Source organism: Streptomyces sp. NPDC093984 (assembly GCF_044764595.1).
GTDB lineage: Bacteria > Actinomycetota > Actinomycetes > Streptomycetales > Streptomycetaceae > Streptomyces > Streptomyces cynarae.
In genome coordinates this window covers 1-55,282 of record NZ_JBIWIM010000008.1, presented here as the reverse complement: position 1 = coordinate 55,282, position 55,282 = coordinate 1, and the positions used below count along the sequence as shown (strand labels likewise).

Sequence of the window (55,282 nt, the reverse complement as noted above, 5' to 3'; positions counted from 1 at the left end):
GCGGCGGCGAGGTCGAGGGCCATCATGCGCGTCAGCAGGCCGCGGCGGCGGTGGGTGGCGGTGACGGAGACGTTGGTGATGGCGTCGGCGGGGACCGGTGCGCCGCCGACGGCGGTCAGCTCCTGGGGGAAGGAGCGGAAGGTGGCGACACAGCGGGCGTCGTCGAAGGCCGCGAGGGTGCGGGCGGGGGTGATGTTGCCGCCGCGGACGGCGAGCTCCTGGTCGGAGACGTGGGGGGAGCGGAGGAAACCGGTGTGCAGGGCACGGATCCAGTCGGGGATCTCGGAGTCGGTGATGGCGCGTACGTCGAGGTCCTGAGGATGGCGGCTCATGCGGTCACGGTAGGAGGGCGGGGGCGGGGGTGTCGCGTGGATTTACGACTGCCCGCCCCCGGACCCCGCACGTCACCCTCCCGCCCCCGCAGTGCGAAGCGCTCTCCTAGAACGCCGCCCGTATCTCCCCCACCTCACGGCCCCCGCCCAGCAGCGGTGCCCTGCCGATCCGCTGGACCACCGGGGCCTCCACTCCCATCAGGGTCAGTGCCCTGGCCAGGACCGGGCCAAGGGTCCGGGTCGCGCCGTCGTCGATCTTGAAGGCCAGCGCGCGGCCGTCCGGGAGGGCCACCGCCTGCACTGCCTCCGCGCCCATCTTCGACAGGGCGCCCGGTATCTCGCGCATCAGCCAGGTGTCGGGGCGGCGCGTGCCCGCCACGTACTCCGGGTGTGCCCGCATCGCGTCCGCCACGTTGCGTTCCGCCGTGCCCGGGGCCGCCAGGACGAAGGAGCGGTAGGCGCGGGCCAGGCCGGTGAGGCTGATCGCCGTCAGCGGCGCCCCGCAGCCGTCCGTGCCCACCGCCGCCACCGGCTCCCCGGCGGCCTCCTCCACCACGGAGTGGATCAGCTGCTGCAGAGGGTGCTCGGGGTCGAGGTACGTCTCCAGCGGCCAGTCCCGCAGCGCGCACACCGCCAGCATCGCCGTGTGCTTGCCGGAGCAGTTCATCGTGACCCGCTCGCGTACGGCACCCGAGGCCAGGTACGCCTCCGCCTCCTGCGGGTCCAGCGGCAGGTCCGGCGGGCACTGCAGGCGCTCGGGGGTCAGCCCGTGGTCCGCCAGCATCTTCCGCACCAGGTCCAGGTGGAACGTCTCGCCCGAGTGGCTCGCCGCCGCGAGGGCGAGCCGCTCCCCCGTCAGCTCCAGGCCCGCGCGCAGCACACCGGCCGCCTGCATCGGCTTGTTCGACGAGCGCGGGAAGACGGGCGCCGTCACGTCGCCGAGCGCGAACTCCACGGAACCGTCCTCGGCGAGCACCACCAGGCTCCCCCGGTGCCGTCCCTCGACGAACCCGGACCGCACCACCTCGGCGAGCACCGGGGGCACGGAGGACTGCGCGGATATGGCGGGCTGGGCGGAAGTCGACATGGGTGGGGTTGCCCTTCGGGACGGGGACCTGGCCGGCACGGCCCGGGACGGGTTCCCTCCCGGGCGGCGGGCACGCTCAGGGCCCCGGATGGCGGGGCCCTGGCGTCAGGTGAGCAGGTCGTCTACTTGCGCTTCTCCTTCACGGTACCTGCGGGCGATCTCGGCACTGCAGTCGTCCGCCGTGCGCTGCAGTTCCTGCCGCCGCCGGGAGACCTGCTGCTCGTAGCGTACGAGCCGTCCCATCCCCGCGCCCAACTCCTCGTCCGTACGCGCCTGGAGGTCCGACAGCTCCACCTCGGCGAGCATCTCGGCCGCCAGCCGCCGGTACTCCTCGCCGTGCGGTGTGCCGAGAGTCACATGCCGGGCCGAGGACCGCTGGCGGGCGGGGGGGTCCCTGAGGATCTCCGGAAGCCGTTCCATGACCCCGTCGAGCGCTGCGCCGCCCCCGCGCCGGGCCAGCTCCGCGCGCAGGATGTCGATACGGCCCTGCAGCAGCCGCCGTACGTAACTGAGGTCCGCCTCGTCCCGCTGGGCGTCCCGGCGCAGCGCGCGCAGCTCCGGCAGCCCCAGGCCGGACAGGCTGTGCTCCTGCGGGTACGCCCTGCTCGGAGAGCTCGGGGAAGGATCCGCGGGCAGCGGGGGGCTGTCCGTGCGCTGCACGGGCGCCCGGCACTCCGCCATGGTTGCCGTACGGGCGGGCTGCTGCCCGATGCTCGGTGTGTTCATGTACCTACCGTCCCCTCGACCGGCGCGGCACCCCCCACGGATGCGCCGCTAACACACGCATCGTGCCACTGCAAGTAGCCGTAATGTGGCCAAGTGACCATGGACAGCCCAGATGGGGGTGTTGAGGGTCAAGGCGGAACGACCAGTTGGCCGTATCCCGGCGCCGCCGTGCCGCACGGCATCATGGTCCTCATGCGTGCGGTGGTGCAGAGGGTCGACGGCGCGAGCGTCGTCGTGGACGGTGAGACGGTCGGCGAGATCAGCGGCGAGGGGCTGTGCGTGCTCGTCGGGGTGACGCACGACGACACCAAGGAGAAGGCGGCCCAGCTCGCCCGCAAGCTGTGGTCGATCCGCATGCTGCACGACGAGAAGTCCTGCTCCGACATCGACGCGCCGCTGCTGGTGATCAGCCAGTTCACGCTGTACGGCGACGCCCGCAAGGGGCGCCGCCCGACCTGGAACGCGGCCGCCCCCGGCGATGTCGCCGAGCCGCTGGTCGACGAGGTGGTCGCGCGGCTGCGGGCACTGGGGGCGACGGTGGCGACGGGGCGGTTCGGGGCGGCGATGCGGGTGTCTTTGACGAATGACGGGCCGTTCACGGTGCTGCTCGAGATCTGAGCCCGGCGGCCGGGGCCCCCAGGCCGTCGAGGCTCTGGGGGAGGCACGACTGCCCGCAGCCACGACGGCTACGGGCTGCCCGCAGCGGCGGCGCCACCGAGCCGGCGGCACTGCAGCTCCCTGAGGGGCGCGGGGCTGTGTCGACATGCGGCTCCGCCGCGTGGGCGCGCTCGGCCACGACGGACCCGCAGTCGCGACTACGGCTGGACCACGACCTCCTGTGCGGCCGCTGTGTCTCCGGCCAGGAGCCTCGCGTCCAGCGGGACGTTCCGTTTGACCAGGGCCAGGGCCACCGGGCCCAGTTCGTGGTGGCGTACCGACGTCGTCACGAAGCCGATCTTGCGGCCGTCGGGGCCGTCGTCCGCGAGGCGCAGTTCCGTGCCGTGCGGGGGCAGGTGGACCTCGCTGCCGTCGAGGTGGAGGAAGACCAGGCGGCGCGGCGGCTTGCCCAGGTTCTGGACGCGGGCGACCGTCTCCTGGCCGCGGTAGCAGCCCTTCTGGAGGTGGACGGCGGTGCCGATCCAGCCCAGCTCGTGCGGGATGGTGCGGTGGTCGGTCTCGAAGCCCAGGCGCGGGCGGTGCTGCTCCACGCGCAGCGCCTCGTAGGCGAGGATGCCGGCCGCGGGACCGTTCTTCTCCGCGTACGACTCCAGGTCCGCGCGCGGCAGGAACAGGTCCCGGCCGTACGGCGTCTCGCGGACCAGCACCCCCTCGGGCGCCTCGGCGATCGAACCGGCCGGCAGGTGCACCACCGCGAAGTCGTCCGTCCGGTCGGCGACGTCGACGCGGTAGAAGAACTTCATCGACTCCAGGTACGCGATCAACGCGCCCTGGGTGCCGGGCTCGACATGCGCCCAGACCGTCTCGCCGTCGTCGACCAGGTACAGGGCGTGCTCGATGTGGCCGTGCGCGGACAGGATCAGCGCCTCGGTGGCCTCGTGCGGGGGCAGCTCGCTGACGTGCTGGGTGAGCAGCAGGTGCAGCCAGCTCAGCCGGTCCTCGCCGCTGACGGTGACGACACCGCGGTGCGAGAGGTCCACGAATCCGGAGCCGTCGGCAAGGGCGCGCTGCTCGCGGAACAGGTCGCCGTAGTGGGCGGCGACGCCTTCGTCCACGCCCTCGGCGGGGACGGCGCCGGGCAGGGACAGCAGGGGACTCTTCATGGTCTCAAGCCTACGACGTGGTAGTTGAACTCTTGAGCGAACAGTCCTTGCACCGGCCGAAGATCGCGAAGTGCTTCATGTCCGTGTCGAAGCCGAACTCGTCGCGCAGCTTGGCCATGAACTCCGCGGCCACGTCGACGTCGGCCTCGATCACGTTCGTGCAGTCGCGGCAGACCAGGTGGATGTGGTGGTGCCGGTCCGCGAGGTGGTACGTCGGCGCTCCGTGCCCCAGGTGGGCGTGGCTGACCAGCCCCAGCTCCTCCAGGAGTTCCAGGGTCCGGTAGACGGTGGAAATGTTGACCCCCGACGCCGTCTTCCTCACCTCGCTGAGGATGTCGTCGGGGGTCGCGTGCTCCAGTGTGTCCACGGCTTCGAGCACGAGTTGCCGCTGCGGGGTCAGCCGGTAGCCGCGCTGCCGCAGATCACTCTTCCAGTCGGTGCTCACCACAGCCCCAGTGTAGGAGTGTCGGGGCTGCGCGCGGCTACTTGAAGAAGGCGATGCCGTCGTCCGGGAGGTCGTCCGGGAGGGCCTTCGCCCAGCGCTCGACGTCCTCCGGGGTGACGACCTTCTTCAGGTGGGCCGACATGTACGGGCGCAGCTCGACCTCCGGCGTCTGCTTCTCGCCGACCCACATCAGGTCGCTGTTGACGTAGCCGTACAGGCGCTTGCCGCCCGTGTACGGGCCCGACGCCTCGGTACGGGCCACCGCGTCCGTCGCCAGGTCGATCTGCGGCTTCTGGTGCGCCAGCTCGCCGTACCAGACCTCGACGACGCCGTCGTTGCGGACCATGGTCACCTCGACCTTGCGGTCCGCGTCGATCCGCCAGTAGCCGGACTCCGACTCCAGCGGCCTGACCTTGTTCCCGTCGCCGTCCAGCACCCAGGTGTGCGAGTGGTACTCCAGGAAGTTCCGGCCGTCGTGGGTGAAGGAGACCTCCTGCCCGAAGTTGCACTTCTCGGAGCCGGGGAAGTCGTGCACACCCGCGCCGGCCCAGTTGCCGAGCAGGAAGGCGAGCGGGACGAGGTCCTTGTGAAGGTCGGACGGGATCTCGATCATGAGCAGCTTTTCGTCGTGGATGGCGTAGGGGTCAGCGCTGGCCCTCGAAGAGCTTCTTCACGGTCAGTCCGGCGAAGGCGAGCACGCCGACGCAGACCAGGACCAGCAGGGTTTCGAAGAAGATCTCCACGGGAGTGCTCCTTGGTGGGCGAGGGTGGGTACATAAGAGCCGGGTCCCACTGTAGTCGGGCGGGACCCGGCACTCTCCCCGAGGTCGGCTAGCCGAGCAGCTGGCTCTGCAGGACGATCGTCTGCTGGAAGGGCACGGCCTTCGCGCCACCCTTCCTGGACTGCACGATCATCGCGAAGGTGTCGCCCGCGGACAGATACGCCTCGCGTACCTGTTCGGCGCCGTACGGCTTGGTCTCCGCAAACACCTGGTACTTCACGTTCTCGACCCAGGCCGCGACCGGGTAGTCGTCCCTGGCCACCTCGGCGGCACCGCGCACGGCGTACCGCGGGGCGTTGAAGTCGGTCAGTTTGTCGGCCAGGACGTCGTCCGCGACGGCCGCGGTGTCGAACTGCAGCAGGTAGATCCTCGTGTGCGTGCCGTCCGGGGTGTTCCAGCCGCGGGCGGCGACATGTCGCAGGCCGTTGTCGGGCAGCAGCTGCCCGAGTTCGTGGCGGTCGCCCTGGTCGGCGAACTCCTCGAGGAAGGTCCGCGTCGGCAGCCAGCCGTCTGTGCCGCGCAGCGCCGCGTCGGCCGTCGCGCCCTTGGGGGCGGGTAGGAGCAGGGCCCGTAGGTCGGCGTAGTGCGCCCCGGCGTTGTTCCCCTCGGCGAACGGCCCCGGGCTGCCGGACGGCAGCGGCGGCTTCACCAGCGGCGGGTACTCCCAGCGACCGTCGGAGGCGGTGGCCAGCCAGGGGAGGTCGGTGCGCTCCACCCGGGTGATGCCGTACGCCGTCGCACCTCCGGCCACCGCGAAGACGGCCACGGCGGCGGTCCAGCGCAGGAGGGCGCGCAGGGCGCGGCGCTCCTTCTTCACCGGGGGCGGTGCGAGGGGCGGTGTTCCAGGCGCCGACGGCACCACGACGTGCTGCCCCTCGGTCCGCTCGGTCTGTTCGGTCATACCGCCTTCCCCGGGTCCGCGATGCGGTCGAGCTGGGTGCGCAGCAGCAGCGCGGCCCGCTTGGTGTCCATCGGTCCGGCCCCGTACGCCGTCGCCGTGACGAGCACGTCGCCCTGGTACGCGGAGCAGAACATCATGTCGAGCTTCTCGCCCGCCTCCGTCGGCGGGAGGAAGCACTGCGCGTTCTTGTGGCCCTGGATCGCCGGGCCCTTCCGGAAGACGTTCAGGGCGCTCAGGAACTCGTTCTGGAACGTGGAGATGTCCCGTACCGCCGCGCCGCTCTGCAGCTGCGTCAGAACGACGTCCATGGTGAACGCCTTGTCCGTGCTGAGGTAGCTGCGCAGCGCCATGCCCGTGGTGTGCTGACTGTCGATCTGTTTCTCCAGTCGCAGCCGCTGCGAGCGCGGCAGACCGCGCAGAGACTCCTTGCGCAAGGCGGCGGCCTCGCCTCCGCTCAGATGTGCGTCGGCGCCGTACTGGTCGATGTCGGGGCCGCGGACCAAGTCGTCGGTGCCGTACGGCACGAGCATGCCGGCGAGCCCGGACGCGGACGCCGGTTTCGCCCCCGCGTCCTTCCGCTCCGCCGGGAGCTTCCAGGTGGGCGCGCCCGCGTCCCGGTCGGCGCCACTGACGGTCACAGCGGTGTACCCGACACCGGCGACCAGGGCCGCGGCCAGCAGGACGACGCCGGTGACAGCGGCGACTCGGCCACGGCGTACGGGGCCTGGGGCCGGAAGCCCGTCGGGCGGCGCGACGGTCGCTGCCGCGCCGGACTGGCTGTACTCGCTGTTGTCGTTCACAGCCGCCCCACCTGCCGCTTCGCCAGGTCCATGACCTTCCCCTCGGAGATGGGTTTCGTGTCGTAGATCCAGATCTCCATGGCGATGTCACCGCGCCAGGCGTGCGCCTCGGCGGAGTACACCGATACGCCGGACTCGGTCTCGGGCCTGGTGTGGACGTACACCCTGCCGTCCCCCGTACCAGGGATGGCCCAACTGCGCGATCCGGCCTTGCGCTCCGCCCAGTAGCGACCGTCGTCGGCGGAGTCGGCCGCGTCGAGCTTTTCCTCCTGGCGGTACTGCACAAGACGGATCTGGACGCTGTACGTGTCACCCAGCCGCCAGGCGGCGACGGCGGCCCGGCGGAACTCGTTGCCGATCTCGTACCTGAACGCGACGGCCGGCTGCTTGAAGGTCTCCGCGTACTCCGCGAGGCTCATCCAGCCGTCGTGGCCCGGCTCGAACAGGGGTTCCTGCGCGCCGCTCGGCCGCTTGAGCAGCAACGTGCGCAGGTCGCCGTCGGTCCGGACCCGGCGGTCCTGCGCGGCGGACAGCGGCTCGGGCCCCTTGCCCTTGGCCTGGGCGAGTACGGGCTGCGACAGGGGCGGCAGCGCGGTGGGCTCGCGGTCGGCCTGGATCACGTAACCGGTGCAGATGCCCGCGACGACGCCGAGGACGGCGGCCGCGGCGATCAGCAGGGTCGTACGCCCGCTGCGGCGTACGTCGGACGGACCCGGACCCGGATCAGGGACCGATTCCGGCGCATCCGCGACTTCCGAGAACTCCAAGACGTCCCCTCATGGAAAGCGACACACGGATCGGCATCCGTGCGCACAGGAGACTCATGGGCAACGTGCAGGGTTGCTCAGGAAGTCGATCACAATTCGGTGCGCTTGAGTTCGTCGATGAAGCGGGTCCAGGAGGCGGCCTCGAAGAGGAGGGTTCCGCGGGCCGGGTCCTTGCTGTCGCGGACGGGGACGAGGGGAAGGTTGTCGGCGACCTCGACGCAGGCACCGCCGTCCGAGTTGCTGTAGCTGCTCTTGCGCCACGCCACACCGCTCAGGTCGATCGCTCGCACGGCACGTCCTCCAACACACGCAAGATGAATGTCCGCGACTCGGCCGGGTTCAGTGCCAGGTCACGAATTGCATCGTACTTGCGCTGCAGTCCCTCAACCCTGCTTGTTTCCTCGACCAGTTCGCCACGCACATCGTTTTCGGCGTAGGCAACCGTACGACCGTCCAGCAGCCGCAGGAAGGTCACGGCCGTGTCCATCAGGCCGTGCAGCCCGGTACCGAACGGCAGCACGCAGACGGTGATGTTCGGGCGCTCTGACGCCTTCACCAGGTACGCCAGTTGCTCCCGCCACTCACCCGGGTCTCGCAGCGAGGCCCGCAGGACGGCCTCGGAGAGGACGATGCGAAAGGGCGGCGCGTCGTCCCCCTCCAGCACCTTGCGCCGTCCGATACGCGCCTCGACCTGCCGGTCCAACTCCTCGCCCTTGATACCGCCTGCCGCGAGCAGTTCACGCGCGTACTCCGGGGTTTGGAGCAACCCGTGGATAGTGCCGCCGCCGTAGTGCCAGAGGCTGAGGGCCTCCCCCTCCAGCACCATGTAGCGCCTGTACTGCTCCTTGAACTGTGTCGGGTCGGCCACCGCCAGCTCCCACAAAGCCAGCAACAGACCCGGCGTCCCGTAGTGCTGGTCCAGCGCCTCGGCGACCTCGGGGCTGCCCAGGGTCGCCCCGCTCTCCAGCTTCCCGAACAGCGAGGGGTCCCACCCCACCACCTTGGCCAGGTCCCGCAGGCTCTCGCCCCTAGCCGTCCGCAACAGGCGCAACTCCTCCGCGAACCGCCTGCGCGGCTCCTGGCTCCGTCCCGTGATCACCCGTCTCGGCGGCATCGCGCTCCTCCGTGCAATACGGCCGTGGAAGGTGTGGAAAGAGCGCCTGGAGGCGGAGAAGCAGACCTCGTCCACGGCGTTGCGGCCCTGTTCAGGGGCCATGCTCGTAACGTCCGGAACACGCAGCGTAGTCCAAGCGTCGCGCTGCGCGCAGGCGTTGTGGAAAGGAACGGAACCGATGACGGCCCTGGAACGCGGAGCGCTCGTCTACGACCCGGCCACGCGCAAGGTGGGCGAGTACCAGGACAGATCAGGGCCGTACGCCATGCTGCGACCTGTCGGCGGCGGCCGGGAGTGGCAGGCCGACCCCGCCGCCCTCCGCCCCGCCACCCGGCGGGAGCGACTGAGCGCCGGAGTGCGGGCCGCGAACGAGCGTGCCCGGGCCGCCGACGACACCAGCCGCCCTCCTCTGCCCGTCCGGGGCTGTGCGACGTGCGAGGAGCTGGCCGCGCGGCGGGAGGTCGCGCGGGCGGGGTACGACGGCAGCACCGAGACGGACGCGAACGTCCTGCTGCGCCGCCACCACAACCGGGAGCACCGCGCCTGATCAGGCGCACCACGTTCACCCCGGCAGAGCTAGGCTGCGGGCATGGCCAAGAAGCTCGTGATCAAGGTGACGGCGGGGGCCGATGCGCCCGAGCGCTGCTCTCAGGCGTTCACGGTGGCGGCGGTCGCCGTCGCCAGTGGTGTGGACGTCTCGCTCTGGCTGACCGGTGAGTCGTCGTGGTTCGCGCTGCCGGGCCGGGCCGCCGAGTTCGAACTGCCGCACGCCGCGCCGCTGCCCGACCTGATCGATTCGATCATGGCGGCCGGCCGGATCACCCTGTGCACCCAGTGCGCGGCCCGCCGCGAGATCACGGAGAAGGACGTCATCGAGGGCGTACGGATCGCGGGGGCGCAGGTCTTCGTCCAGGAATCACTCGCGGACGACACGCAGGCGCTCGTCTACTAGGACGTATGCCGGCAGTCGGCTCAACGAGTGACGTCCATGCGCTGGGTGCCGATGACCGACAGCAGCCGTAGCGCCTCCTCGGAGGGCGAGCCCGGGACCGCGGTGTAGATCACGACCTGCTGGTCGCGGTCGGTGATGTCGAGGACGTCGCAGTTGACGGTGACCGGGCCGACCAGCGGGTGCTGGAAGGTCTTGCACAGGGTGGGCGCCGCGGACACGTCGTGGGACTCCCACAGACGGGTGAACTCCTCGCTTCCGTCGAGGAGTTCGGCCACCAGCTCGGCCACCTCAGGATCGTCGGGGTAGCGGGCGGCGGCGGCACGCAGCCGCTGCGTCGCATTGCGGGCGAACGCGTCCGCGTCCGACACTCCGTACAGCCGCCGCCCCTGCGTGTGCGGCCCGAGGAAGACACGGCGCACAAGGTTGCGGTCGCGTCGCGGCAGGGCGGAGAAGTCCTCCATCAGGGCTGCCGCCAGATCGTTCCAGGCGAGCACCTCGAAGCTCGCGGACGTCACGGTCGCCGCGGCCTGTGGCAGTCGGTGCAGCAGGTCGAGGATGCTCTGCCGTACCTCGCGCGAGGGCCCGGCCGACGGGAGCCGGGGCGCACCGGCGAGGTGGTGGAGATGGTCACGCTCGGCGTCCGACAGGCGCAGGGCCCGAGCCAGTCCGGCCAGCACCTCCTGCGACGGGTGCGGAGCCCGGGCCTGCTCCAGCCGCGTGTAGTACTCCGTCGAGATGAACGCCAGCTGCGCCACCTCCTCGCGGCGCAGTCCCGGCGTGCGGCGGCGCGAGCCGGCGGGCAGCCCGACCTCGGCAGGGGTGATCCGCTCGCGTCGGCTGCGCAGAAAGCTCGCCAGTTCTTTTCGATCCACCTCCCCAGTGTGTGCGGACGCCGGCCGGCCCAGCCAGGTACCGCCAGTGCCTGGCTGAGCCTCGCGGACGGGCGCAGGCTCGCTCCCATGGACAACACAGCCATCACCGACACGACCACCGCCCCTGCCGACCAGGGCCTGCTGGCCGGCAAGGTCGCCTTCATCACCGGTGCCGGACGTGGCATCGGAGCCGCCGCGGCTCGGCTCTTCGCCCGCGAGGGCGCCCGGGTGCTTCTCGCGGCCCGGACGGAGGACCAGCTGAAGACGGTGGCCGACGAGATCCGGGCGGCGGGCGGCACCGCGGAGTACGTGGTGTGCGACCTGGCCGACGCGGCCGGCGTGCGCGCCGCCGTGGACCGCGCCGTGAGCCTGTACGGCCGGCTCGACATCGCCTTCAACAACGGCGCGACGATCCAGCGACCCGGCCCGATGGACCTGATGCCGGAGGCCGACTTCGACCACATCTACGACGTGAACCTCAAGGGCGTCTGGCTGGCCATGGTCGCCGAGATCGCCGCCATCCGAACCACCGCCAGGACAGGGGCCATCGTCAACAACTCATCCATCGGCAGCCTGAGGGGCAACCCCGAGCTGCCCGCCTACGGCGCGATGAAACGGGCGGTCAACAGCCTCACCGAGTCGGCCGCCGTCACCTACGGCCCGGAAGGCATCCGCGTCAACGCCATCGCCCCCGGCCACACGGCGACCGAGATGATTCGCACCTGGGAGAAGGAATCACCCGGTCTCCGGGAGCGGCTCACGGCGCTCACCCCGCTGCGCCGCGCGGCCGACCCGCTGGAGATCGCGCAGGCCGCCGCCTGGCTCCTCAGCGACCGCTCCTCCTTCGTGACCGGCACGGTCCTACGGGTCGACGGCGGCGCCCGGGCCTGAGCCGGGGATGCCGGGCCACCGGGTGGTGAACTGGGGGCCTCGCTGCCGGGGTGTCCAGCCCAGGCCACGGGCCCGGCGGATCGCCCTGGCCAGGAGTTCCGGGGTGATCACGGTGCCGTGCTCCACCCAGGTCACCATCCGCTGTGCCGGGGCGTCCGCGTCCTCCACCACGATCGCGAGGCCGGGTTCGTCGTCGGGCGCCACCACCCACCGGTAACGGCGGTCGTCGACCGTGATGAGCCGCGTGCCCTTCTTCGCCAGTGCCATCGCGGGTCTATCGCCGCTTCTTGCCGTCCAGTTCGTCCCACCACTCGTCGGACTGCGGGTCCCCGGACGGGTCGTCCCACCAGCGGTCATCGGGACCCCGGCGGTTGGCCACCATCGCGGCCAGGGGCGGGATCACCATCGCGACCACGCACATGCCCACCGCCGCCGGAACCGACCAGATGCGCACGACTCCCCAGGCCAGGACGAACAGCGCCAGGCAGGTGCCCATCATGGCGAAGTACACGTGGCGTCGTCGTGCGTACATACCTTCACTATGCCCCGCGGACATGCGGAAGGACCGCACCCGAGGTGTCCAACCCGTGGGTGCGGCCCTTCAGCCATGCGCGGTACTGCTCAGACCGCGATCGCGACCTCCGCGAGGCCGCCCTTCTGGGCGACGACGGTACGGTCCGCGGTGCCGCCCGGCACCAGGGCGCGTACGGTCCAGGTGCCCTCGGCCGCGTAGAAGCGGAACTGTCCGGTCGCCGAGGTGGGGACCTCGGCGGTGAACTCGCCGGTCGAGTCCAGGAGGCGCACGTACCCGGTCACGGGCTCGCCGTCGCGGGTCACCTGGCCCTGGATGGTGGTCTCACCGGGCTTGATCGTCGAGGCGTCGGGGCCGCCGGCCTTCGCTCCACACATGTGCTTCTCCGTCTTTTCTGAGAGGTCGGTCTTACTTACCGGCGCCGAGCTCGATCGGCACGCCCACCAGGGAGCCGTACTCCGTCCAGGAACCGTCGTAGTTCTTGACGTTCTCCTGGCCGAGCAGCTCGTGCAGCACGAACCAGGTGTGCGCGGAGCGCTCACCGATGCGGCAGTAGGCGATGGTGTCCTTGGCCAGGTCCACGCCCTCGGACTGGTACAGCTCCTTCAGCTCCTCGTCGGACTTGAAGGTGCCGTCGTCGTTGGCCGACTTCGACCAGGGGATGTTCTTGGCGCTCGGGACGTGCCCCGGGCGCTGCGACTGCTCCTGCGGCAGGTGCGCCGGGGCGAGCAGCTTGCCGGAGAACTCGTCGGGCGAGCGGACGTCGACCAGGTTCTTGGTGCCGATCGCGTCGACGACCTCGTCGCGGAAGGCACGGATCGAGGCGTCCTGCGGCTTGGCCTTGTACTCGGTCTTCGCGCGCTCGGGCACCTCGGTGCCGTCGACCAGCTCGCGGGCGTCCAGCTCCCACTTCTTGCGGCCGCCGTCGAGGAGACGGACGTCCTCGTGGCCGTAGAGCTTGAAGTACCAGTAGGCGTAGGCCGCGAACCAGTTGTTGTTGCCGCCGTAGAGGACGACCGTGTCGTCGTTGGCGATGCCCTTCTCCGACAGGAGCGTCTCGAACTGCTCCTGGTTGACGAAGTCGCGGCGGACCGGGTCCTGGAGGTCCTGCTTCCAGTCGATGCGGACAGCGTTCTTGATGTGGTTCTTCTCGTACGCCGTGGTGTCCTCGTCGACCTCGACGACGACGACCTTGGGGTCGTCCAGGTGCTGCTCGACCCAGTCGGCGTCTACCAGGACGTCGCTGCGGCTCATGCTTCTTCTCCTCCGGGGCAGTTGCGGCGGGGCGTTGCGAGTCAGAAGGGGTGCGGGTACGCGGTGTCGCGGTGGCGTACGCGGCGCAGGTGTGGCCCTGTGTCAGGAGCCAGGGCCGGGATACGGGAGTGAAGCTCTCCCGCTCAGGAAGTGCGACAGAGCATGGCGGCGACGCGGCACAGGTCTACTGCCCGCCGCTTCGTGAGATCCGCCTGTCGCTGCATGGGGTCGATCGTAGGGACCGGGCGCGGGGCGTGTCACCGGCGTGTCGAATGGTGAGATGCGATCGTCCGTCATACGAGATGGGATGCGCTGCGGGGCGGTCGCCGTACGACTCCCGGGCGCGCGCGTCCGACACCCCATCTACGGTACGGACGGGGGCGTCTCGCCCATCGGACAATCGTTCCGAGCCCGGTCCGAGCCCGGCTTGCGCCCCGCCCTTGGGGCCTGCCTTCGCTGCCGGTCGCCGGTGGCCGGTCGCCGGTTGTCGGTCGCCGGTGCCCGGTGGCCGGTCGCCGGTTGCCGGTCGTCGCGGTCGCCGGTCGTCCTACCCGGCGAGCCGGACGTCCGAACCCTTCACCGTGATCTCCACGCCGTCCTTCGCGGCCTGGACCTTGTCGAGCTTGATCCCACCGGGGAGCTGGTCGATGCGCTGCCGGAAGTCGGTGATGGTGCGGATCCGGGAGCCGGCGACCTCCATGCCGGCGAGCGCGGGCAGGTTGTCGGCGTGCACCTTGACGGTGTTGCCCTGGGCGGTGACCGAGCTGAGCACGTAGACCGGGTCCGGCAGCTTGATGCCGAGGGCGGGCGCCTCGACCTTGACCGCGACCTTGATCTTCCCGTTCCCGCCGTCGGACAGGCCGATCACCCGGGCGGTGACACCGGGGGCGACATCGGTGGGCTGTGACTTGGCGGTCTTCAGCAGCTCGGCGTAGGTGATGAGCGCGGTCCCGGTGGCGTCGGCGGCGGTGGCCGAGCTGAAGCTGCCGGAGAACGTCACGCCCTTCATCGACGCGTTCAGGTCGTCGATACGGATCTTCTCGGAGCCGTTGCCGGTGGTCGCGTCGTAGTCCTTGATGCCGACCTCGACGTCGTCCAGCTCGCCGGAGAGGACCTGGGTGAGGAAGGGGAAGCCCTTGATGGACACGTCCGGGGTGGTGGCCAGGTTCTCGGTGGTCTTGAGCTTGTCGGCCGCCTCGTTCTGCGCGAAGTGGACCGCGACGCGGTCCGCGATCACGAAGAGGCCGCCCAGGATCACGACGAGGATCAGCAGTATTCGCAGTGCGCGCATTGCTCGGTTGTCCCCCACGTCGGCGGTCGTCACGGCGGTCGGACGGCCCGGAGGCCGTCTTGCGTGACAGTACCCGCCGGGGGAAGGGGAAACGGGGAATTGTTGATCAGCCGTGACACGCAGGGGGCGGGGCCGGCTTCTCAGCCCAGCGCCCGGCCCAGCACGTAGACCACCGGCGCCGCCGCCGTCAGCGGCAGTGCGACACCCGCCGTGAAGTGGACGAAGCGGGAGGGGTAGTCGTAGCTCGCCACCCGGTGGCCGATCAGCGCGCAGACGCCCGCGCCCAGGCCGAGGAACGCGCCCGACGCACCCGACGTGCCGAAACCCGTCACGCCGCCCATCGCGATGCCCGCACCCGACGCCGCCAGCAGGGCCACCACCACCGACGCCGCCGTCGGAAGCGGAAGCGCGCGGGCCAGGACCGCCACGGCGACCGCGACCGCGCCCACGGTGACCGCGTCGGGTACGGCCGCCAGGTGCCCGGCCGCGACGATCGACAGCGCGGCCGAGGCGACCGTCGCCATCAGGCCGTACATCCGCGTGTCCGGGTCGGCGTGCGACCTGAGCTGGAGGACCAGGGACAGCAGGACCCAGACGCCGAGCGTGCCCAGGATCACCGCCGGCGCCTGCTCCCGGCCCGCCACCAGCAGCGCCACGTCCGCGGTGACCGCGCCCAGGAACGCCAGCGCGATGCCCTGCCGGGCCGGCCACATGCCGTTCAGCCGGAACCATCCGGCCGCCGTCACGGCCTGCAGGATCACGAGCGGTACGACGAGCGCGTACGTCCCCACGGCCGCGGCCCCGGCGAGCAGCGCCCCCAGGACCGCGGTGAGCGCGGCCGGCTGCAGCCCGGGCTCGATGATCGGCGAACGGCCCTCGAGCCGGGCCCGCTGGTTGGCGGGCAGGGTGGCCAGGTCGACGGCGGGAGACCCGGGCTCGGCGGTCGTCGTCGCGGTGACGGCGACGCCGGGCGCCGCGTAACCGTCCGGCTCGTACGCCTGCGCGTGCGCCTCCGGCGGCAACGGCTGCGCGGCCCCGTACGGCTGCTGCTGCCATTGCTGATGCTGCTGCGGGTGGGCCGCGCCGTTCGGGTCGTACCAACCCTGTTGCGGGTACCCCTCCTGGGGCTGTCGGGCCTGCGGGGCCTGGTGGGCGTCATAGCCCCCGTACCCGGGGGCCGCGTGTCCCTCGTAGCCCTCGTACGGCTGGTTGCTCATCGCTCATCCTCCTGCGAACGGCGGGAGCACCTCGACCGTGCCGCCCTCGGCCAGCCGTACCGTCTCGTGCTCACGGGTCCCGACGGGGTCACCGTCGACCAGGAAGGAGCAGCGCTTCAGGACGCGGACGAGTTCGCCGGGGTGCCTCTCGCGCGCCGCGTCGAGCGCCTCCGCGAGCGTCGTCGCGTCGTACGGCTCCTCGGCGACCCCCGCGGCCGCCTTCGCGGCGGCCCAGTAGCGCACCGTGCCCTTTGCCATCTGCTTCCTCGACTCGGTCGTGGTGAACACCGCTCAGGCTAGTGCCTCGGCAGGCGATGTCCGCCTGACATCGCCTGCCGGGGCACTAGCCCGACCGGGCGGCCACCCACTCCCCGATGCGGGCCAGCAGGGCGTCGTCACTGGCGTGCTCGGCGTGGCCCATGCCGGGCTCCAGCCACAGTTCGGCGTGGTCACGGGCGGCCTCGGCCAGCATCCGGGGATGGTCGAGGGGGAAGTAGCCGTCCTGATCGCCGTGCACGATCAGCAGCGGGGTCGGCGCGATCAGGGGGACGGATTCGACGGGCGAGGCCGGCACCGGGTCCCAGTCGCGGTGGTGGATGCGGGTGCGCAGGCCGTAGCGGCCCAGCAGGCGGCCCTCGGGGCGGGTCACCAGCCAGTGCAGCCGCCGCATGGGGGCCGTGCCCCGGTAGTACCAGCGGGCGGGCGCACTCACGGACACCACCGCGTCCGTGTCCGCGCCCTCCTCGTGCGCCGCCGCGTGCCGCAGCACCACCGATCCGCCCATCGAGAAGCCGACGGTGGCCACGCGCGTGTGCCCCAGCTCCCGCGCCCACCGCACGGCGGCCGCCAGATCGTGCACCTCGCGGTCGCCGACCGTGGACCGGCCGCCGGACGCCCCGTGGCCCCGGAAGGAGAACGTCACCACCGCGCCGTACTGCCTGAGGACACCCGCCACCCGGCGCACATGGGGTCGCTCCAGATCACCCGTGAAGCCGTGTGCCACGACGATCGCGAGATCGTCCAGATGGCCGGAAGGTGGACGCCCGGTGTCGTATACAACGGATCCCGGATCGTATGCGGCGTCGATCGTCACACCGTCGAGCGTGCGGAGAAACGTCCGCACGGGCCCGCGACGAGCCGTCTCGGAGTGCGGACGAACCGTTGATCCTGCCGTTCCACCTGCCGTACCAGTGCTCATGTGGGCTATTCTGCTGGGCAGAGGACTCGGGCAGCGTAGCCCCCGGGTCCTTTTGTGCTTTCGGAAGCGTTGTATACGACGCGGGAAACCGCAGGTGTACGGGCCGCCGGGATGCGCAGAGCAGTGCCGCCCCGCCAAACGTCCTCGCAGGGACCGAGGAGGAACCAGACGTATGAGTTCTCTGCTGCTCCTGACCAACGCCCTCCAGCCGTCGACGGAGGTGCTTCCCGCTCTCGGCCTGCTCCTGCACAACGTGCGAGTGGCTCCGGCGGAAGGCCCCGCCCTCGTCGACACCCCGGGTGCCGACGTCATCCTCGTCGACGGACGACGCGACCTGCCGCAGGTACGCAGCCTGTGCCAGCTGCTGCGCTCCACCGGGCCCGGCTGTCCGCTTCTCCTGGTCGTCACCGAGGGCGGTCTCGCGGCCGTCACCGCCGACTGGGGCATCGACGACGTACTCCTCGACACCGCCGGCCCCGCCGAGGTGGAGGCCCGCCTCCGGCTCGCCATGGGCCGCCAGCAGATCGTCAACGACGACTCCCCGATGGAGATCCGCAACGGCGACCTGTCCGTGGACGAGGCGACCTACTCCGCCAAACTCAAGGGCCGCGTCCTGGACCTCACCTTCAAGGAGTTCGAGCTCCTGAAGTACCTCGCGCAGCACCCCGGCCGGGTCTTCACCCGCGCCCAGCTGCTGCAGGAGGTCTGGGGCTACGACTACTTCGGCGGCACGCGCACGGTCGACGTCCACGTACGACGGCTGCGCGCCAAACTGGGGCCCGAGCACGAGTCCCTGATCGGCACCGTCCGCAACGTGGGCTACCGCTTCGTCACCCCGGAGAAGGTGGAGCGCGCCGCCGAGGAGGCGAAGGCCAAGGCGGCCCGGCCGAAGGCGGACGACGCCGACGAGTCGGCGCCGGTGTCCGGGGCCGAGGTGGCGGCCGAGGCATAGAGACAGGTCACAGGTGGGGCATAGAACGGCGAAGGCCCTGCCCAGAGGCGGTCCATCCGCGTAGACTCCGCGCGTGGCCAAGGTGACTCGGGACGATGTGGCGCGGCTGGCGGGGACATCCACCGCCGTCGTCAGCTATGTCATCAACAACGGACCCCGGCCGGTCGCCCCGGCCACGCGCGAGCGCGTCCTCGCCGCGATCAAGGAACTGGGATACCGGCCCGACCGGGTCGCCCAGGCCATGGCGTCGCGGCGCACGGACCTCATAGGCATGATCGTGCCGGACGCGCGCCAGCCCTTCTTCGGGGAGATGACGCACGCGGTCGAGCAGGCCGCCGCCGAGCGCGGAAAGATGGTGCTGGTCGGCAACACCGACTACGTGGCCGAGCGCGAGGTCCACTATCTGCGGGCCTTCCTCGGCATGCGCGTCTCCGGGCTGATCCTGGTCAGCCACGCGCTCAACGACCACGCCGCCGCGGAGATCGACGCCTGGGACGCCCGGGTCGTCCTGCTGCACGAGCGACCCGAGGCGATCGACGACGTCGCCGTCGTCACGGACGACCTGGGCGGCGCCCAGCTCGCCGTGCGGCACCTCCTCGAGCACGGGTACGAGTACGTCGCCTGTATGGGCGGTACGGCCGAGACGCCGGCGGTCGGCGACCCCGTCTCCGACCACGTCGAGGGCTGGCGGCGCGCGATGCAGGAGGCCGGCATCCCGACGGAGGGCCGCCTGTTCGAGGCGCCGTACAACCGGTACGACGCGTACAACGTCGCCCTGGAGCTGCTGTCCGGGCCGCACCGCCCCCCGGCGATCTTCTGCTCCACCGACGACCAGGCGATCGGCGTGCTCCGGGCGGCCCGCGAGCTGCGGATCGACGTCCCCGGGGAGCTGGCGGTGGCCGGGTTCGACGACGTGAAGGAGGCGGCGCTGACGGACCCGCCGCTCACCACGGTCGCCTCGGACCGTTCGGGCATGGCCCGAGCGGCCGTCGATCTGGTGCTCGACGACGGGCTTCGGGTGGCCGGGTCGCGGCGAGAGCGGTTGAAGCTGTTCCCCTCGCGGTTGGTCGTGCGCCGTTCCTGCGGGTGCGAGTAGGTCCCCTCGCGGTCACGGTGAACCCCCTCGGAGCCGTGGGTAACGGGTCTTCGGGAACGGGTCTTCGTCACGGCCCCCGACACGGCTTTATATCGGGCATACACGGTTCTGTCGGGCTTCTCAGCCGGGACTCAGGTAGCTCTCATGATCAGGGGACACTCTCTTTTGCATGACCGAGAGCTTCCGCCGCAACGACGAGTACGACCCCCAGGGGTACGGACCCCAGTCCGCGTACCCCGAGCAGCAGCAGCACACCTCCTCCCCCGTGAACCCGGAGTGGCCGCCCCCTCCGGCGTACGAGCCGGCGCAGCCGGCGGTCGCGGCCGGCGGCGGTCATGACGGATACGGCGGCGACGACGGCACGGCCGTCCTGGCCGCCGTCCCTGCCCAGCCCGGGCCGAAGCGGCGCACCAAGGGCCCGCTCGCGCTCCTCGCCGCCGTGGCGATCGTCGCCGCGGCGATAGGTGGCGGCACGGCGTACGGGATCCAGGAGCTGACCGGCAAGGACACGGCCGTCTCCTCCAGCTCGACCAGCACCAACGTGGTGCCGTCCAGTGCGAGGGGCACGGTCGCCGGAGTGGTCGCCGCGGTCAACCCGAGCATCGTGGAGATCAACGCCACCTCGAACGCCGGTGAGTCCACCGGTTCCGGCGTGATCATCACCAGCGACGGCCAGATCGTCACCAACAACCATGTCATCTCTGGTGCCTCCTCGATCAAGGTGACGACGAGCGACGGCAAGTCGTACACCGCGCAGGTCGTGGGCACCGACAGCAAGAAGGACCTGGCGCTGCTCAAGCTGCAGGGCGCCTCCGGGCTGAAGGCCGCCACGCTCGGCAACTCCGACGGCCTCCAGGTCGGCGACCAGGTCGTCGCCATCGGCTCCCCCGAGGGCCTGAGCGACACGGTCACCAGCGGCATCATCTCCGCACTGAACCGTGACGTCACCGTGCCGACGGACGAGAACCAGCGGCAGGGCGGCAGCGGCCGGTGGCCGTTCGCGTTCGGCGGCCGGCAGTTCAACGGCGACACGGGCTCGTCCACGACGACGTACAAGGCGATCCAGACGGACGCCTCCCTCAATCCGGGCAACTCCGGTGGCGCCCTCATCGACATGAACGGCAACGTCATCGGCATCAACTCGGCGATGTACTCGGCCAGTTCGGACTCGACCTCGTCGAGCGCCGGCAGCGTCGGCCTGGGCTTCGCCATCCCGATCAACACCGTCAAGTCCGACCTGGCGACGCTGCGCTCCGGCTCCCAGAGCTGAGCGGGCGCCCCGCCGGGCGAGTGGTAAGGAGTACGACATGATCACGATGGCTGTGCACGAGGTCACCGGTGCCACCGAGCCCGGCGGAGTCCTGCTGGCCCTGGCCGTGGCGAACGAGCTCCACGCCCCGATGCGGCGCCGGGTGCGGACCCGGCCCCAGCCCCGCCCCCGGACCCGGCCGCGGGTCGAGCGCGCCCCCGAGGTGGCGGTCCCGCAGGTGGCGGTGCCGCAGCTGATGGGGCTGCGGATGACGGCTGCGCGGCCGCACCGCCGCAAGGTTCCGCTGAGCCGGCTGACCGCGGTGATGGGCTGACCAGGGGCCGCGTGGCTGCGGGCACTCGTGCCTCCCTCCCCCACCGCCCCGCCCTTTCCGTCCCCGACCCGAATCGTGCGAGGCTGATTCCGTATCGCCCGTCCGTCGCACCTTGAGGAACTCCACATCCATGAGCCCCGCCGAAGGCGACCGTGACCCCCAGCGCATCCTGATCGTCGACGACGAGCCGGCCGTGCGTGAAGCACTCCAGCGCAGCCTCGCCTTCGAGGGCTATGCCACCGAGGTGGCCGTGGACGGTGCGGACGCGCTGGAGAAGGCGACCGCGTACAAGCCGGACCTGCTGGTCCTCGACATCCAGATGCCGCGCATGGACGGCCTCACCGCCGCCCGCCGGATCCGGGGCGCGGGCGACACCACTCCCATCCTGATGCTGACGGCCCGCGACACGGTCGGCGACCGTGTCACCGGCCTGGACGCCGGGGCCGACGACTACCTGGTCAAGCCGTTCGAGTTGGACGAGCTGTTCGCCCGTATCCGCGCCCTGCTGCGCCGCAGCCACTACGCGGCGGCCGTGGCGGGCGCGGCCGAGGAGAACGACGTCCTCACCTTCGCCGACCTGCGCATGGACCTCGCCACCCGCGAGGTCACGCGCGGCGGGCGCCCGGTGGAGCTGACCCGTACCGAGTTCACGCTCCTGGAGATGTTCATGGCACACCCGCGCCAGGTGCTGACCCGCGAGCAGATCCTGAAGGCGGTCTGGGGCTTCGACTTCGAGCCGTCGTCGAACTCGCTCGACGTGTACGTCATGTACCTGCGCCGCAAGACGGAGGCGGGCGGCGAGCCGCGCCTGGTGCACACCGTGCGTGGCGTGGGCTACGTCCTGCGGCAGGGCGGCGCCGAGTGATCAAACGGTTCCGGTCCCTCCCGCTGCGCTCACGGCTGGCTCTGCTGGTGGCCGCCGCGGTGGCGTTCGGGGTGGCGGCGGTGTCGGTCACCTGCTGGTTCATCGTGCAGGGCAAGCTGTACAAGCAGATCGACGACCAGCTGACGTCCGTCAGCGGCCCGGTCAAGATGGTGGGGCTGACGAACACCCTGAGCAACTGCACGACCACGCCCCGCCCCCAGGACGACCGCGGCCCGCAGGCCGACACCTCCTACATGCAGGTGATCAACACGGACGGCAGGGTCTGCGTCTACCCGCAGTCCGCGGGCCTCCTCCGCGTCACCCGCACCGATCTCGAGATCGCCCGGAACCCGGACCCGGAGAAGAGGATCATCCACAACGGCACCGACAGCAAGGGCAACCCGGTGCGGGTGATCGCGGCGCCCCTGGTGAGCGAGGGTCCGGGCGGACTGCAGCTGTTCTCCGACAGCGCCCTGCTCGTCGCGGTCCCCCTCGCCGACACCCAGAACACCCTCGGTGACCTGGCCCTGGTCCTTCTCGTCGTGTCCGGCATCGGTGTCGTGGGGGCCGGAGCCGCGGGCCTCGCCGTGGCCCGGGCGGGCCTGCGCCCCGTCGACAAGCTCACCGAGGCCGTCGAGCACATCGCCCGCACCGAGGACCTCACCACCCGCATCCCGGTGGACGAGGAGAGCGAGGACGAGATCGCCCGCCTGTCCCGTTCCTTCAACTCCATGACGTCGGCCCTGGCCAGCTCCCGGGAACTGCAGCAGCAGCTGATCGCGGACGCGGGCCACGAGCTGCGCACCCCGCTCACGTCGCTGCGCACCAACATCGAACTCCTCACCCGCAGCGAGGAGACGGGCCGCCCGCTGCCCCCGGAGGACCGCAAGGCGCTGCTGGCCTCGGTGAAGGCGCAGATGACGGAGCTGGCCTCGCTCATCGGTGACCTGCAGGAACTCTCGCGCCCCACGAGCGGCCAGCACGCCGGCAAGGCGCAGGTGGTGGCGTGGCAGGACGTCGTGGAGTCGGCGCTGCGCCGCGCCCGGCTGCGCGGCCCGGAGCTGACGATCACGGCGGACCTCCAGCCGTGGTACGTCCTCTCGGAGCCGTCCGCACTGGAGCGGGCGGTGGTCAACATCCTGGACAACGCGGTGAAGTTCAGCCCGGAGAGCGGCACGATCGATGTCCAGCTCGCCGATGGCGTCCTGACCGTACGCGACCACGGCCCGGGGATCGCGGCCGACGAACTCCCGCACGTCTTCGACCGCTTCTGGCGCTCCCCGAGCGCCCGCGCCCTGCCCGGCTCGGGCCTCGGTCTGTCGATCGTGGCCCGCACGGTGGAACAGGCGGGCGGCGAGGTGTCCCTGACCCCCGCGGAGGGCGGCGGGACGGTGGCGACGGTACGGCTGCCGGGTGCGCCCACTCCGCCGCCGGAGGAACAACCGGCCGTCGCGTAGCAGCGCCCCTGCCGGGGCAGTGGACGCCGAGCATGCCGGGGGAGTCGATGTCGACGGTGGCCACGCCCGGCGGCGGGTAGTCCTGCTCCCGGCCGGGTCAGCAGGATCGGCATCCCGGTGAACTCGGCGCGCGGCAGTGCGCAGTACAGGGCGTGACAGGTGTCCGCGCTCCTACTCGTCCGCAGCGGGACCGCGGCAACCCTTCCGGCACGGGCGGCCACTACCGGTTGCCCCGCGTCCCGCACGGCGCGGGTGCGGTGATCGACAAGTCCGTCATCACCCTGAAGAAGCGCTGGACCGGCACCTCGGCCGGCTTCGTCACCGCGCCCAGCACGGCCGCGAACCGCAAGGGCATCCTGATCGCCAACTCCACCGTGAGCGGTGACGTGTCCGACCGCAGTTTCTACCTCGGCCGCCCCTGGCACGCCGGCGGCGACGCGACCCTCGACCCGCAGACCACGGTCCGCAACACCGCACTCAGCGCGGCGATCAAGACCGCCCCGTGGACCGACATGAGCGGCTTCTCCTGGAAGGACGACCGCTTCGCCGAGTACAGGAACACGGGCGCGGGCGCGGGCACCGCAAGCTCGGACCGCCCCCAACTGACCGACGCCCAGGCGGCGGGCCAGGAGGTCGCGGACTGGCTCGGCGGCTGGACCCCGTCGGCCTGAGCCTTCGCCGGAAAACGGCCGAGGCGGGGCCCCGGACAGTGGTCCGGGGCCCCGCCTTGTGGTTGGAGGGTTACTTGAGCACGGTGATGCGGTCCGCCGCAGGCACCGGATACGGCGACGCGGCCGACGAGTTCGCCGTCAGGTACGCCTCGAAGGCCGCCAGGTCGTCCCCGCCCACGAGCACGTTCGTGCCCTTGCCCAGCTCGGCGAAGCCGTCGCCGCCGCCCGCGAGGAAGGAGTTCATCGCGACGCGGTAGGTGGCGGCGGGGTCGATCGCCGTGCCGTTCAGCCGGACGGAGTCCACGACCACACGCGCGGCGCCGGCCTTGGTCAGGTCCAGCGTGTAGGTGAGCCCCTTCGACACCTGCAGGATCTTCGGTGACGCCTCGTTCGCGCCGCTGACCTGCTGCTGCAGAGCGGTGATCAACTGCGCCCCGGTCAGGTTCACCAGGTTGACGGTGTTGGCGAACGGCTGGACCGTGTACGCCTCCCCGTACGTCACCACGCCGTCGCCCTCGCCTCCGCTCGCCGCGTAGGTGAGCGGGGCGCGGATGCCGCCGGGGTTCATCAGCGCGAGGTCCGCCTCGGGGTCGAGGGACCTGGCGTGGGCGAGCTGCGCGTCCGCGATCAGGTCGCCGAGCGGGGACTCGGTGCCGGTGTTGCCGATCTCGCCCGCGATGTAGCCGATGGGCCGGGAGGCGACGGGCGCGGAGCGGGTCTTCCACTTGGTGATCAGGTCGGTCATGTCGGGCGCCTTGGCGACGGTCCGGGTGACCACGTGGTTCGCGGAGGTGACGGCCGTACGGACGATGTCGCCGCTCGCGCGGTCGTACGTCAGCGTCGTGTCCGTGTACAGCCGGCCGAACGAGGCCGCCGACGTCACCATGCGGGGCCGGCCCGCCGGGTCGTCGATCGTGCACACGTACGCCTGGTGGGTGTGCCCGGTGACCAGCGCGTCCACGGCCGGGGTGACGTGCTTGGCGATGTCGACGATCGGGCCGGAGATGCCGTCGCCCGCGCCCGGGCTGTCGCAGTCGTAGTTGTACGCGCCCGACGTGGGCACCCCGCCCTCGTGGATCAGGGCGACGATCGACTGGACGCCCTGCCGCTGGAGCACCTTGGCGTACTTGTTGATCGTCTCGACCTCGTCGCCGAACTTCAGGCCCTTCACACCCTCCGCGGAGACGATGTTCGGGGTGCCCTCGAGGGTGACGCCGATGAAGCCGACCTTGACGCCGTTCTTCTTCCACACCCAGTAGGGCTTGAGGATCGGCTTGCCGGTCTTCTCGTCCGTCACGTTCGCCGCGAGGTAAGGGAAGTTCGCGCCCTGGAACGTCTCGCCGTCGTCGTAGCAGCCGTCCGTCGGGTGGCAGCCGCCGTTCTGCAGCCGGGCCAGCTCCCGCGCGCCCTCGTCGAACTCGTGGTTGCCGACACCGGTGACGTCCAGGTCGAGCTTGTTGAGCGCGTCGATGGTGGGCTCGTCGTGGAAGAGGCCGGAGATCAGCGGCGAGGCGCCGACCATGTCGCCCGCGGCGGCGGTGATGGAGTACGGGTGGCCGGTGCGGGCCTGGCGCAGGTGCGTGGCGAGGTACTCGACGCCGCCCGCGTCGATGGTCCTGGTGGTGCCGTCCTCCTGGCGCTCGGTGACGCGTCCGGAGGAACCGGCCGGCGGCTCCAGGTTGCCGTGCAGGTCGTTGAAGGACAGCAGCTGCACGTCCTGGTAGCGGCCGGGGTGTTGCGGACCGGGCCTGCTGCCGTGGGCGCCGGCCGGGAGCGCGGCGAGAAGGGTGCCGGCCGTGGCCAGGCCCGCGGCGGCGGCGAGGATGCGGTGAAGACGTCTGTGCCGGACGTTCGGCGGCATGTGCCCCCCTGTGATGTGAAAAGAACGCGCCAAGACGGTGATTCGCGCAGCTTAGGGTCAACGCGCGTAGCGCAAAAGGGGGTTCGGGGTTACGGGCGGGTTGCCTTTTACCTCCCCATTCCTTCCTCCGCCCCGTACCCTCGTACCCATGACCAGCGACGACACCGCCCGCCCGGCCCCGACCCGCTCCCTGGAGACCGTCACCGCGCTCTCGCCCGAACAGGCCGACGCCGTGCTGGCACTCCTCGCCTACGCCGCCCGGGTCGACGGGCAGCAGGCCGTGTCCGAACAGGGGCGACTGCAGTTGCGCGGCGGCGAGCGGGACGGCGTCTCCCATCTTCTGCTGACGGTCGACGGCACGCTCGTCGGATACGCCCAGCTGGAGGACACCGACCCGGTGGAGGCGCCGGCCGCCGAGCTGGTCGTGCACCCGGCCCACCGCGGCCACGGGCACGGCCGGGCGCTGGGCTCCGCCCTCCTCGCGGCCTCCGGCAAGCGGCTGCGGGTGTGGGCACACGGCGGCCACTCCGCGGCGCGGCACCTGGCACAGGTGCTGGGCCTGACCCTGTTCCGCGAACTGCGCCAGCTGCGCCGCTCGTTGACGGACTTCGACCCGCCGGAGCCGACGTTGCCGGAGGGTGTCACGGTGCGCACGTTCGTGCCCGGGCAGGACGACGCGGCCTGGCTCGCCGTCAACGCGGCGGCGTTCGCCCACCACCCCGAACAGGGTTCCCTCACCCAGCGGGACCTCGACGACCGCAAGGCGGAGCCGTGGTTCGACCCGGAGGGCTTCTTCCTGGCGGAACGGGAGGGGGAACTGGTCGGCTTCCACTGGACCAAGATCCACCCGCAGGAGCGGCTCGGCGAGGTGTACGTCCTGGGCGTCCGCCCCGGCACCCAGGGCACCGGCCTGGGCCGCGCCCTCACCACGATCGGCCTGCGCCACCTGGCGGCCCGGGGCCTGCCGACGGCGATGCTGTACGTCGACGCGGACAACAAGGCGGCCCTGTCGGTGTACGAACGCCTGGGCTTCACGACGTACGAGACGGACCTGATGTACCGAACGGAAACCTGAGCCGCCGGCCTCAGGCCGGGGGCGAGGGCGGGGGCTGCGGCGCCGCGGAGGCCGGGCTTCCGGCCCGCCGGGGGGTGGGGGGTGCCGGCTGCAGGGGACGGAAGCGCTGCCCGGGGCTCAGCCCGCCCGGGGATCAGGGGCGCAGCCCCGCCAAGGTGCGGGCGCGCCGGGGCCGGGCAGAGGGTTTTCGCCCCCGCCGCCCCTACCCTTCCCGTCCCTGGGGGCTGCGCCCCCAGACCCCCACTGTCGGCCTTGCGGCCTCGTCCTCAAGCGCCGGACGGGCTGAGTGATGCCGACCGGGGGCAAATCAGCCCCTCCGGCGTTTGAGGGGCCGGCTCCCCGAACGGGGTCTGGGGCGAAGCCCCAGCGGGGTGCAGGGCAGAGCCCCGCAAGAGGTGCAGGGCAGAGCCCCGCAAGAGGTGCAGGGGACACAGCCCCCGCCACGGCCCGGGGCAGAGCCCCGCAAGGAGTGCAGGCGACACAGCCCCCCACCACGGCCCGGGGCAGAGCCCCACGAGGGTGCAGGGGACGCAGTCCCCGCCACGGCCAGGGGCGGAGCCCCTGTGGGGTTGAAGGGGCGGAGCCCCTGGAGGTTGGGTCGGGTAGGGGCGGCGGGGGCGATGTTCCCGGGCCGCCCCCCGCTATCCCGCACGTCATGTCGCCGTAACCATTGATTCAGACGGGCTTGCGACGCTCGGTCAATGAACGCCGCCGTGCCAGAGCCCTTGCCGCCCCCGGAGAACGGGGCCGGTGCGGACCGTGCGCGCTCGCTGCCGCCCGGTCGTTCCGACGCGCCCGTCACCCGTTCGGCGCGGAAGAATGGGTTTATGAGCCAGCAGAACGCCCAGGCGCCGGTCCACCCGTCCCCCGCCACCCCCCGCGAGGAAGAGCCCTCGGGTCGCGCGACCATGCAGAATCAGCAGCCCTCCGTGGGTTCCATCGCCGCGCACCGCCCGCACACCGTGGCGGCGGCGGTGTCCGGACTCGATCCCGACCTCGACGCCGACCTGGACGCCTACGAAGAGGCCGAGGGCGCCCAGCTGCCCCAGGGCCGCTTCCTGGACCGCGAGCGCAGCTGGCTCCAGTTCAACGAGCGTGTCCTCGAGCTCGCCGAGGATCCGAACACGCCGCTCCTCGAGCGCGCGAAGTTCCTCGCGATCTTCGCCAGCAACCTGGACGAGTTCTTCATGGTCCGGGTCGCGGGACTGAAGCGCCGTATCGCCACCGGGGTCGCCACCCGGTCCGCGTCGGGCCTCCAGCCCCGCGAGGTGCTGGAGATGATCTGGGCCCGCTCCCGCGAGCTGATGGCCCGGCACGCCGCCACCTTCCAGGAGGACGTCGCCCCCGCCCTCGCGGAGGAGGGCATCCACATCGTCCGCTGGAGCGAGCTGACGGACAAGGAGCAGGCGCGGCTCTTCACCCTGTTCCGGCACCAGATCTTCCCGGTGCTGACCCCGCTCGCCGTGGACCCCGCGCACCCCTTCCCGTACATCTCGGGCCTGTCCCTGAACCTGGCGGTCGTCGTGCGCAACCCGGTCTCCGGCCACCGCCACTTCGCCCGCGTCAAGGTGCCGCCGCTGCTCTCCCGCTTCCTGGAGGCATCCCCGCAGCGCTACGTCCCCATCGAGGACGTCATCGCCGCGCACCTGGAGGAGCTGTTCCCGGGCATGGAGGTGCTGGAGCACCACACCTTCCGGATAACCCGGAACGAGGACCTCGAGGTCGAGGAGGACGACACCGAGAACCTGCTCCAGGCCCTGGAGAAGGAGCTCATGCGGCGCCGGTTCGGCCCGCCGGTGCGCCTGGAGGTCGAGGAGTCCATCGACCGCTACGTCCTCGACCTGCTGGTGCGCGAACTGAAGATCTCCGAGGCCGAGGTCTACCCGCTGGCCGGCCCCCTGGACCTCACCGGCCTCTTCGGCATCGCCAACCTCGACCGGCCCGAGCTGAAGTACCCGAAGTTCGTGGCCGGCACCCACCGCGACCTCGCGGAGGTCGAGTCGGCGTCCGCGCCGGACATCTTCGCCGCGCTGCGCGAGCGGGACGTCCTGCTGCACCACCCGTACGACAGCTTCTCCACGTCCGTGCAGGCGTTCCTGGAGCAGGCCGCCGCCGACCCGGATGTCCTGGCGATCAAGCAGACGCTGTACCGCACCTCGGAGACCTCTCCGATCGTCGACGCGCTGATCGACGCCGCCGAGTCCGGCAAGCAGGTCCTCGTGCTGGTGGAGATCAAGGCCCGCTTCGACGAGCAGGCCAACATCAAGTGGGCCCGCAAGCTGGAGGAGGCGGGCTGCCACGTCGTCTACGGTCTCGTCGGGCTGAAGACCCACTGCAAGCTCTCGCTCGTGGTGCGGCAGGAGGGCGAAACGCTCCGCCGCTACAGCCACGTCGGCACGGGCAACTACCACCCGAAGACCGCACGTCTGTACGAGGACCTGGGGCTGCTGACGGCCGACCCGCAGGTCGGCGCGGACCTGTCCGACCTGTTCAACCGGCTGTCGGGCTACTCCCGCCGGGAGATCTACCGCCGCCTGCTGGTCGCGCCCAAGTCCCTGCGCGACGGTCTGGTGTCGCGGGTCAACAAGGAGATCCAGCACCACCGGGCCGGCCGGCCCGCGTCCGTCCGCATCAAGGTCAACTCGATGGTGGACGAGGCGGTCATCGACTCCCTCTACCGGGCCTCCCAGGCGGGCGTCCCCGTCGACGTGTGGGTGCGCGGCATCTGCGCGCTGCGCCCGGGCGTGACCGGCCTGTCGGAGAACATCCGCGTACGGTCCATCCTCGGACGCTTCCTGGAGCACTCCCGCGTCTTCGCCTTCGGCAACGGCGGCGAGCCGGAGGTCTGGATCGGCAGCGCCGACATGATGCACCGCAATCTCGACCGCCGTATCGAAGCACTCGTCAGGGTCGCCGACCCGGCGCACCGGGCGGCTCTCAACCGGCTCCTGGAGACCGGTATGTCCGACACCACCTCGTCCTGGCACCTGGGCCCGGACGGCGAGTGGATCCGGCACGCCTTCGACGCCGACGGCCAGCCCCTGCCGAACATCCAGGAGATGCTCATAGACGCCCGGAGGCGCCGGCGTGGCACAGCAACACCTTGATCCCCCCACCGACCCCACGGCCGACCGCACGGCCGGGCCCTCCCCCCAGGTCTCGACTGCTCCCCCACTCTCGACCTCGCTCGAGCGGGGGTACCCCCCTGGGCAGGGAGGTGCCCCCACCGGGGACGCCCTCGCGGAGTACCTGCGGGCCCAGGCCACGGAGTTCCTCCGCGCGTTGCGCCAGCACCGGGAGCCCGGTGACGGGGGTCCCCTCGCTCGGGCGAAGTCGAGAGCGGGGGAGGGAGGCGGTGCGGAGGACTCCGGCGACGCCGCGCTCGCCCTGCGCCGCTCGGCCCGCCGCATCAGCGGCACACTGCACACGTTCCGCGCCCTGCTCGACGCCGAGTGGTCGGAGGCGATGCGGCCGGAGCTGGCCTGGCTGTCGGGCACACTGGCCCGCGAGCACGCGTACGCGGCCCGGCTGGACCGCCTGCTGCTCGCCCTGCACCGGCTGTCGGGCTCGTCGGCCTTCCCCACGCAGACGACCGGCGCAGCGGAGGGCGCCGGGCCGCGCGACCGGGCCGGCGTTCCGGATCGCGGCAACCTGACCGTGGGCGCCGCGAAGGCGGGCGCCCTGCTGGAGCGTCAGCTCACCCTGGCCCGTACCCGCGCCCACTCGGCGGCCCTGCAGGCGCTCGGTTCCAGCCGCTTCCACGCGGTGGCGGACAGCGTCGCCGTCCTCGCCAGCGAGGTCCCGCTCACCCCGGCCGCACAGGCCGCCGACCTGCGCCCGCCGGCCGCGGCGGCCGAGGAGCGGCTGACCGACGCGGTGGCCGCGCTGCCGCTGGTCACCGCGGGCCACCCGTACAACGCGGAGGCCCTCGTCCACGGCCTGTCCCCGGACCCGGCCCCGCACCCGCAGGACGGCCCCTGGCACCAGGTCCGGCTGCTGCTGCGGCTGCACCGCTACGCGCGTGAGGTGCTGTACGGGCAGTACGGCGAGAACGCGGCGGTCGACGTGCGGCTGCTGGCGGCCGGGCAGGCCCTCAACCGGCACCGGGACGCCTCGGAGGCGGCGGCCTCGGCGGCAGCGGCGGCCCGCACCCCGCGCATCGCCCCGGCGACGGCGTACGCCCTGGGCGTGCTGCACGCCGACCAGCGCCACGAGGTGGAGGCGGCCCGCTTCGCCTTCCAGCAGTCCTGGCAGAAACAGGCGGTGGGTACTCCGTAGACGCCGCAGGGACGGCAGGGCTCACGGGGGCGCGCACCGCATGCGTGAGAGAGGAGCCGGAGCACCCGATGACCGAGGAGACCATCCGTGCGGCGGGCTGTGTCCTGTGGCGCCGCTCGCCCGTCGACGGCGCCCTGGAGATCTGTCTGGTCCACCGGCCGAAGTACGACGACTGGTCCCATCCCAACGGCAAGCTGAAGCGCGGCGAGGACCCGCTCACGGGGGCGCTGCGGGAGGTGGCGGAGGAGACGGGCTACACCGCCGTGCCCGGGGCGGCCCTGCCCACCGCGCACTATCTGGCGAACGGCCTCCCCAAGCAGGTCCGCTACTGGGCGGCCGAGGCCACGGACGGCTCCTTCGCCCCCAACCGCGAGGTCGACCGCGTCCTGTGGCTCCCCCCGGTCGCGGCCCGCCACCGCCTGACCCAGCCGCGCGACAGGGAACTCGTCGACACCCTGCTCCGGGTGCTGGAACAGCCGACCGCTCGGACACCCGCCGCGGAATGACACGCGCGGGCACGCCCGCGCCCGACATGAGCGGATCCTGACCGTTGCGTAGAGCGACGAAGGTCGCGAGGAGAATCCGGGATCGCTCTGTGTCCTCAACGTAAGCGTTCCGTGACCTAACCACACCGTACGCAGGGGTTCACCCCCCGTTCACTTTCGGCCATAGGCGCCTTCACCTGATCTGCCTAATTTCGGCCTTACACGGTGGTGGGCGCCACCTCCCATGCGCGCCCACATCACCCCACTTCGCACGCCGCCGATCAGGACGGCGGCTCCTGGAAGGAACTCCCGAAAGTGAAGCTTCAGCGCATGAACCGGCGGGCCCTCACCCTCGGTGCTCTCGCCGTCTCCGGCGCCCTGGCCCTCACGGCGTGCGGCTCCGACGACACCGGTTCCAAGAGCAGCAGCGGGGGCAGCAGCGCCTCCGCGGGCGCGACGAACGCCAGCTCCATCAAGTGCGACAACGCCAAGGGCCAGCTGCTCGCCGACGGCTCCTCCGCGCAGAAGAACGCCATCGACGCGTGGACGGCCGCGTTCAGCCAGGCCTGCCAGGGTGTGCAGATCAACTACAAGGGCAGCGGCTCCGGTGCCGGTGTCACCGCGTTCACCCAGGGCCAGCTCGCCTTCGCCGGTTCCGACTCCGCGCTGAAGCCCGAGGAGATCGAGGCCTCCAAGAAGATCTGCACCGGTGGCCAGGGCATCGACCTGCCGATGGTCGGCGGCCCGATCGCCGTCGGTTACAACCTGCCGGGCGTGGACAACCTGGTCCTGGACGCCCCCACGCTGGCCAAGATCTTCAACAGCGACATCAAGACCTGGGACGACCCGGCGATCAAGAAGCTGAACCCGAACGCCAAGCTGCCGTCCACCAAGATCTCCGCCTTCCACCGTTCGGACGAGTCCGGCACCACGGACAACTTCACCAAGTACCTGAAGGCCGCGGCCCCCGCCGTCTGGGGCAAGTACTCCGGCGGCAAGGCCTGGCAGGCCCCGGGCGGCCAGTCCGCTCCGCAGTCCGCGGGTGTGGCGCAGCAGGTGAAGCAGACCGCCGGCGCCATCGGCTACTTCGAGCTGTCCTACGCCAAGGACATGAGCACGGTCGCCATCGACACGGGCGCCTCCTCCCCGGTCAAGCCCTCCACCGACGCCGCCAGCAAGGCCATCGCGGACGCCAAGGTCGTCGGCACCGGCCAGGACCTGGCGCTGAAGCTCAACTACAACACCAAGGCCGACGGCGCCTACCCGATGGTCCTGGTCACCTACGAGATCGTCTGCGACAAGGGCAACAAGGCGGACACCCTGCCCGCCACCAAGGCCTTCCTGCGCTACATCGCCAGCACGGACGGCCAGTCGATCCTGACTCAGAACAACTACGCGCCGATCCCCGACGCGATCATCTCCAAGGTCCGCACCACCATCGAGGGCCTGAGCTGACCTGAGTGTGCGGCCCGGTCCCCGCGGGGCCGGGCCGCACCGTCCGGTGCACCGCCGCCTGGAGCCGAGCCACGAGCGCGGCTCCGCAGACCGGAGATCCCGATGGACATATCAACAAAAAACACACAAGCGCCTCCCCCCGCCCCCCAGCCGTCCACGGCCGAACAGAAGCGTGCGGCCCGCGGTGCCACCCGGCCCGGAGACCGGATCTTCCTCGGTCTGTCCCGTGGGTCGGGCATCCTGCTGCTGGTGATCATGGCCGCGATCGCGGTCTTCCTCACCTACCGGGCCTACCTGGCCATCAGCAAGGACCACGGCAACTTCCTGACCACCTTCGAGTGGAACACCGGAGCGATTCCGCCGGTCTTCGGCATCGCCGTCCTGGCCTTCGGCACGGTGGTCTCCTCGATCGTCGCCATGGTCATCGCGGTCCCGATCGCGGTCGCCATCGCGCTCTTCCTGACGCACTACGCCCCGCGCCGGCTCTCCGGCCCCATCGCGTACGTGATCGACCTGCTCGCCGCCGTGCCGTCCATCGTCTACGGCCTGTGGGGCGCCCTGATCCTCGTACCGCACCTGACCGGCCTCTTCAGCTGGCTCAACGACTACTTCGGCTGGACCGGCATCCTGTCCTGGGACGGCGGCCCGCCGCGCTCGCTGCTCACTGTGGGCATCCTGCTCGCGATCATGATCCTGCCGATCGTCACCAACGTGAGCCGTGAGGTCTTCCGCCAGGTCCCGCGCATGCACGAGGAGGCGGCTCTCGCCCTCGGCGCCACGCGCTGGGAGGTCATCCGCATGGCGGTGCTGCCCTTCGGCCGCTCCGGCGTCATCTCCGCCTCGATGCTCGGCCTCGGCCGCGCGCTCGGCGAGACGATGGCCGTCGCCACCGTCATCTCCCCGGACTTCCTCATCCACGGCAGCCTGCTCAACCCGGGCGGCGGCACCTTCGCCCAGAACATCGCCAGCAAGTTCAACGAGGCGACGGAGTACGGCCGTGACGCGCTGATCGCCTCCGGTCTGGTCCTGTTCGTCATCACCCTGCTGGTCAACGGCGCGGCCCGCGTGATCATCGCCCGCCGCAAGGAGTACTCGGGGGCCAACGCATGAGCACCGCAGCCGTCGCCGACAAGCGCCCGAGCACCCTGCGCGGCGCCAGTCTGCCCAAGTGGTCCCCGTGGGCCATCGCCGCCGGTTCGATCGCCGTCGCGTGCGGCATCGGCACCGGAGCCGGGCTGACGAGCCACATCCAGTGGGGCCTGATCGCCGCGATCCTCTTCCTCCTCGGCACCTACGCCATCGCCGCGCGCGTCGAGGGCCGCCGTCAGGCCAAGGACCGCATCGCCACCTCCCTGGTGTGGGTGGCCTTCCTGATCGCCGTGATCCCGCTGGTCTCCCTGGTGTGGACGACCCTCTCGCGCGGTGTGAAGGTCCTAGACATCTACTTCCTGACCCACTCGATGGGCGTCGTCCCCGACTCCCAGCCCGGCGGCGGCATCTACCACGCCATCCTCGGCAGCCTCGAGCAGGTCGGCCTCGCCACCGTCATCGGCGCGCCGATCGGCATTCTCACCGCCATCTACCTGGTGGAGTACGGGCGCGGCAGGCTCGCCCAGGCCGTCACCTTCTTCGTCGACGTGATGACCGGTATCCCGTCGATCGTCGCCGGTCTGTTCATCCTCAGCCTGATGCTGATCTTCAAGATGGAGCCCTTCGGCTTCGCCGGTTCGCTCGCCCTGGCCATCCTGATGATGCCGGTCGTGGTCCGATCCACGGAGGAGATGCTCAAGCTCGTCCCGAACGAGCTGCGCGAGGCGTCCCTCGCGCTCGGCGTCCCGAAGTGGCGCACCATCCTGAAGGTGGTCCTGCCCACCTCCATCGGCGGCATCACGACGGGCATCATGCTGTCGATCGCCCGTATCGCCGGTGAGACCGCGCCGGTCCTGCTGCTGGTGTTCGGCAACCGCTTCATCAACGCCAACCCGTTCGAGGGTGCCCAGCAGTCGCTGCCGCTGTACATCTACCAGCAGTACGCGAACAGCGCCGGCGCCAACGCGGCGTACGACCGGGCCTGGGCGGCGTCGCTGACGCTGATCGCCTTCGTGATGATCCTCAACCTGCTGGCCCGCGGCATCGCCCGCTGGAAGGCCCCGAAGACCGGTCGCTGAGGCGACTGATTCCGGCTCCGCCGGGCGGGGCCACACAGCGACCGATCAAGACTTTCTGGAAGTGAAGTAGTCATGGCCAAGCGAATCGACGTAAGCGGGCTCACCGCCTACTACGGCTCCCACAAGGCGATCGAGGACATCTCGATGTCGATCGAGCCGCGGTCGGTGACGGCGTTCATCGGCCCCTCCGGCTGCGGCAAGTCGACGTTCCTGCGCACCCTCAACCGTATGCACGAGGTGACGCCGGGCGGGCGCGTCGAGGGCAAGGTGCTGCTCGACGACGAGGACCTGTACGGCGCCGGGATCGATCCGGTCTCCGTCCGCCGTGAGGTGGGCATGGTCTTCCAGCGCCCGAACCCCTTCCCCACGATGTCGATCTTCGACAACGTGGCGGCCGGTCTGCGGCTGAACGGCAACTACAAGAAGAACGAGCTGGCGGACGTCGTCGAGAAGTCGCTCAAGGGCGCCAACCTCTGGAACGAGGTGAAGGACCGCCTGAACAAGCCGGGCTCCGGCCTCTCCGGTGGTCAGCAGCAGCGTCTGTGCATCGCGCGGGCGATCGCGGTGGAGCCGAAGGTGCTCCTGATGGACGAGCCCTGCTCCGCTCTCGACCCGATCTCCACCCTCGCCATCGAGGACCTGATCGGCGAGCTGAAGGAGCGCTTCACGATCGTCATCGTGACGCACAACATGCAGCAGGCGGCCCGTGTCTCGGACCGTACGGCGTTCTTCAACCTGGCGGCCGTGGGGCAGCCGGGCAAGCTGATCGAGATCGACGACACCGAGCGGATCTTCTCCAACCCGTCGGTCCAGGCGACCGAGGACTACATCTCGGGTCGCTTCGGCTGATCCGGCGGTCCGTCCGAAGACCCCTCGCGGTGCTGCATGGCGGTGCCACCGCGAGGCCGAAGAGGGCCCGCCCCTGGCTCCCGGGGGCGGGCCCGCTCGTGTCCCGGGCCGCTACTCGGCCACTTCCGTACGCTCCCACCACCGGTAGACGGTGACGTTCTGCTCCTCGACATCCTGATGGCGCGTGGTGACCTTGTAGTGCTCGTAGCCACCGCGGTGCGGAATCTTGAGCTCCTGGCCGGGAGGAACAACCGGCACGACCTTCCCGGCCAGTTCCTCGGGTCCACCTTCGAGAAGTGCCTTGCTACCCATACCTCCAGTTTTGCCGCCCTGCCGACGCCCGCATCTCGAAGCCACGGGCCGGGCACGGTGGCACCGGAGTCCGCGTCCCTACAGGAACGCCAGGTTGATCAGCCCGAACGCCGTGGCCGCGACCAGCGCCGCCGCCGGCATCGTGATGAACCAGCCCAGGACGATGTTCTTCGCCACGCCCCAGCGCACCGCGTTCACCCGCTTGGTGGCGCCCACGCCCATGATCGCCGAGGTGATCACATGCGTCGTGGAGATCGGCGCCTTGAACAGGAACGCGGTCGCGAACATGATCGACGCCCCCGTGGTCTCCGCCGCGAACCCCTGCGGCGGGTCCAGTTCGATGATCTTGCGGCCCAGTGTGCGCATGATGCGCCAGCCGCCCGCGTACGTGCCCAGTGACAGCATCGCCGCTGAGACGAGCTTCACCCACACCGGGATCGGGTCCCCGTAGTTCTCGACGTCCGCGATGACCAGGGCCATCACCACGACGCCCATCGTCTTCTGCGCGTCCTGCAGGCCGTGGCCGAGCGCCATGCCCGCGGCCGACACCGTCTGCGCTATCCGGAAACCGCGCTTCGCCTTGTGCGGGTTGGACCGGCGGAAGATCCACATGATGGCCGTCATCACCAGGTAGCCGACGATCAGGCCCACCACCGGCGACAGGAACATGGGGGTGATGATCTTGTCCACGACGCCGGACCAGTGCACCGCCGTACCGCCCGCGAGGGCCGCGCCCACCAGTCCGCCGAACAGCGCGTGCGACGAGGACGACGGCAGGCCGTAGTACCAGGTGATCAGGTTCCAGACGATGGCGCCGAGCAGTGCCGCGAAGAGGATCCCCATCCCCTTGCCGCCCTGGGGCGTCTGGATCAGTCCCTCACTGACCGTCTTCGCCACGCCACTGCCGAGGAAGGCGCCGGCGAGGTTCATCACCGCCGCCATCGCCAGCGCCGCCCGCGGGGTCAGCGCCCGCGTCGACACCGACGTCGCGATGGCGTTCGCGGAGTCGTGGAAGCCGTTGGTGTACGCGAAGAGGAGTGCGACCAGGATGGTCAGGATCAGAGCGAAGGTGTCCATGGACGCCTCAGGACTCCTTGACCGCGATGGTCTCCACGGTGTTGGCCACGTGCTCGAACGCGTCCGCGGCCTCCTCCAGCACGTCCACGATCTGCTTGAGCTTCAAGACCTCTATCGCGTCGTACTTGCCGTTGAACAGGTGGGCCAGCAGCTTGCGGTGGATCTGGTCCGCCTGGTTCTCCAGCCGGTTGACCTCGATCCAGTACTCCGTGAGGTTCTCCATCGTGCGGAGGTTCGGCATCGCCTCGGCCGTCAGCTCCGCCGCTCGCGCCAGCACCTCGATCTGCTGCTCGACGCCCTTCGGCAGTTCCTCGACGTTGTAGAGGACGACCAGGTCGACGGCCTCCTCCATGAAGTCCATGATGTCGTCGAGGGACGAGGCGAGGGAGTAGATGTCCTCACGGTCGAACGGCGTGATGAACGAGGAGTTCAGCTGGTGGAAGATCGCGTGCGTGGCGTCGTCACCGGCGTGTTCCGCGGCCCGCATACGCTCTGCGATCTCGGCCCGGGCGGAGGCGTCCGCCCCGAGCAGTTCCATGAGGAGTTTCGAGCCGGTGACGATGTTGTCCGCGGATGCGGCGAACATGTCGTAGAAGCTCGTCTCCCTGGGGGTCAGACGAAAGCGCACGTGGGGTCCTCAGGATGCTTCGGTTTCGGTCAGGCTGATGCTAAGGGCATCATCCGGCCACGGCTAAGGGGCCGTCCTCCAGTGTCACCCATCGGACAGTGTGGTCCTCACGGGGGCACTGCGGAGGTGGCCGGGCAGTGACCAAGAGCCGTATACCCAGCAAAGTTCGTTACCATATACCCGTGGGGGGTATATCTCCGCAGCGGGGCACGAGGAGGACGCGATGACGACGACCGAGGCCGGCGCGACAGCGCCCTCGGGGGGCACCGACGCCGTGGTGACCGATCACGACCGCGGCATCCACGGCTACCACAAGCAGAAGGACGAGCACCTCAAGCGGCTGCGCCGCATCGAGGGCCAGATCCGCGGCCTGCAGCGCATGGTCGAGGAGGACGTGTACTGCATCGACATACTCACGCAGGTCTCGGCCTCCACGAAGGCCCTGCAGTCCTTCGCGCTCCAGCTGCTCGAGGAGCATCTGCGCCACTGCGTCGCGGACGCCGCGCTCAAGGGCGGCGCGGAGATCGACGCGAAGGTGGAGGAGGCGACGAAGGCGATCGGCCGCCTGCTGCGGACCTGACGGCGGCGGCTCACTCGCCGGAGGCGTCCCGTTCCTCGGCCACCTTCAGCACCTCGTCGATGCTTTCCAGACTCAGCCGGTCCTCGTGCGCGGCCGAGGCCGCGATGATCAGGTCACCGCACAGTTCGATCTCGGCAAGGGCCACGTGGTCCTGAACTGCCGTACCGCCGACCGGAGCCACGTGCGTCACCTCTTTCTGCCGTCACCGGCTTCCTGGGGCCGGCTTCCTAGCGTAGGGAGCGGCCCCTGGGCGGCGCATGGCACGGACGGACCATTTCCGGCCCCCTCAACCGCGCCACTTCCGGCCACTCACCTGCGCCACGACCGGCCCCGCGCCCGCACCTCACTGTTCGGCGATCTTCCCGGCGAAGATGTCCCCGGACGCCGGCAGCCGTACGTCGGCCGGGGCCCCGAAGTCGTACAGCACCGTCGTCGAGGCCACCGCCACCGGCGTCTTCTGCCGCCCGCCCACGAAGCTGAACCGGTGGCGGACCTCGCGGATGCGCCCCTCGTCGTCGAGGTAGGCGTCGAACGGCACCTCGGCCGTGGCGAACCCTTTCGCCGCCGCCTGGAGCGCCTTCCTGTTCCCGGCGGACGCGTCGCGCGCCGCGAGCCCGATGTCGGCGACCCCGCGGTAGTGCCGCACCGGGGTCCCGCCGATCCGGGTCCTGCCGACGTACGTCGCCTTCCGCACCCCGCGCAGCAGCTCCGCGGCCGTGTACGGGTCGGTGGCGCCGCCGGTGACCAGGTTGCCGTCGGAGAGCGTGGTCGTGTCGACCCGCACCCACTTGTCGGCGGGCACCCCCGCGCCCCGGTTCTTCATGAAGAGGGCGCCCGGCGCGAGCAGTTCGGTGATGGGGCGGTGCTCGTCGGCGCCCGCCGGGTCCTGAGGAAGGGTCACCGTCAGCCGCCCGAGCCGGCCCCGGTAGTCGTAGACCCCCTCGCCGCGGATGGTGACCCGGGTGCCGCCGGTCGCCATCTCCATCGACGTACGGGCCTTGGAACTGCCCGCGCGCACCAGGGCGGCGGCCGCCTGGTGCAGCGCCTGGACGGCGCCCGGGCCGGAGCGCGCGTCCTCGGCGGCGGCCCCGTCGCCGGCACAGCCGGTGAGGGCGGGCGAGAAGACCAGGAGCCCCACCGTCGCGACGACCGCCGCACCGACCCGACCGCGCTGCCGCACCACCATCGCCTGCCTACCCCCAGCCGGTCCGTCCCGGTGCCCTCCTGTCGTTCCGGTTAACGACGGGTAGGAGGACCCGTCACGCGCCTCGGCAGTTCACTTGCCCTGGGTAACCTTGTGGGCGTGGAGCAGCAGGACTTCCCGACCGGCCCCGTGGAACACCGCACGACAACGGTCGAACAGGGCCGTTTCTGTGTGGCCCGGTGCAGTTGCGGCTGGCGGGGGCCGGCCCGCAGAGCCCGCAGCCTGGCGCGATCGGACGCGGAGGTGCACGAGGCCGGCTAGGGGGTGGTGCCCCCGAACTCCGGTTGCGCCGGTGGACATGCGCGCCCACACCGTCCTCATCCTGTAGCTGTTCTGTGGCACTTCCCTGCGCAACCCTCCGCGACGAGGCCCCGTCTCGTTCTGCGGAACCCAAGGGAGGCGCACATGCAACGGCGTACGTTCATCGGCGGGACCACCGCCGCGCTCGCGGCGACGGTCACCACCACCGCGTGCAGCGGAGGTGCTTCGGCCGGCATCGGCACGTCCCTGCGGACGGACAGCGCCGGCGCTCAGGCCCCCGCCCACTGGACGGACCTGGCCAGGGATCTGGACGGCACCCTGGTGCGCCCCGGCGACGGCGCCTGGTCCACCGCCCGCCAGCTGTACAACACCCGCTTCGACGGACTGAAGCCGGCGGCCGTCGCGTACGTGGCGCACACCGACGACATCCGCACCGCGCTGGCGTACGCGCGCGTGCACCGCGTCAAGGTCTCGATACGCAACGGCGGGCACTCCTACGCCGGTTGGTCCTCGGGGGACGGACGCCTGATCATCGACGTGGGCAAGCTGAACGCCATACGGGCGAGCGGCGGCGAGGCGGTCATCGGCGCGGGTTCCAAGCTGATCGACGTCTACCGCGCGCTCACCGCGAAGGGCGTGACGATACCCGCCGGTTCCTGCCCCACGGTCGGCGTCTCCGGCCTCGCTCTGGGCGGCGGCCACGGGGTGGTCTCGCGGGCGTACGGACTGACCTGCGACAGCCTCACCCAGGCGACCCTGGTGACGGCGGACGGCAAGCAGCTCGTCGCGAACGCCACTGAGAACAAGGACCTGTTCTGGGCCCTGCGCGGCGCGGGCAACGGCAACTTCGGCGTCGTCACCGAGCTCCGCTTCAGGACCCACCCGGCGCCGCAGGCCGTGTCGGCGTACCTGACCTGGCCCTGGTCCAAGGCCGCCGCCGTGCTCAGGGCCTGGCAGGAGTGGGGCCCCGGCCAGCCCGACGAGATCTGGTCCTCCTGCCACCTCGAGAACGGCGGCACGCCCACCGTCTCCGTCGCCGCCTTCTCGCTCGGGACCTACGGCGAGCTCCAGAACGCCGTCGACCGCCTGGCCGCCAAGGTCGGCGCCCCGGCGCGCAGCGTCTCGCTCCGGCGGCACTCCTACCAGGGCGCGATGGAGGCGTACGCGGGCTGCTCCTCCTTCCCCACAGCCGCCCAGTGCCACCTGCCTGGCTCGACACCGGGCCGTAGCCCGCAGGGCGCCCTCGGCCGGGAGACGTACGCGGCCCGCTCCGACTTCTTCGACCGCTCGATCCCGGCGGCCGGCATCCAGGCGCTCCTGCGGGAGATCGCCCAGGTGCGGGGCGGCGCGGGCAGCGTCGCCTTCATAGCGCTCGGCGGCGCGGTCAACCGGGTGGCTCCGACGGCGACGGCGTTCGTGCACCGCCGGTCGCGGATGCTGGCGCAGTACATCGCGAGCTGGCGAGCCGGCACCTCCGGGGCGACGGCGCAGTCCTGGCTGAATTCCGCGCACACGTCGATGCGCGGCTACGCGTCCGGGGCGGCGTACCAGAACTACACGGACCCGACCCTGTCGAACTGGCGGAAGGCGTACTACGGGGACGCGGCCACGCGTCTCGCCCAGCTGAAGCACCGGTACGACCCGGACGGCTTCTTCACCTTCCCGCAGTCGCTGTGATCGCGCCCGGACATGGGGAGCCCTACGCCGCCAGGTCCCTGTCCTGAGGGCAGGACGGCTCGCGCCGCGCCCCGGAGATCACGGTCTCCGCGGCGCGCCCCCCGCGGGCCCGGATCAGCCGGCCGGCGCGCGGTGAGCGTTCGACGGCCTTCATGACCGGGGTGAGCATCGCCGTGGCGAGCGGGGAGAGCAGCAGCGCGACGGCCGTGCCGAGGGCGAAGCCGCCGATGACGTCCGTCGGGTAGTGCACGCCCATGTAGACCCGGCAGAAGCCCTCCAGGAGGGCCAGGCCGAGACCGAGCAGCCCGAACTTCCGGTTCGCCACGAAGAGTCCGACGGCCATGGCCATGGTGAGCGTGGCGTGGTCGCTGACGAAGGAGTAGTCGGTCTTGCCGGTGACGAGGACGTCGAGCCCCTGGTGGTCGACGAACGGCCGGGGGCGCTCCACGAAGCCCCGGATCGGCACGTTCACCAGCACCGCGATACCGGCGGCCAGGGGCGCCCAGACGATCGCCGCCACGGAGGACGCCGCGTCCTCGCCGCCCCTGCGCCGCACGCTCGTCCAGCACCACAGGACGAGCAGCACCATGGCGAGCAGCAGACCCCACTCGCCGACGAACCCCATGACCCGGTCGAACCAGTGCGGCGCTTCCTTGGCCAGGCCATTGATGTCGTAGAGCAGATCGACGTCGGGGTTCGACCCTGACTCGGCCAGTCCAGCCATCGTGCGCGGCCCCTTCGTCGTCCGTCCCGTCCGCGGACACGCCGTGCGCGCGCCGCTGCACCACCCCCGTGGTCGTAGATCCGCTCCACGTCGAGCCGGCTGCCGTCCGTCAACGCCCTACGGGAGAAGGAACGCACAGTCCTGTTCCCCACGTTCCGCATTCCACCGAATGATCACGCAGACGTTATCGAAGAGAGACACGTCTTCGCAGCTCACGAGGGTGAGCGTGAGGGAAGGTTCCAGCCAGCGAGCACTCGCCCATGCGCCGTTCACATCCCGATTCACACCGTCGTGGGCAGCGCTTTCGCGCCATCCTCGGTGACACGCGTCGCCCCGAAGTAGTCGGAGTTGTCGATCGGGTCGAAACGGATCACGGCACCGGTTCTCGGCGCATCGATCATGTAGCCGCCGCCGACGTAGATCCCGACGTGGTGGATGGCGCGGGAATTGGTCGGGTCGTGCGAGAAGAAGACCAGATCGCCGGGGAGCAGCTCATCGCGGCTCGGGTGCGGTCCGGCGTTGTACTGGTCGTTGGCGACGCGCGGCAGCGTGATGCCGACGCTCGCGTACGCGGCCTTGGTCAGGCCGGAGCAGTCGAAGCGTCCGCCCTCCTCCGGAGTGCCGTCGCCGCCCCACAGGTAGGGGGTGCCGAGCTTCTGCTGCGCGTAGTTGATCGCGCCGGCCGCCTGCTTGGAGGGGTCGAGCCGCTGGACGGGCGCGGCGAAGCTCTTCGCCAGGGTGGTGATGGTCCTGACGTAGTTCTGGGTCTCCTTGTACGGCGGCACGCCTCCGTACCGGATCACCGCGTACGCCCCCGCGTTGTACGCGGCGAGCATGTTCTCCGTCGGGTTGCCGGGCTCGTCCTTGACGTAGGAGGCGAGCTTGCAGTCGTAGGAGGCGGCCGACGGGATCGCGTCGCGCGGATCCCATACGTCGGCCTTGCCGTCGCCGTTGCCGTCGATACCGTGGATGGCCCAGGTGCCGGGGATGAACTGCGCTATGCCTTCGGCCTTCGCGGGGCTCTTGGCGTTCGGGTTGAAGCCGCTCTCCTGGTAGAGCTGGGCGGCCAGCAGCGCGGGGTTGATGGCGCTGCACAGGTTGCCCCACTTCTGCACGATGGCGGAGTACGCGGCGGGGACGGCGTTCTTGGCGAGGGCGACGGATCCCCCGCCGATGCCGTTCGCGAGGTTCCCGGCGACCGTGTAGACCCCGACGACGAGCAGCATCACGAAGCTCAGCGCGGCACCGACGGCTACGGTCGCCCAGATCCACGCCTTACGCACCGTCAACCGCCCCTCGCCGCCCGGGAGTACGCCGAGGGTCAGTGTAGGGGCGCAAGCTGTCCGACGGACCTGAAAAGCCCTGGCCGGACGACGTGGACCGTAGAGGATCGGCCACCGGGGAAGGGGCGGGGGTCCCAACCGCCGGATGGCGGCGGTGGCGCTTACCGCCGGACGGCGGCGGCTGTCCTGCCCGACTGGGCGCGGTGGCGCTCCGCGCCTGACGGCGCAGTTGTCCTTCGCGCCGGGCGGCGGCTGTTGTCCTTCGCGCCGGGCGGCGGCTGTTGCCCTACGCACCGGGCGCGGCAGTAGTGCTCCGCGCCGGATGTGGCGGTGCTGCCACCCGCTGGGCGCGGCGGAGATGCTGCCCGCTGGATGCGGCGATGGTCCTCCCCGCCGGGCGGCGGCAGTTGTCCTACGCGCCGGGCGCGGGAGTGGTGCTCCGAACGCGGCGGTAGTGCACCACCCGCGGGCGCGGCGACCGTCCTACGCGCCGGACGCGGCCCGGTACAGATCCGCGGCCTCGCGTCCGAGGACGACGCTGTAGGACACGTCCGGGGTCGAACCGCCCTGTTCGTGTCCGCCGAGGACGCCCACGACCTCGCCGTAGCCGTTCACCCAGGGGCTGCCGCTCGTGCCGCTGGTGAAGCTCGGGCAGTCGATGCGCTGCTGGGTGCGGCTGTGGGCCGTCGGCCTGTTGGTGCAGGTGATCGGGGATTCCTGGGAGTCGGGGTAACCGGTCACGGTGACGGCGGTGGCGCCGGTCTCGTGCCCGGTGACGAACCTGTTGCTCCCCACGATGCTCTCGACCTCGACGCCGCCGATGGACTCCACGGTGGCGAAGGCCACGTCGCTGTCCTCGTCCTGCCCACCGCTCCAGCGGTCACCGACGAAGGTCTTGGTCACCTTCCACACACCGTAGGGCGCCTTGCCGTCCCGGTAGCCCGGGGCGAACCAGAGCGTGCCGCTGCCCGCGCAGTGCGCGGCGGTCACGATCAGGTTGCCGCGCTTGCTGTGCACGACGGAGGCGGTGCAGAAGTGACCGCCCTCCAGCCCGCCGGACGCGCCGAACAGCGCGCCGATGCGAGAGCTGGCCCGGCTGGCCGGCGCCTCCATGGTCACGCCCAGCGGTCCGGGACCGCCGGCGGCCGCCGCCACGGAGGAGGACGTGACAGCCAGCAGCACGACGGTGCCGAAGAACGCGTGCCGGCGGTTGCCAGGGGGGCGTCTGATGCGGTTCATCACGTCTTACTGTGGCCCAGAAAGGTGAGAAAAACTCTTTGAGCACCCTGAAATTCCTCTATGAGGTCTCATTCCCGCAGCTCAGCGGGGGCATTCGGCCCACAAGGACTTCCTCCCCCGATCGCCGCGCGCACGTGCGATGAACGCCAGTTCGAAACGAGCTCCCTCACCCCGCCCCGCAGGCGGATGCGCGTAGACCCGCCCCACGCAGCGTCCCCGCGCAGCGTCCTCGACACCCTCCCTGTGAACCCCGTCAAGCCGGCGCCACGCCCCCGCCATCCCCCGGCCATCGACCGGTAAGGCGGGCACCTCGGTTCGGCAATGCGGAAGTCAGGAATTCCGGAGCCTCTTGTTTGTCGCGTACTCAACAAGTCAGGGTCGTCCCGGGCCGCCGCCTCGTCGCCGGGGACACCGAACCGGCGACGCACCCGCACGCACTTCCCTGTCAAACCGACTCAGGAGAACGCACGTTGCGTACGACACCCCCCAACCGACCGGCCCGGCCCGGCAGGTGGCGCCGTATGGGCTCGGCCGCCGTCGCCACCGCCGCCCTCGTGTTCGCCGGCCTCGGCACCGCCGCCCACGCGGACGCGGCCGCCTCTGCGACAACCTCGTCCGCGAAATCCTCCTCCGCCACGTCCGCCTCGTCCAAGGTGACGTGGACCCGTTCCTGCGCCCTGCCCAAGAAGAAGGGCGAGATGGCCTGCAACGCCCTGCGCGTCACCGGCGGCATCACGGCCTTCCAGCGGCAGCAGGCCAAGGAGGAGGGCATCACGCCCCAGGCCGTCTCCCCGAAGGCCGCCTCCGACTCCCCCACCGGCTACGGCCCCGGCGACCTCCAGTCGGCCTACGGCCTGACCGATGCCGCCGCCGGCAACGGCTCCGGCGAGACCATCGCGATCGTCGACGCGTACGACGACCCGAACGCCGAGTCCGACCTCGCCCAGTACCGCTCCTACTACGGCCTCCCCGACTGCACCTCCGACAACGGCTGCTTCACCAAGGTCAGCCAGACCGGCTCCACCAGCTCCCTCCCCTCCGCAGACAGCGGCTGGGCCGGTGAGATATCCCTCGACCTCGACATGGCCTCCGCCGTCTGCCCGAACTGCAACATCCTGCTCGTCGAGGCCAAGTCCGCCTCGATGTCCAACCTGGGCACCGCCGTCAACGAGGCCGTCAAGCTCGGCGCCAAGTTCGTCTCCAACAGCTACGGCGGCTCCGAGTCCTCCTCCGACTCGACGTACGACTCCTCGTACTTCAAGCACCCGGGCGTCGCGATCACCGTGAGCGCGGGCGACGAGGGGTACGGCGCCGAGTACCCGGCCGCCTCCAGGTACGTCACCGCCGTCGGCGGCACCCGGCTCTCCACCGCCTCCAACAGCCGCGGCTGGAGCGAGAGCGTGTGGAACACCAGCAGCACCGAGGGCACCGGCTCGGGCTGCTCCGCGTACGACGCCAAGCCGTCCTGGCAGACCGACTCCGGCTGCTCCAAGCGCATGGTCGCCGACGTCTCGGCCGTCGCCGACCCCGCCACCGGCGTCTCGGTCTACGACACCTACGGCGACGGCACCGGCTGGGTGACCTACGGCGGCACCAGCGCCTCGGCGCCCATCATCGCCGGGGCCTACGCCCTGGCCGGCACCCCGGGCAGCACCGACTACCCGGCCGCGTACCCCTACGCCGCGGCCGGCACGTCCGCCCTCAACGACGTCACCAGCGGCAGCAACGGCTCCTGCTCCACCAGCTACTTCTGCACGGCCCGTTCCGGCTACGACGGCCCGACCGGCTGGGGCACCCCGGAGGGGATCGACGCCTTCACCCGCTGATCCCCTTCCCCCGCACATGACGGACGCCGTCAGAAAGTAAGTGGGGACTTACCGACGGCACCCTCCGGGAGACGGGCCGCGGCAACCAGCCGCGGCCCGTCGCCGTGCGCGCTCCCCGCACGTCCCGTGCTTCGGCGCACATCCGTGCGATCTGACATGCCGCCACCCGACGCATACGCGCCCCCCGTTCAGGGATAGCCTTCCGCTCGTACGGGTGACACCCGTACGCCACGGGCTGGCCGGTCGACCGGCGCCAGGGGGCAACCAGGCCCTCAGGGCGCAGAAGAAGTTAACGACGGAACCACACACCAGGTTCCGCTGCGACTTCATTGCCCGGCGTGACCTGCCGTGATACACACAGTGACCATACGCCCCTTCACACACCGGTCCACGCCCCTCGCGAGGGTCCCACGCGGGCCGGACGCAAGGGACACGTACGAAACCCGCCAATCAATGACGCCAAGTCGACATACGACAGCGGCATTGTCGGCGAGAATGGCCCTGACCCCTGCGACGGTGGCAGGGGGTACGGAACAACCCAACAGGGGCGGTGACTTACATGCATCTCGCGGCCGCAAAAGGCGACATCAACACGATCATCGGCGGTATCGCCCCAGACTGGGGACCGTTCGGCAGCCTGGGCAACGAGGCTCGCGTGATGGTCGAGGTGGTGATGGCCGTCGCCATCCTGCTCTGCCTGGCGATCGCGATCTGGGGCGCGGCCAAACAGCGCATCGGCGCGACCGCCCTGCGCGACACGTTCAGCGCCGAGCAGGGCAAGGGCCTCATCATCGCGGGTCTGACCGGGGTCTTCATCATCGGCTCGCTGGGCACACTGTTCACGATCGTGTACGGCATGGCCGTGTAGGCCCGGCCCCGGACCGCCGGGCCCACCTGGCGCACCGTCAGTCCCCGGCCGGGCGCGCCAGCAGCCCCTCCGACCCATTCGTCCGTCGCGCCCACCGGCTGAGGTTGCGTTTCCCTGATGTCGAGTCACCACACCGCGCCCGCGCGGCAACCAGCACGGCTACCGTCGTACTTCTACGCGGTTCGAAGCGGCCAACAGCTGAAGGGGGCGTGCGCGGCGTGAGTCTCGGTGACGGTGCCTCCGGCGGGGGCGACACGGAGTACGGCGGAGTCGGGCAGACCCGCACCCGGCTGCCGGGCGGCCGGAGCGGTGACGTGTACGGGGGTGCCCGGCGGGGCCGGTCCTCGTCCCGGAGCCTGGTCACGGTGGTCGGCGTGGTCGTCCTCCTGATCGCAGCGATCGCCTTCGCGAACCGCGGGGACGGGGGTTCGTCATCGGCGGACGGCAACGAGACCAAAGCGGGCCCGGCCCCCACGGCGGCTTCGGGGGCACGACCGGTGCAGTCGAAGACCGGGGGGATTCCTTCGGGCTTCGCGCATGATCAGCAGGGGGCGGAGTCGGCTGCGGCGAATTACTCGGTCGCGCTGGGTTCCACCGGGATGTTCCAGAGGGAGAGCCGACACAGCATCGTCAACGCCCTCTACACTGCGGCCGCTGCAAGCAAGCTTCAGGGGCCGATGGACCAGGCCTACTCCGCGAGCTTCCTCAACAAGCTGGGGCTGGACGCCAACGGCAACGCTCCGCAGGGCAGCACATTCGTCTCACGTACGGTCCCGGTAGGCACCAAGGTCGAGCAGTACAGCGGCAACTCCGCGAAGGTCTCGGTCTGGTACATGGGCCTCATCGGCATGTCCGGTCAGGGGTCAACCGATCCGGTCAGCACCACGTGGAAGACGTGGACCTTCGAGCTGCAGTGGTCCAACGGTGACTGGAAGATCGTCAATGACTCCCAGACGGACGGCCCCGCACCGGTTCCCGGTGACGACAAGGCAGCCACGTCCGACGAGATCAGCAAGGCCGTCGAGCAGTACGGAGGGTTCACTTATGCCCGGTAACCCGCGGCGCGTACTCAAGCTCACGGCCGCTGTAGCCGCCGTTCAAGCCACGGCCGTCGTACTGGCCACGCGTGCCTTCGCGGCACCGTCGCCCACACCGTCCGTCACGCCGTCACCGACGGGCTCGGCCACTCCGTCGCCCTCCGGGTCGAACGACCCGTGCGACCTGCTGATCGGCCCCGCGAAGGAGTACTGCCAGAAAAACAACGCCGGCAGCTCCAGCGGCGGCAACTCCCTCACCCCCGACAACCCCCTCGACCCCCTCTCCTCCCTCGCAAAAGGCTGCGCCAAAGCCGCCTCCTGGACCATCGACAAGCTCAGTGAGGCCGTGAAGGAGACCGCGAGCGTCGACTTCACGAACCAGAAGTTCCTCCAGCAGTACGCCATCGTCTTCGCGGCCTCAGCCATCCTGACCCTCGTCCTGTGGCTGCTGGCCGTGGCCAAGCGGGCCGTGCGCGGTGTTCCGCTCGGCACCGCCGTCAGCGAAGCCGTCGGCTTCCTCTGGCTCACGGTGCTGGCCTCCGCCTTCACCCCGCTGATCCTCTACACCGTCGTCTCGGCGACCGACGCCGTCAGTGACGTCCTGGCCAAGGCCACCGGCGACCAGACGACCACGTTCTTCGGCACGTTCTCCGGCGCCCTCAACAAGGGCACCGACATCGGCGGCGGCCCGATCATGCTGATCATCGTCTCGCTGGTGTCGATCCTCGCCGCCGGCGTCCTCTACCTGGAGCTGTTCCTGCGGGCCGTCCTCCTCTACGTCGGCGCCCTGCTCGGCGTCGTCGTCTACTCCGGACTCGTCGACAAGAACCTCTGGGGCCACGTCCGCCGCTGGGCGGGCATCATGATCGCGGTCATCCTGGTCAAGCCGGTCATCGTCATCGTGCTCGGCCTCGCAGGCGCCCTCGCCGGCGAAGGCGGCCCGGACTCGCTCGCCGCCGTGGTCTCCGGTCTCGCCATCATCCTGCTCGCCATCTTCTCGAGCGCCATGATCTACCGGTTCGTGCCCGGTTTCGGCGACGAGATCGTCAACTCCCGCAACAACCGCATCATGCAGGGCGCCGAGCGCAAGGCCGCCGCCGTCATCAGCTCCCCGGCGACCCTCGTCGCCCAGGGCATCAAGACGCACAGCACCCGCGCCGACAGCAACAGCGGCGCGGCCGCGGGCGCCACCCAGCCGCCCCGCCCCGCCAACCCGGCCTCCGGCGGTGTGGCCGCGCACAGCACCCGTACCCCGGGCGGCGGCGGAGCCGTCCCCTCCGCGCCCCCGCCACGGACCAGCCCGGCCCAGACCCCGCACGCCAGCAGCACCCGCAACAGCAGTACCAACCGCACGGGAGGTGAAGGGCGTTGACGACCGAGTCCCACGTGTCCCATCCGGTCACGCCCCGCCGTACATATCTGATCGGCCGCGCCCGGCCGAACGCGATCATCGGCCGCAACCGCGAGACCGGTGAGATCGCGCTGATCATCGCGGGCGCGTTCCTCGGCATGATGTGCGGGCTCCTCGTCCCCGTCCTGTCCCTGCGCATCGTGCTGCTGATGGGCTTCCCGCTGCTCGCGCTGGCCGCCGTGTACGTGCCGTACAAGCACCGCACGTTCTACAAGTGGTTCGAGATCAACCGCAGTTACAAGCGGACGCTCCGCCGGGGTGCGGCCTACCGGTCCGGGGTCATGGAGGCCGGCACCCGGCTCGACGGGCGCGAGGTCGAGATCGGGCCGCCCCCGGGCATCGGCCGCATCACCTGGCTCGCCGCCCCCTTCGGACCCGACGAGATCGCCGTCCTCCTGCACGCCGACCGCAGGACGGTCACCGCCGCGATCGAGATCGAGGGCCCCGGCGTCGGCCTGCGCGACAGCGAGGACCAGGAGGCCCTCGTCGACCGCTTCGGCACGCTGCTGAAGCACGTCGCGAACGGCGACGGCTTCGTCACCCGCCTCCAGATGCTGGCCCGCACCCTGCCCGCCGACCCCGACGCGCACGCCAAGGACGTCTCCCAGCGCGGCGACGAGCGCTCGCCGACATGGCTGCGGCAGTCCTACGACCAGCTGCTGTCCATGGTGTCCACCAGCAGCGAGCAGCACCGCGCCTACCTCGTCGCCTGCATGCACTACACCCGGGAGCTCGCCGCCGAGGCCCAGGCCATGGCACGCGCCGCCCGGCCGCAGGGCGGCAGGAAGGTCGACCGGGACGCCGGGCTCGCGGTGGTGATGGCCCGCGAGCTGACCGACATCTGCTCCCGGCTCCAGGAGGCCGACATCCGTGTCCGGCAGCCGCTGGGACAGGGACGGCTCGCCTCCCTCATCCACTCCATGTACGACCCGGACCACCCCATCGACCACATCCAGGCGATGACCAGGCGCAACGCCTGGCCCGCCGAGCTCGACGCCACGGAGCCCACCTACCTGCAGGCCAAGACCCGCGAGTCCTCCACCCGCGCGCCCTGGTGCCACGCCACCGCGTGGGTCAAGGAGTGGCCGATGACCCCGGTCGGCGTGAACTTCCTCGCGCCCCTCCTCGTGCACACCCCGGACGTCATCCGCACCGTCGCCGTCACGATGGACCTCGAACCCACCGAGATCGCCATCGAGCGCATGCTCACCGAGAAGACCAACGACGAGGCGGAGGCGAGCCGCGCCGCCAAGATGAACCGCACCGTCGACCCCCGTGACATCGCCGCCCATTCCCGCCTCGACCAGCGCGGCGAGGACCTCGCGAGCGGCGCCGCGGGCGTCAACCTGGTCGGGTACATCACCGTCTCCTCCCGTTCCCCGGAAGCCCTGGCCCGCGACAAGCGGACCATCCGTGCCTCGGCAGGCAAGTCGTATCTGAAGCTGGAGTGGTGCGACCGCGAGCACCACCGGGCCTTCGTGAACACGCTCCCCTTCGCCACCGGCATTCGGAGGTAAGGCCCTGATGCGGGATCCGCTGTCCGTCCTGACCGACGCCTTCACGTCCTTCCTCTTCGGCAAGGTCGAGACGACCCGGCTGCCCGTCCGCACCTCCACGGGCCAGGCCCAGGCCGTCTACCTGCCGACGGCCGCACCCGGCCTCGGCGACTCCGGCGTCATCATCGGCCGTGAGGTCTACTCCGGGAAGGGGTACATCTACGACCCCTTCCAGCTGTACGGCCAGCAGCTCCCGGCGCCGCACTGGCTCGTCCTCGGCGAGTCCGGCAACGGCAAGTCGGCGCTGGAGAAGACGTACGTCCTGCGCCAGCTCAGGTTCCGCGACCGGCAGGTCGTCGTCCTGGACGCGCAGGGCGAGGACGGCGTCGGCGAGTGGAACCTCATCGCCGAGGAGCTGGGGATAACCCCCATCCGGCTCGACCCGATGGCCGCCCTGGACCACGGCATCCGGCTCAACCCGCTCGACCCCGCGATCACCACGACCGGGCAGCTGGCCCTGCTGCGCACGATCGTCGAGGTCGCGATGGGCCACGGCCTGGACGAACGGTCCGGCTTCGCCCTGAAGGTCGCGCACGCGTACGTCAACGAGACCATCGTCGAACGCCAGCCCGTGCTCAGCGACATCGTCGAACAGCTACGGCACCCCGAGCCCGAGTCGGCGGAGGCGATGAACGTCGCCCTGGACGACGTACGAGCCTGGGGCCTGGACGTGGCCCTCGTCCTGGACCGCCTGGTCGACGGTGACCTCCGCGGCATGTTCGACGGCCCCACCACGGTCGGCATCGACCTCGACGCCCCGCTGATCGTGTTCGACCTGTCCCACATCGACCGCAACTCCATCGCCATGCCGATCCTGATGGCGATCGTCGGTGTGTGGCTGGAGCACACCTGGATCCGCCCCGACCGGAAGAAGCGCATCTTCCTGGTCGAGGAGGCCTGGCACATCATCAACAGCCCGTTCGTCGCCCAGCTGTTCCAGCGGCTGCTGAAGTTCGGCCGGCGCCTCGGCCTGTCCTTCGTGGCCGTGGTCCACCACCTGAGCGACGTGGTGGACGGAGCGGCGGCCAAGGAGGCGGCGGCGATCCTGAAAATGGCGTCGACCAGGACCATCTACGCCCAGAAGGCCGACGAGGCACGGGCGACGGGCCGGGTCCTCGGCCTGCCGCGCTGGGCGGTGGAGATCATCCCGACGCTCACACCCGGTATCGCGGTGTGGGACGTCAACGGCAACGTACAGGTCGTCAAGCACCTCGTCACGGAGATGGAACGGCCGCTGGTCTTCACCGACCGCGCGATGACGGAGTCGTCGAGCGACCGCCTGGCGGACGACGCGCTGCGCGCCGCGGAACTCGAGGCGGAGGAACGCGCGGCGGCGTTCGTCGAACACCGACTGAGCGATCTGGACGGCTCGTCCGAGACCACGGTGGCGTAGGGACATGGGCGACATGGGGTTCTTGGAGTCCCGATGAGACCAGGCACGGAGCGACAGGAGCGGCGGCAGGACGGCCAGGGCGGCATCCCCGACGGGCTGTTGGTGGGCCTGCTCGCCTTCCTGCTCGGCGTGACGCTGATGGTGTGGTCTGCCACGGGCCTCGCGGGCTGGTTCACCCAGGGCGCGTGGCCGCACGGCGTACGGATCAGCAGCACCCCGGTGGCCATGCGCCACCTGATCACCGAGCCACACGACATCACGGGCGCGTGGCCGGACACACCACCGGACCAGCTTTCCGGATACGGGCTGTTCTGGGGCCTGTTCATAGGGGAACTGATGGTGCTGTTCGTGCTGACGGTCTTCGCGATCGGCACGGTGGCACGGTGGAAGGCCGTACGGGTCCGCAGGAAGGCGGAGGCTGCGGCCGGTGGGCCGCACGTGGACGTGGCCGTGGGACCGCGCGGAGAGACCGCCGGGAGACCCCACGGGGACCTGGTCGTGGGACCGCGCGGAGAGACGGCCTGGAGACCGCAGGGGGCGGTGCCCGACGTGGCGGCCGGTTCGCTCACCGCCGCCGCCCCGGACTCGGCCCCCTACCCTGCTGCGCCCCCGGCCGCCGCACCCCTCCCCGAGCACCTCGGTGCGCGACAGCCCACGCCGGCCACCGGCCCTGTTCCCGTCACGGCAGGTGTCGAACAGGCCCTGCCCGTAGTCCCCGCGCTCGCGGCCCCCGGCACCCCTGCTCCCACCCCTGGCACCGGGAGGACGCCCTCCGTCGTCCTCGGCGGCCCTGACGTCCGTCGTCCCGTCGCCACCCAGGCCGTGCACGACGCGGAGGGGCCCGCGCTCGTCATCACCTCCAGCCCCGCCCTGTGGGCCGAGACCAAGGACGCCCGCGCCAAGCTGGGACCCGTCCTCCTCTACGACCCCTCCCACCTGTGCGACACCCCGGCCCGGCTGCACTGGTCGCCGTCCGCCGGCTGCGAGGACAAGGCGACCGCCGCTGCACGCGCTGTGGCGCTGCTCGCCCCCGTCCGCCCCACGGCCCGCATCGACCAGGCGGTGGCCGATGTGGCGGAAACGCTCCTGCGGAGCTATCTGCACGCCGCCGCCATAGAGGGCCGCACCATCCGGCACCTCCACCGCTGGGCCCAGGGCACACAGGTCCAGGAGGCCGTACGCGCCCTGCGGACGAACCCCAAGGCGTCGTCCGGCACGGCAGGCGAACTGGAGGCCGCGCTCACCTCGCACCCCGAACGCAGGGACATGGCACAGGAACTGACCGCCCGCGCACTGTCCTCGCTCTTCACGGTCAATATCCGCGAGGCATGCACACCCAACCGAAATGACAGCCTCGCCTTGGATTCCTTCGTCAACGAAGGGGGCACACTTTATGTGGTCGGTGAATCCATCGAGGACCCCCGCCAGCACCCCGGCGCCATGCCGCTGCTGACGGCCCTCGCCTCCAGCGTGGTCGAGCGCGGCCGCCGCATGGCCGAACGGTCATCCTCCGGTCGCCTCGACCCACCACTCACCCTGGTCCTGGACGACGTGGCAGCGGTGGCCCCGCTGCCCCAGCTCCCGGATCTCCTGACGACGGGAGCGGGCCAGGGCCTGCCGACCTTGGCCCTCCTCCGCTCCAGGGAACAGGCCCGCAGCCGCTGGCCCCAGTACGAACTGCCCGTATAGCCGTCCCCGGCCAGGCCCCGCCTACGGCCGCTCGATCGCCATCTCCAGTTCCTGCTCCTCGCCACCGACCGCGGACACCGGCACGGTGACCCCGGTCGGCGCAAACCCCATCTTCCGATAGAACGCCTGGGCACGACCGTTGTCCTCGTGGACGATCAGCCGTACCCGCTCCACGCCACGGCTCCAGGCCCACTCCAGGGCCTCGTCGAACAGCACCTCGGTCAGCCCGCACCCGCGGTGCTCGGGCCGTACGTACACGCCGACGACATGCCCCTGCCGCCGGTCGACCGGAAACCCCGCCCAGTCCTTGGTGCCGGCCTCCTCCAGCAACACGGTGACGGTACCGACCCACTCGCCGTCCGGTCCCTGCGCGACGAACTGGTGCACGTCGGACGCCCCTTCGGCCCCCCTGGCCGCTCGCTCCTGCCAGAAGGAGTCGGGCTTGGCCGAGGCCTCGTCGTACGTCTCCAGGAAGGCGAGGTGCGCCACGGGATCCTGGAGCGCCAGGAGCCGCAGCGCCTTGGCAGCGGGCCACTCCTCGGCGCGTATGGCACGAACGACGTACGTCTCAGCGATCTCGGGACTGCTCATGGGGGCAACCGTACGTCACCCCTCGCCGGCCCCGCCGCGAGACGCGAAAAAGCCCCAACTCACCGGGACATACCCGGGAGTTGGGGCTCTTTCTAAGAATTGTTCGGCGGTGTCCTACTCTCCCACAGGGTCCCCCCTGCAGTACCATCGGCGCTGTAAGGCTTAGCTTCCGGGTTCGGAATGTAACCG

At 70.8% G+C, this 55,282-nt stretch carries 58 protein-coding genes, 1 rRNA gene and 1 pseudogene (1 of these 60 cut by a window edge); 28 read left to right on the top strand and 32 right to left on the bottom strand.

What is annotated here, in order from left to right:
• The 3 genes from ACIRC0_RS26975 to ACIRC0_RS26965 all read right to left on the bottom strand — a co-directional run.
• Positions 1-332 carry the start of a GNAT family N-acetyltransferase gene (locus tag ACIRC0_RS26975; protein ID WP_403620517.1) on the bottom strand. Its footprint begins 925 nt before the window's first position, so 332 of the gene's 1,257 nt are visible here — the first part of the coding sequence; the start codon lies at positions 330-332; the stop codon falls past the left edge of the window.
• Between the two features lie 106 nt (positions 333-438).
• Positions 439-1,419, bottom strand: a complete 981-nt coding sequence (locus tag ACIRC0_RS26970; protein WP_403620514.1) for an asparaginase — start codon at positions 1,417-1,419, stop codon at positions 439-441.
• Between the two features lie 105 nt (positions 1,420-1,524).
• Positions 1,525-2,145, bottom strand: coding sequence for an AmfC protein (locus ACIRC0_RS26965; RefSeq protein ID WP_403620511.1), 621 nt, complete (start codon positions 2,143-2,145; stop codon positions 1,525-1,527).
• A gap of 192 nt (positions 2,146-2,337) precedes the next feature.
• On the opposite strand from ACIRC0_RS26965, the gene dtd reads away from it, so the two are divergent.
• Entirely contained in the window at positions 2,338-2,763 is a 426-nt protein-coding gene (gene dtd / locus ACIRC0_RS26960) for a D-aminoacyl-tRNA deacylase (RefSeq protein ID WP_403620508.1), read from the top strand.
• Between the two features lie 197 nt (positions 2,764-2,960).
• On the opposite strand, the gene ACIRC0_RS26955 is transcribed toward dtd, so the two are convergent.
• The 8 genes from ACIRC0_RS26955 to ACIRC0_RS26920 form a co-directional block, all read right to left on the bottom strand.
• Positions 2,961-3,926 (bottom strand): YgfZ/GcvT domain-containing protein, encoded by a 966-nt coding sequence (locus ACIRC0_RS26955; RefSeq protein WP_403620505.1) that lies wholly within the window; start codon positions 3,924-3,926, stop codon positions 2,961-2,963.
• A 10-nt stretch (positions 3,927-3,936) separates the two neighbouring features.
• Positions 3,937-4,374, bottom strand: coding sequence for a Fur family transcriptional regulator (locus tag ACIRC0_RS26950; protein WP_403620502.1), 438 nt, complete (start codon positions 4,372-4,374; stop codon positions 3,937-3,939).
• A gap of 34 nt (positions 4,375-4,408) precedes the next feature.
• The gene (locus ACIRC0_RS26945; protein WP_403620499.1) at positions 4,409-4,984 is read right to left on the bottom strand and encodes an FABP family protein; all 576 of its coding nucleotides are present in this window, start codon (positions 4,982-4,984) and stop codon (positions 4,409-4,411) included.
• A gap of 218 nt (positions 4,985-5,202) precedes the next feature.
• Complete coding sequence (locus tag ACIRC0_RS26940) at positions 5,203-6,054, bottom strand: hypothetical protein (protein WP_403620496.1); 852 nt, start codon at positions 6,052-6,054, stop codon at positions 5,203-5,205.
• Positions 6,051-6,854 (bottom strand): hypothetical protein, encoded by an 804-nt coding sequence (locus tag ACIRC0_RS26935; RefSeq protein ID WP_403620493.1) that lies wholly within the window; start codon positions 6,852-6,854, stop codon positions 6,051-6,053. Before ACIRC0_RS26935 ends, ACIRC0_RS26940 begins: the two co-directional genes overlap by 4 nt.
• Positions 6,851-7,621 carry a hypothetical protein gene (locus tag ACIRC0_RS26930; RefSeq protein WP_403620490.1) on the bottom strand — a complete coding sequence of 257 codons (771 nt, stop codon included), beginning with the start codon at positions 7,619-7,621 and terminating at the stop codon, positions 6,851-6,853. The genes ACIRC0_RS26935 and ACIRC0_RS26930 overlap by 4 nt, the downstream gene beginning before the upstream one ends.
• An 89-nt stretch (positions 7,622-7,710) precedes the next feature.
• Positions 7,711-7,911 carry a DUF397 domain-containing protein gene (locus tag ACIRC0_RS26925; protein ID WP_403620487.1) on the bottom strand — a complete coding sequence of 67 codons (201 nt, stop codon included), beginning with the start codon at positions 7,909-7,911 and terminating at the stop codon, positions 7,711-7,713.
• Complete coding sequence (locus ACIRC0_RS26920) at positions 7,893-8,735, bottom strand: helix-turn-helix domain-containing protein (protein WP_403621115.1); 843 nt, start codon at positions 8,733-8,735, stop codon at positions 7,893-7,895. Before ACIRC0_RS26920 ends, ACIRC0_RS26925 begins: the two co-directional genes overlap by 19 nt.
• A gap of 178 nt (positions 8,736-8,913) precedes the next feature.
• Between ACIRC0_RS26920 and ACIRC0_RS26915 the strand changes: the two genes are divergently transcribed.
• Positions 8,914-9,282 carry a hypothetical protein gene (locus tag ACIRC0_RS26915; protein ID WP_403620484.1) on the top strand — a complete coding sequence of 123 codons (369 nt, stop codon included), beginning with the start codon at positions 8,914-8,916 and terminating at the stop codon, positions 9,280-9,282.
• 42 nt (positions 9,283-9,324) lie between these two features.
• Complete coding sequence (locus ACIRC0_RS26910; protein WP_403620481.1) at positions 9,325-9,687, top strand: DsrE family protein; 363 nt, start codon at positions 9,325-9,327, stop codon at positions 9,685-9,687.
• Between the two features lie 20 nt (positions 9,688-9,707).
• Here the strand turns inward: ACIRC0_RS26910 and ACIRC0_RS26905 are convergent, their stop codons facing one another.
• Positions 9,708-10,559 carry a helix-turn-helix transcriptional regulator gene (locus tag ACIRC0_RS26905; protein WP_403620478.1) on the bottom strand — a complete coding sequence of 284 codons (852 nt, stop codon included), beginning with the start codon at positions 10,557-10,559 and terminating at the stop codon, positions 9,708-9,710.
• Between the two features lie 87 nt (positions 10,560-10,646).
• Here ACIRC0_RS26905 and ACIRC0_RS26900 point away from each other — a divergent pair, with 87 nt between their 5' ends.
• Positions 10,647-11,450, top strand: coding sequence for an SDR family NAD(P)-dependent oxidoreductase (locus tag ACIRC0_RS26900; RefSeq protein ID WP_403620475.1), 804 nt, complete (start codon positions 10,647-10,649; stop codon positions 11,448-11,450).
• On the opposite strand, the gene ACIRC0_RS26895 is transcribed toward ACIRC0_RS26900, so the two are convergent.
• From ACIRC0_RS26895 to ACIRC0_RS26855, 9 genes are all read right to left on the bottom strand, one after another.
• The gene (locus ACIRC0_RS26895) at positions 11,421-11,717 is read right to left on the bottom strand and encodes a hypothetical protein (protein WP_403620472.1); all 297 of its coding nucleotides are present in this window, start codon (positions 11,715-11,717) and stop codon (positions 11,421-11,423) included. The genes ACIRC0_RS26900 and ACIRC0_RS26895 overlap by 30 nt on opposite strands.
• A gap of 7 nt (positions 11,718-11,724) precedes the next feature.
• Positions 11,725-11,982, bottom strand: coding sequence for a DUF3099 domain-containing protein (locus tag ACIRC0_RS26890; RefSeq protein WP_389003062.1), 258 nt, complete (start codon positions 11,980-11,982; stop codon positions 11,725-11,727).
• Positions 11,983-12,071: 89 nt separating this feature from the next.
• Positions 12,072-12,359, bottom strand: a complete 288-nt coding sequence (locus tag ACIRC0_RS26885) for a DUF1416 domain-containing protein (RefSeq protein WP_009189358.1) — start codon at positions 12,357-12,359, stop codon at positions 12,072-12,074.
• Between the two features lie 31 nt (positions 12,360-12,390).
• Positions 12,391-13,236 carry a sulfurtransferase gene (locus ACIRC0_RS26880; RefSeq protein ID WP_403620468.1) on the bottom strand — a complete coding sequence of 282 codons (846 nt, stop codon included), beginning with the start codon at positions 13,234-13,236 and terminating at the stop codon, positions 12,391-12,393.
• A gap of 143 nt (positions 13,237-13,379) precedes the next feature.
• The gene (locus ACIRC0_RS26875) at positions 13,380-13,460 is read right to left on the bottom strand and encodes a putative leader peptide (RefSeq protein WP_355139345.1); all 81 of its coding nucleotides are present in this window, start codon (positions 13,458-13,460) and stop codon (positions 13,380-13,382) included.
• Between the two features lie 323 nt (positions 13,461-13,783).
• A complete protein-coding gene (locus ACIRC0_RS26870; RefSeq protein WP_403620465.1) occupies positions 13,784-14,527 on the bottom strand; it encodes a DUF2993 domain-containing protein in 744 nt (247 codons plus the stop codon).
• A 140-nt stretch (positions 14,528-14,667) separates the two neighbouring features.
• Positions 14,668-15,744 carry a hypothetical protein gene (locus ACIRC0_RS26865; RefSeq protein ID WP_403620462.1) on the bottom strand — a complete coding sequence of 359 codons (1,077 nt, stop codon included), beginning with the start codon at positions 15,742-15,744 and terminating at the stop codon, positions 14,668-14,670.
• A gap of 3 nt (positions 15,745-15,747) precedes the next feature.
• Complete coding sequence (locus tag ACIRC0_RS26860) at positions 15,748-16,002, bottom strand: MoaD/ThiS family protein (RefSeq protein WP_200421040.1); 255 nt, start codon at positions 16,000-16,002, stop codon at positions 15,748-15,750.
• Positions 16,003-16,087: 85 nt separating this feature from the next.
• A complete protein-coding gene (locus ACIRC0_RS26855) occupies positions 16,088-16,942 on the bottom strand; it encodes an alpha/beta hydrolase (protein ID WP_403620458.1) in 855 nt (284 codons plus the stop codon).
• A gap of 172 nt (positions 16,943-17,114) precedes the next feature.
• On the opposite strand from ACIRC0_RS26855, the gene ACIRC0_RS26850 reads away from it, so the two are divergent.
• From ACIRC0_RS26850 to ACIRC0_RS26820, 7 genes and pseudogenes are all read left to right on the top strand, one after another.
• Complete coding sequence (locus ACIRC0_RS26850; RefSeq protein WP_403620455.1) at positions 17,115-17,894, top strand: winged-helix domain-containing protein; 780 nt, start codon at positions 17,115-17,117, stop codon at positions 17,892-17,894.
• Between the two features lie 73 nt (positions 17,895-17,967).
• Entirely contained in the window at positions 17,968-18,990 is a 1,023-nt protein-coding gene (locus ACIRC0_RS26845; protein WP_263230711.1) for a LacI family DNA-binding transcriptional regulator, read from the top strand.
• 169 nt (positions 18,991-19,159) lie between these two features.
• Positions 19,160-20,260, top strand: a complete 1,101-nt coding sequence (locus tag ACIRC0_RS26840) for a S1C family serine protease (protein WP_403620451.1) — start codon at positions 19,160-19,162, stop codon at positions 20,258-20,260.
• A 37-nt stretch (positions 20,261-20,297) separates the two neighbouring features.
• Positions 20,298-20,573: a hypothetical protein gene (locus ACIRC0_RS26835; protein ID WP_403620448.1), complete on the top strand. Its 276-nt coding sequence runs from the start codon at positions 20,298-20,300 to the stop codon at positions 20,571-20,573.
• A 130-nt stretch (positions 20,574-20,703) separates the two neighbouring features.
• A complete protein-coding gene (locus ACIRC0_RS26830; protein ID WP_200421046.1) occupies positions 20,704-21,438 on the top strand; it encodes a response regulator transcription factor in 735 nt (244 codons plus the stop codon).
• Entirely contained in the window at positions 21,435-22,895 is a 1,461-nt protein-coding gene (locus tag ACIRC0_RS26825; RefSeq protein WP_403620445.1) for a sensor histidine kinase, read from the top strand. The genes ACIRC0_RS26830 and ACIRC0_RS26825 overlap by 4 nt, the downstream gene beginning before the upstream one ends.
• Positions 22,896-23,143: 248 nt before the next feature.
• A pseudogene (locus tag ACIRC0_RS26820) lies at positions 23,144-23,566 on the top strand (pectate lyase); the annotation flags it as partial.
• Between the two features lie 70 nt (positions 23,567-23,636).
• On the opposite strand, the gene ACIRC0_RS26815 reads toward ACIRC0_RS26820, so the two are convergent.
• Positions 23,637-25,427: a bifunctional metallophosphatase/5'-nucleotidase gene (locus tag ACIRC0_RS26815; RefSeq protein WP_403620443.1), complete on the bottom strand. Its 1,791-nt coding sequence runs from the start codon at positions 25,425-25,427 to the stop codon at positions 23,637-23,639.
• A gap of 148 nt (positions 25,428-25,575) precedes the next feature.
• On the opposite strand from ACIRC0_RS26815, the gene mshD reads away from it, so the two are divergent.
• The 8 genes from mshD (at position 25,576) to pstB (ending at position 35,737) form a co-directional block, all read left to right on the top strand.
• A complete protein-coding gene (mshD, locus tag ACIRC0_RS26810) occupies positions 25,576-26,502 on the top strand; it encodes a mycothiol synthase (RefSeq protein ID WP_403620440.1) in 927 nt (308 codons plus the stop codon).
• Positions 26,503-27,203: 701 nt separating this feature from the next.
• A complete protein-coding gene (locus tag ACIRC0_RS26805; RefSeq protein WP_403620437.1) occupies positions 27,204-29,609 on the top strand; it encodes an RNA degradosome polyphosphate kinase in 2,406 nt (801 codons plus the stop codon).
• Entirely contained in the window at positions 29,590-30,780 is a 1,191-nt protein-coding gene (locus ACIRC0_RS26800; RefSeq protein ID WP_403620434.1) for a CHAD domain-containing protein, read from the top strand. Before ACIRC0_RS26805 ends, ACIRC0_RS26800 begins: the two co-directional genes overlap by 20 nt.
• A gap of 68 nt (positions 30,781-30,848) precedes the next feature.
• Positions 30,849-31,286 (top strand): NUDIX hydrolase, encoded by a 438-nt coding sequence (locus ACIRC0_RS26795; protein WP_403620431.1) that lies wholly within the window; start codon positions 30,849-30,851, stop codon positions 31,284-31,286.
• Between the two features lie 294 nt (positions 31,287-31,580).
• Positions 31,581-32,720, top strand: coding sequence for a phosphate ABC transporter substrate-binding protein PstS (pstS, locus tag ACIRC0_RS26790; protein ID WP_403620428.1), 1,140 nt, complete (start codon positions 31,581-31,583; stop codon positions 32,718-32,720).
• Between the two features lie 102 nt (positions 32,721-32,822).
• Entirely contained in the window at positions 32,823-33,830 is a 1,008-nt protein-coding gene (gene pstC, locus ACIRC0_RS26785) for a phosphate ABC transporter permease subunit PstC (protein ID WP_403620425.1), read from the top strand.
• Positions 33,827-34,888 carry a phosphate ABC transporter permease PstA gene (gene pstA / locus ACIRC0_RS26780; protein WP_403620422.1) on the top strand — a complete coding sequence of 354 codons (1,062 nt, stop codon included), beginning with the start codon at positions 33,827-33,829 and terminating at the stop codon, positions 34,886-34,888. The genes pstC and pstA overlap by 4 nt, the downstream gene beginning before the upstream one ends.
• 72 nt (positions 34,889-34,960) lie before the next feature.
• The gene (pstB, locus tag ACIRC0_RS26775; RefSeq protein WP_403620419.1) at positions 34,961-35,737 is read left to right on the top strand and encodes a phosphate ABC transporter ATP-binding protein PstB; all 777 of its coding nucleotides are present in this window, start codon (positions 34,961-34,963) and stop codon (positions 35,735-35,737) included.
• 111 nt (positions 35,738-35,848) lie between these two features.
• Here the strand turns inward: pstB and ACIRC0_RS26770 are convergent, their stop codons facing one another.
• The 3 genes from ACIRC0_RS26770 to ACIRC0_RS26760 form a co-directional block, all read right to left on the bottom strand.
• The gene (locus ACIRC0_RS26770) at positions 35,849-36,049 is read right to left on the bottom strand and encodes a DUF5988 family protein (protein ID WP_103844494.1); all 201 of its coding nucleotides are present in this window, start codon (positions 36,047-36,049) and stop codon (positions 35,849-35,851) included.
• A 78-nt stretch (positions 36,050-36,127) separates the two neighbouring features.
• Positions 36,128-37,126 carry an inorganic phosphate transporter gene (locus tag ACIRC0_RS26765; protein WP_366027259.1) on the bottom strand — a complete coding sequence of 333 codons (999 nt, stop codon included), beginning with the start codon at positions 37,124-37,126 and terminating at the stop codon, positions 36,128-36,130.
• Between the two features lie 7 nt (positions 37,127-37,133).
• Positions 37,134-37,754, bottom strand: coding sequence for a DUF47 domain-containing protein (locus ACIRC0_RS26760; RefSeq protein WP_055490603.1), 621 nt, complete (start codon positions 37,752-37,754; stop codon positions 37,134-37,136).
• Between the two features lie 223 nt (positions 37,755-37,977).
• Here ACIRC0_RS26760 and ACIRC0_RS26755 point away from each other — a divergent pair, with 223 nt between their 5' ends.
• Positions 37,978-38,334: a metal-sensitive transcriptional regulator gene (locus ACIRC0_RS26755; protein WP_389003123.1), complete on the top strand. Its 357-nt coding sequence runs from the start codon at positions 37,978-37,980 to the stop codon at positions 38,332-38,334.
• Between the two features lie 10 nt (positions 38,335-38,344).
• On the opposite strand, the gene ACIRC0_RS26750 is transcribed toward ACIRC0_RS26755, so the two are convergent.
• Together ACIRC0_RS26750 and ACIRC0_RS26745 are read right to left on the bottom strand one after the other, a co-directional pair.
• Positions 38,345-38,524: a hypothetical protein gene (locus ACIRC0_RS26750; RefSeq protein ID WP_366027261.1), complete on the bottom strand. Its 180-nt coding sequence runs from the start codon at positions 38,522-38,524 to the stop codon at positions 38,345-38,347.
• A 153-nt stretch (positions 38,525-38,677) separates the two neighbouring features.
• Positions 38,678-39,520, bottom strand: coding sequence for a hypothetical protein (locus ACIRC0_RS26745; protein ID WP_403620413.1), 843 nt, complete (start codon positions 39,518-39,520; stop codon positions 38,678-38,680).
• Positions 39,521-39,943: 423 nt separating this feature from the next.
• Here ACIRC0_RS26745 and ACIRC0_RS26740 point away from each other — a divergent pair, with 423 nt between their 5' ends.
• A complete protein-coding gene (locus ACIRC0_RS26740; RefSeq protein WP_403620410.1) occupies positions 39,944-41,476 on the top strand; it encodes an FAD-binding oxidoreductase in 1,533 nt (510 codons plus the stop codon).
• A gap of 22 nt (positions 41,477-41,498) precedes the next feature.
• On the opposite strand, the gene ACIRC0_RS26735 is transcribed toward ACIRC0_RS26740, so the two are convergent.
• From ACIRC0_RS26735 to ACIRC0_RS26725, 3 genes are all read right to left on the bottom strand, one after another.
• Positions 41,499-42,200 (bottom strand): phosphatase PAP2 family protein, encoded by a 702-nt coding sequence (locus ACIRC0_RS26735; RefSeq protein ID WP_403620407.1) that lies wholly within the window; start codon positions 42,198-42,200, stop codon positions 41,499-41,501.
• A gap of 281 nt (positions 42,201-42,481) precedes the next feature.
• The gene (locus ACIRC0_RS26730; protein ID WP_403620404.1) at positions 42,482-43,489 is read right to left on the bottom strand and encodes an NlpC/P60 family protein; all 1,008 of its coding nucleotides are present in this window, start codon (positions 43,487-43,489) and stop codon (positions 42,482-42,484) included.
• A gap of 477 nt (positions 43,490-43,966) precedes the next feature.
• Positions 43,967-44,722 carry a trypsin-like serine peptidase gene (locus ACIRC0_RS26725; RefSeq protein WP_403620401.1) on the bottom strand — a complete coding sequence of 252 codons (756 nt, stop codon included), beginning with the start codon at positions 44,720-44,722 and terminating at the stop codon, positions 43,967-43,969.
• A gap of 470 nt (positions 44,723-45,192) precedes the next feature.
• On the opposite strand from ACIRC0_RS26725, the gene ACIRC0_RS26720 reads away from it, so the two are divergent.
• From ACIRC0_RS26720 to ACIRC0_RS26690, 7 genes are all read left to right on the top strand, one after another.
• Entirely contained in the window at positions 45,193-46,548 is a 1,356-nt protein-coding gene (locus ACIRC0_RS26720; protein ID WP_403620398.1) for a peptidase S8, read from the top strand.
• Between the two features lie 559 nt (positions 46,549-47,107).
• Positions 47,108-47,416 (top strand): hypothetical protein, encoded by a 309-nt coding sequence (locus ACIRC0_RS26715; RefSeq protein WP_043441655.1) that lies wholly within the window; start codon positions 47,108-47,110, stop codon positions 47,414-47,416.
• 218 nt (positions 47,417-47,634) lie between these two features.
• Complete coding sequence (locus tag ACIRC0_RS26710) at positions 47,635-48,471, top strand: hypothetical protein (protein WP_403620394.1); 837 nt, start codon at positions 47,635-47,637, stop codon at positions 48,469-48,471.
• Complete coding sequence (locus ACIRC0_RS26705) at positions 48,461-49,825, top strand: hypothetical protein (protein ID WP_403620391.1); 1,365 nt, start codon at positions 48,461-48,463, stop codon at positions 49,823-49,825. The genes ACIRC0_RS26710 and ACIRC0_RS26705 overlap by 11 nt, the downstream gene beginning before the upstream one ends.
• Positions 49,822-51,381 (top strand): SCO6880 family protein, encoded by a 1,560-nt coding sequence (locus tag ACIRC0_RS26700; protein WP_403620388.1) that lies wholly within the window; start codon positions 49,822-49,824, stop codon positions 51,379-51,381. Before ACIRC0_RS26705 ends, ACIRC0_RS26700 begins: the two co-directional genes overlap by 4 nt.
• A gap of 7 nt (positions 51,382-51,388) precedes the next feature.
• Entirely contained in the window at positions 51,389-52,813 is a 1,425-nt protein-coding gene (locus ACIRC0_RS26695) for an ATP-binding protein (RefSeq protein ID WP_403620385.1), read from the top strand.
• Positions 52,814-52,846: 33 nt separating this feature from the next.
• Positions 52,847-54,502: a type IV secretory system conjugative DNA transfer family protein gene (locus ACIRC0_RS26690; RefSeq protein ID WP_403620382.1), complete on the top strand. Its 1,656-nt coding sequence runs from the start codon at positions 52,847-52,849 to the stop codon at positions 54,500-54,502.
• 21 nt (positions 54,503-54,523) lie between these two features.
• On the opposite strand, the gene ACIRC0_RS26685 is transcribed toward ACIRC0_RS26690, so the two are convergent.
• Both ACIRC0_RS26685 and rrf read right to left on the bottom strand, forming a co-directional pair.
• Positions 54,524-55,093 carry a GNAT family N-acetyltransferase gene (locus ACIRC0_RS26685; protein WP_403620379.1) on the bottom strand — a complete coding sequence of 190 codons (570 nt, stop codon included), beginning with the start codon at positions 55,091-55,093 and terminating at the stop codon, positions 54,524-54,526.
• A 101-nt stretch (positions 55,094-55,194) separates the two neighbouring features.
• Positions 55,195-55,282 (bottom strand): 5S ribosomal RNA (gene rrf, locus ACIRC0_RS26680); the annotation flags it as partial.

Coding starts and splice junctions, on each gene's coding strand:
- pstC (WP_403620425.1), top strand. CDS start 32,823: ATGGACATATCAACAAAAAACACACAAGCGCCTCCCCCCGCCCCCCAG.
- ACIRC0_RS26965 (WP_403620511.1), bottom strand. CDS start 2,145: ATGAACACACCGAGCATCGGGCAGCAGCCCGCCCGTACGGCAACCATG.
- ACIRC0_RS26890 (WP_389003062.1), bottom strand. CDS start 11,982: ATGTACGCACGACGACGCCACGTGTACTTCGCCATGATGGGCACCTGC.
- ACIRC0_RS26830 (WP_200421046.1), top strand. CDS start 20,704: ATGAGCCCCGCCGAAGGCGACCGTGACCCCCAGCGCATCCTGATCGTC.
- ACIRC0_RS26725 (WP_403620401.1), bottom strand. CDS start 44,722: ATGAACCGCATCAGACGCCCCCCTGGCAACCGCCGGCACGCGTTCTTC.
- ACIRC0_RS26770 (WP_103844494.1), bottom strand. CDS start 36,049: ATGGGTAGCAAGGCACTTCTCGAAGGTGGACCCGAGGAACTGGCCGGG.
- ACIRC0_RS26840 (WP_403620451.1), top strand. CDS start 19,160: ATGACCGAGAGCTTCCGCCGCAACGACGAGTACGACCCCCAGGGGTAC.
- ACIRC0_RS26915 (WP_403620484.1), top strand. CDS start 8,914: ATGACGGCCCTGGAACGCGGAGCGCTCGTCTACGACCCGGCCACGCGC.
- ACIRC0_RS26970 (WP_403620514.1), bottom strand. CDS start 1,419: ATGTCGACTTCCGCCCAGCCCGCCATATCCGCGCAGTCCTCCGTGCCC.
- ACIRC0_RS26955 (WP_403620505.1), bottom strand. CDS start 3,926: ATGAAGAGTCCCCTGCTGTCCCTGCCCGGCGCCGTCCCCGCCGAGGGC.
- ACIRC0_RS26860 (WP_200421040.1), bottom strand. CDS start 16,002: ATGGCAAAGGGCACGGTGCGCTACTGGGCCGCCGCGAAGGCGGCCGCG.
- ACIRC0_RS26855 (WP_403620458.1), bottom strand. CDS start 16,942: ATGAGCACTGGTACGGCAGGTGGAACGGCAGGATCAACGGTTCGTCCG.
- ACIRC0_RS26885 (WP_009189358.1), bottom strand. CDS start 12,359: ATGTGTGGAGCGAAGGCCGGCGGCCCCGACGCCTCGACGATCAAGCCC.
- ACIRC0_RS26745 (WP_403620413.1), bottom strand. CDS start 39,520: ATGGTGGTGCGGCAGCGCGGTCGGGTCGGTGCGGCGGTCGTCGCGACG.
- ACIRC0_RS26900 (WP_403620475.1), top strand. CDS start 10,647: ATGGACAACACAGCCATCACCGACACGACCACCGCCCCTGCCGACCAG.
- ACIRC0_RS26815 (WP_403620443.1), bottom strand. CDS start 25,427: ATGCCGCCGAACGTCCGGCACAGACGTCTTCACCGCATCCTCGCCGCC.
- ACIRC0_RS26835 (WP_403620448.1), top strand. CDS start 20,298: ATGATCACGATGGCTGTGCACGAGGTCACCGGTGCCACCGAGCCCGGC.
- mshD (WP_403620440.1), top strand. CDS start 25,576: ATGACCAGCGACGACACCGCCCGCCCGGCCCCGACCCGCTCCCTGGAG.
- ACIRC0_RS26865 (WP_403620462.1), bottom strand. CDS start 15,744: ATGAGCAACCAGCCGTACGAGGGCTACGAGGGACACGCGGCCCCCGGG.
- ACIRC0_RS26805 (WP_403620437.1), top strand. CDS start 27,204: ATGAACGCCGCCGTGCCAGAGCCCTTGCCGCCCCCGGAGAACGGGGCC.
- pstB (WP_403620419.1), top strand. CDS start 34,961: ATGGCCAAGCGAATCGACGTAAGCGGGCTCACCGCCTACTACGGCTCC.
- ACIRC0_RS26705 (WP_403620391.1), top strand. CDS start 48,461: ATGCCCGGTAACCCGCGGCGCGTACTCAAGCTCACGGCCGCTGTAGCC.
- ACIRC0_RS26880 (WP_403620468.1), bottom strand. CDS start 13,236: ATGAGCCGCAGCGACGTCCTGGTAGACGCCGACTGGGTCGAGCAGCAC.
- ACIRC0_RS26735 (WP_403620407.1), bottom strand. CDS start 42,200: ATGGCTGGACTGGCCGAGTCAGGGTCGAACCCCGACGTCGATCTGCTC.
- ACIRC0_RS26870 (WP_403620465.1), bottom strand. CDS start 14,527: ATGCGCGCACTGCGAATACTGCTGATCCTCGTCGTGATCCTGGGCGGC.
- ACIRC0_RS26940 (WP_403620496.1), bottom strand. CDS start 6,054: ATGACCGAACAGACCGAGCGGACCGAGGGGCAGCACGTCGTGGTGCCG.
- ACIRC0_RS26740 (WP_403620410.1), top strand. CDS start 39,944: ATGCAACGGCGTACGTTCATCGGCGGGACCACCGCCGCGCTCGCGGCG.
- ACIRC0_RS26945 (WP_403620499.1), bottom strand. CDS start 4,984: ATGATCGAGATCCCGTCCGACCTTCACAAGGACCTCGTCCCGCTCGCC.
- ACIRC0_RS26690 (WP_403620382.1), top strand. CDS start 52,847: ATGAGACCAGGCACGGAGCGACAGGAGCGGCGGCAGGACGGCCAGGGC.
- ACIRC0_RS26765 (WP_366027259.1), bottom strand. CDS start 37,126: ATGGACACCTTCGCTCTGATCCTGACCATCCTGGTCGCACTCCTCTTC.
- ACIRC0_RS26910 (WP_403620481.1), top strand. CDS start 9,325: ATGGCCAAGAAGCTCGTGATCAAGGTGACGGCGGGGGCCGATGCGCCC.
- ACIRC0_RS26875 (WP_355139345.1), bottom strand. CDS start 13,460: ATGCAGCGACAGGCGGATCTCACGAAGCGGCGGGCAGTAGACCTGTGC.
- dtd (WP_403620508.1), top strand. CDS start 2,338: ATGCGTGCGGTGGTGCAGAGGGTCGACGGCGCGAGCGTCGTCGTGGAC.
- pstA (WP_403620422.1), top strand. CDS start 33,827: ATGAGCACCGCAGCCGTCGCCGACAAGCGCCCGAGCACCCTGCGCGGC.
- ACIRC0_RS26850 (WP_403620455.1), top strand. CDS start 17,115: ATGAGTTCTCTGCTGCTCCTGACCAACGCCCTCCAGCCGTCGACGGAG.
- ACIRC0_RS26755 (WP_389003123.1), top strand. CDS start 37,978: ATGACGACGACCGAGGCCGGCGCGACAGCGCCCTCGGGGGGCACCGAC.
- ACIRC0_RS26920 (WP_403621115.1), bottom strand. CDS start 8,735: ATGCCGCCGAGACGGGTGATCACGGGACGGAGCCAGGAGCCGCGCAGG.
- ACIRC0_RS26795 (WP_403620431.1), top strand. CDS start 30,849: ATGACCGAGGAGACCATCCGTGCGGCGGGCTGTGTCCTGTGGCGCCGC.
- ACIRC0_RS26895 (WP_403620472.1), bottom strand. CDS start 11,717: ATGGCACTGGCGAAGAAGGGCACGCGGCTCATCACGGTCGACGACCGC.
- ACIRC0_RS26715 (WP_043441655.1), top strand. CDS start 47,108: ATGCATCTCGCGGCCGCAAAAGGCGACATCAACACGATCATCGGCGGT.
- ACIRC0_RS26695 (WP_403620385.1), top strand. CDS start 51,389: ATGCGGGATCCGCTGTCCGTCCTGACCGACGCCTTCACGTCCTTCCTC.
- ACIRC0_RS26685 (WP_403620379.1), bottom strand. CDS start 55,093: ATGAGCAGTCCCGAGATCGCTGAGACGTACGTCGTTCGTGCCATACGC.